Genomic DNA, 57671 nt, shown 5'->3' with positions numbered 1-57671 from the left:
CCGGCGAACCGGCTCCCGAAATCGGACGGCGCTTTCAGGTTCATCTGTTCTGGATGGGCAAGGAGCCGCTGCGAACAGGGAAAGACTATCTGCTCAAGGTCGGCACGGCCAAACAGCCGATGCGTGTTGAAGCAGTTCTTTCCGTAATGGATGCCTCCGATTTGCGGATGAAAAGCGGGCAGGATTTTGTCGGATACCACGATGTAGCGGACTGTATTCTGCAGACGGCGCGGGCGATTGCGTTTGATTTGTCCGACCGATTCCCCACCCTCAGCCGCTTTGTGATTGTCGATGAGTATGAAATTCGCGGCGGCGGACTGATTCGCAAAGTCCTGCCGGATGCCGAAGAACCGCTTCGCCAGCGCGTGATGCAGCGAAACCTCAAGTGGGCGATGAGCACCCTCAGCCGCGAACAGCGCTGGGAACGCTACAGCCAGAAGGCCGCTTTGGTTTTGATTACCGGCCGCAAAAATGTCGGCAAAAAAACCCTGGCTCGGGCTCTCGAACGAAAACTGTTTGCCGAAGGCAAACTGGTGTACTTTATGGGAATCGCCAATGTACTCTATGGGGTCGATGCCGACATCAAGACGCCCGGCCCGGATACGTCTCATCGTCCGGAACACCTGCGGCGGCTCGGCGAGGTGGCCAACCTGATGCTCGATGCCGGAATGATTCTGATTGTCACAGCGATCGGCCTGACGCAGAGTGATTTGGAGATTATTCGGGCCGCCGTGGACAGTGATTTGATTGAGGTGGTCTGGCTCGGTCCGGATATGACCGATATTCAGGCCGATTTGCAGATTGACAATCCGGATAATCCGGACGAGGCCGCCGCTCAGGTCAAGCGGCTCCTGCAGCAGAAGGGGATTATCTTCAGTGTGTGAGCAAAGGGAAGGGCGGCCGATGGATGCTGATTTGCAGCGGATTGAACGGGCCCTGCTGGCCGCCCGGGAAGCAGCGGCGCGTTTTACGCCCGGGCGAATCGCTTCGGAAAAGAAGGCCGGCGGCGACCCCGTCACGCAAGCCGACCTGTTGCTGGATAAGGTCTTAAAAGAGGCCCTGCTGGGGCCGTCGGAAGGGTGGCTTTCCGAAGAAACCGCCGACGACTTAAGCCGGCTGGGGAAAAAACGGGTCTGGATTGTGGACCCGCTGGACGGCACGCGGGAGTTTATCGAGGGCATTCCTGAATGGTGTATTTCGGTTGCGCTGGTGGAGGAGGGCTGCCCGACGGCGGCGGGCATCTGCAATCCAGCGGCCGGACAGATGTTTCTGGGCAGCCGGCTGTATGGGCTGACGCTCAACGGGCAGCCGGTGCGGGTCAGTCAAAAAGCGGACCTGAAAGGGGCCAGGATTTTGGCCAGCCGCAGCGAAGTCAGACGCGGAGAATGGAAACGGTTTGAGGGAGCCGGATTTGAGATTGTTCCGATGGGTTCCGTGGCATATAAACTGGCTCTGGTGGCTGCCGGGCTGGCGGATGGAATGTTTACCCTGGTGCCCAAGAATGAATGGGATGTAGCGGCCGGCGTCTGCCTTGTGGAAGCCGCCGGCGGCCGATGGGAGGCCGACGAACAACGACGGCCGTTCAATCAGCCCAATCCTCTCCTGAACGGCCTCTGGGCGGCCAATCCTCGGCTGCTGGAGCTTTTGCGGAACATCTCCCTGCGGCCTTAATCCGCCGCACGCCTGATTTGCAGATTCGCATCCGCCGGCCGTCCGGGAACCAGCTCGATGGAGGCGCTTCTGAGAATCACGCTGAAGAGGCATTTGTCCAGGTCAATCCGGCAGGTAATCAGTCCGCCTTCCGGGACCGGGATATTGCTGCAGGTATAGACGTTTCCTCTTCCGATTTGAAAGCTGCCCTGCGGAATCGTAAACACCTGCCGCCCCCAGATGACGGTAACCGGCAGGACCCTCAGGTCTGTCCCGGCCACATCCGCGACCGCAATTTCCCCGGTGATGCTCAGCTGGTCGGTGCCGGCGGTTCTGCCCTTTACGGCGGCGGCCTTGCTGATGCGGAGCTCATCCCGATAATTGCGCATCAGCCGAATGGGAATCCGCCCGGAGCCGTTGATGATGGACTCATCGACTTCCCCCGTATAGGAAACGCTGCCGATGGTCAGGTTCAGCCGAATCGGAGAAGACAGACCGGTCAAATCCACGCGCGACAGTGTGAGTGAAAACGTCTGTGCCGAAAAATCAAACCGCAGGGAGGTAATGCCGCCGGGCTGATTGTTGGTCAGCCGTCGGGACCACGTAAACTGGTTGCGGACTTTGTCCCACGTAAACCCGCAGGATTCCGTATAGACCGTTTTGTCGTCCAATAGAGAAACGACAGACAACTCAATTCGCGGAACCCAGAACAGGTTGGGAGCCCCTGTAAATTTTCCGCTGGCGGTCATGGTGTCTTGTCCGATGACGCTACCGGCCGTCACCTGACAGCGGCTTATCGTTAGGGTGCCCGCAGAGGGGTTATCCCGCTCCCAGTCGTCCGGTTCGGTTCCGTCCAGATAAATCCACCGTTTCAGTGCCTCGTCATAGGAATAAAGATTCGACATTGTAAAGGAAAAAGTCTGCCGTTCATAAGTCCCTAAAAAAGTCTGGGCGGTTATGTCGAGCGTAATTTGTGTAAAAGAGCAGATGCTTTCAAAGTCGATGCCGAATCCGAATCCGCCGCCGTTGCCGATATAGTCAATCAGCTCCAGCAGCGAAGAAGAAAGCGAAACTTTCGAACCGTTCGACAGCTTGATGATGCAGGGGTTTTTATAGACGGTCCATATCGACGAAGCCCGGTCGTTGACCTGGCTGAGCCGGCAGACCCATTTTCCGTTTACGACCGTACCTTTGAGCGGAACTCCGTAGCCCTGGAAGGCATTGCCGGACTCGGCCGTGTTTCCCTTCTGGACCCACTCGAGCGGATTATCGAGGAGATGAATGTAAAACCGCGGATTTTTGACAGGTACAATATCGTGAATGGTCAGGACGGCCTCGGTAATTACACTGCCGACCGGGATGGCGGCCTGCTGGCTGGAGATTCCCCATATCAGGTACTCACCGGGTTTCATCGTGTGCGGATAAGCCGCACGGCCCAGCAAAAGTCCCAACAATGCAAAAGCGGCAAGCGGAAACAGGTTTTGTTTTGACAGCTTCATTTTGGCTTCCGGTACGACTCACAAAGGATGTCGAACTGTTCGCCCCCAAAGTCGGAATTTGCCTTTCCTTCTAAAAAATACGAAATGTTGCGGAGGCGGTCAAAAGCAGAAAGGGCGGCGGAGAAAAAACCGTCCGATAAAATCTGCAAAAAGAGAGAGGTTTTTCAGGTGCGGCTGCTGAAAAATGAAAAAGAGCGTTTTATCGGCCTCTGTATTTATACCAGGCCGAACAGGCCCCTTCCGTGGAGACCATGCAGGGACCGACAGGATGGTCCGGATTACAGGTTTTAGCAAACAGCGGACAGGAGGGCGGCTCAACCAGACCGCACAGAACACGGCCGCACAGGCATCCGGCGGGTTCCGGGGAATCCAGAGGGGTTATGTCTAATCTTTTCGCGGCGTCGAATTGTTCATATTGTTTCTTTAGTCGAAGCGTGCCGCCCGGGATGCGGCCCAGCCCTCGCCAGGGGCCGTCCCACGGTTCAAAAAACTCCTCCAGCAGCTTCAGGGCGATTTCATTTCCGGCGGGACGCACGGCGGCCTGATACACCGACTCTACACAGGCACGGCCGGAGCTGATTTGTTCGCAGATTCGGGCAATGCCTTCGAGCATCTGCATCGGTTCAAAGCCCGCTACCACGCAGGGCCGATGATACATCTCTGCAATGGGCCGATACGCATCCGAGCCGATGATGACGCTCACATGCCCGGGACACAAAAACGCATCAATTTTGTCATTGCGTCCTTCGAGGAGCGCCTTCATGGCGGGGATGACGAGTTTGTGTGCACAGAGAATCGTAAAATTGCGGATTCCCTCCGCCAGCGCCTGCTGCAGAACGACGGCCGTAGCCGGAGCCGTCGTTTCAAAACCGACGGCGGCAAACACAACGAGTTTATCCGGATTTTTTCGGGCGGCGTCCAATGCATCATCCGTACTCAGGACAACTCGGACATTCGGGCGATGAAGTTTTTCCAGGGAAGTCCGGCTGCCGGGCACGCGAATCATATCTCCGTAGGTGGTGATGAGAGTGTCGGGGCGTTTGGCCAATTCGAGCAGGGTGTCAATCGTTCCCTGGTCCGTTACGCAGACCGGACAGCCCGGCCCGGAAAGCAGACGAACTCCTTCCGGCAGAAGCGAGCGGATGCCGTGACGAAAGAGCGCCACGGTATGCGTGCCGCAGACCTCCATAATTTGAATCGACCTGCCGATTTTCTGAACGGCGTCCGTCAGCCGGTTTCTGATCAGCTCAATAGAAGGGTTCATTGTGTCCCCTCCGGCGGGCGGGCCTGCTGTTCCTGCTCCTGAAGACGGGCGATTTCTTCGAAGAGCTCCCAGGTCTTGCGGGCCTCTTCTTCTTCGACTTTGGTGATGGCATAGCCGGCATGCACCAGAACAATGTCCCCCAGCCCCACCTCCGGTGTCAGCGTGGTGCGGATGGCCCAGCGCGTGCCCATCGCATCCACGACGGCCCGGTCGCCTTCCATCTGAACGATTTTGGCTGGTACAGCTAAACACATCTGTGTCTGTCCTTTTTAACCTGTTTCGAGCAGCGCGGCGGCAATGGCGGCCTGGCCGAGGGCGATTCCGCCGTCATTGGCGGGCACCTTTCGTTTCCAGAGTACACAAAAACCGTCTTCTTTCAAGAACTGAATTAATTGATTGGACAAAAAGCGGTTGCAGAAAACCCCGCCGCTGAGTGCGATTTTTTGCAGGCCCGTCCGCTCACGCGCCTTTTTCGCCATTTCAAGCAGGGCCGCAGCGACGGTATTGTGAAATCGAGCGGCCAGAACCGGAACAGGCGTCTCCCGCGCCGCGTCCTCGGCCATCTCGAGAAATATCGGTCGTGGATTCCACACCAGCGGCGGCTCAGGCGGGCTGTCTATCTGAACGGTATAAACACCTGTTTCCGTCGGGTCGGCGACGGCCTCCAGGGCCATCGGCAGCTGGGCCTCGAAGGTATTCACAGTCCCCAACCCGAGCAGGGCCGCTGCCGCATCGAACATCCGACCCAGACTGGACGTCGGCACCGTTTGAAATCCTTTTTGAATCTGTGCAATGAGCACCTCACGTTTTTTCCGGTCCGGTTCCAGCCGCTCTAAGATGGGGTCAAACCGGGACGGAATCTGCGGCCCCAGCAGTCCCACCAGCGGACGAATGGCCTGTCGGGCCGCCGCATCTCCGCCTGCCAGCGGAAAATAAGCCGCGTGGGCAAACCGCTCGAACTGCAGCTGCGAGGCAATCAGGCACTCGCAGCCCCAGACCGCTCCGTCCGTGCCGCAGCCCGTCCCGTCGGCAGCCAGCCCGATGACCCGCTCGTCAATTTCCATCTGGTATTCCGCCAGCACGGAGGCGATATGCGCCCAGTGATGCTGGACGGCAAAGAACCGCTCCGCCGGCAGCGAGCGGGCGAACTGAGAGGACAAATACCCCGGGTGCAGGTCGCAGACGACGACCTTCGGCTCCGCCTCAAACAGCGACTGCAGCTGCTGAACCGCCCGAAGATAGTGCCGATACGACTTGCCCTCCGCCAAATCGCCGATGTGCTCACTGAGCAGGTATTGATTGCCTTTGACAAAGCAGAAGGTGTTTTTTAAGTCCGCACCGGCCGCAAAGATTTCCTTCTTTGCTGGACGAATCCTTCGCAGCGGCGTCGGCACATATCCGCGGGCTCGCCGCAGAAAAGCCGGCCCGCCGTCCACCCAGTGCAGGACTGAATCATCAATCGGGCGAAAAATATCGCGATTGTGCAGCAGAAAGGCATCGGCGACCTCCGCCAGCTCCGTCAGGGCCTGCTGGTTTTCATAAAGCAGCGGCTCTTCGCTGAAGTTGGCGCTGGTCATCACCAGCCAAAGAATCCCCTCCTCCGCAAACAAAAGATGATGCACCGGTGCATAGGGCAGCATCAGTCCGAAGGTATTCGTCCCCGCCGCAACCGACGGCGCCAGCGGGTTGGGATTGCGTTTGGGCAGCAGCACAATCGGTGCCTGCGGGCTGGACAGGAGCCGGGCGGCCTGCTCGCTGATTTGGGCGCACAGCCGGGCCTCCTCGAGCGAACGCACCATCACCGCAAAGGGTTTTGCCTGACGGCGTTTTCGCTGCCGCAGCCGCCGGACGGCCTCTTCATTGGACGCATCGACCGCCAGATGAAACCCGCCGACGCCTTTGACGGCAACAATCCCGCCGCTGCGGAGAATGTCCACTGCTTTTCGAACGGCTGCGTCCGATTCGCGGCAAAGCACCTGTCCTCGGCTGTCTGTCAGCTCCAGAGACGGCCCGCAGGCCGCACAGGCGACCGGCTGGGCGTGAAACCGCCGGTCCGTCAGGTCTTCATACTGGCTCCGGCAGCGCGGGCACATCGCAAAGCGGTCCATCGTCGTCTGCGGCCGGTCATACGGGACATCTTTAATCAGTGTGTAACGAGGGCCGCACTGGGTGCAGGTGATAAAGGGATACCGATAGCGGAAATCCGACGGGTCAAACAATTCCTGAAGGCACTGCGGGCACACCGCCGTATCCGGTGTGATTTGACACTGCGGCGTCCCTTCCGTTCGGCTGGGCAGAATCTGGAAATCCGCCTCTGGCTCAACCGGGGCCAGTGGGGTAATCTGCATGCTTTCGAGCTGCATCAGGGGCGGCCAATCGGGACACAAAGAGGGATTCTTCAGCCAGCCAAGCAGGGGTTCGAGTTTCTCCGGCGGCCCCTGAACCTCCAGCGTGATTCCCGCCCGGTCGTTCAGGACAAACCCCGTCAGCCCCAGCTGTTTGGCTCGGCGGTAAAAGAACGGCCGTGCCCCCACCCCCTGCACAACCCCTTCCAGTTTGATTTGCATCCGCTTCAGCACGAAAAACCTCCGGCCTTGAACAATAGCGGCAATGCGTTTTTCGGAAAAGAGAAAAGCCGGGTTTGGAACCGAAAAAAGAAATCAAAAAAAATCATTTTCCATTCGACGAAATGTCCGATAAATCTTCGTTTTTAATGAACTGTTAAGCGTTTTTGTGTTAAAAAAGAAATATCTTTACAAAATCTTAAAATCTTCTTGAAATACAAAGGCCCTCCGGATATAATCACGCTTATCATAGATGATGAATCCTGCAATGGGGGTAAGAAGATATGAAGCTCGGGATGATTCGGATTTGGTCAGCGGTTCAAAGGCAGCGGCCTCCGCCGGTAAAACAAAAGGAACCTTTGATTCTTTTCGGTGTTGCCTTTGTGGTGCTCTTATCAATAAAGATTCTGATTGAATGCGGGTTTTCGAAATGGTACAATCAAGCCAGAAAAAATTGCTGGGGCGTTCTATGCGGGGGCCACCGACCCCGGAACAGAAGGTTAGAAGTCTCTGTTCTCATTGGCCCCCGCTTTTTTTCTTTCACCTCTTTTTCCCTTTTGTTGCCTTTTTAGTCTTATCGGCTTTTTTTCGAGAGGCATCGTTTAGTTCGGGGCAAATTCTTTTACGATAATGAACAAGTAGCTGAATCGTCCGCAGGAGAGGAAGATTCTCGGGAACAGCTTTTTGAGAATAGCCGTTCCCCTTTTTTTGAAAAAACTTTATTGCGTCTTGGAAAATATTGCATACATCTATTACCTTTATTTTGTTCACAATTCTTCCTTTGGGGGTTTTATCGAAAACAACAATTTTTTTGATTGGCAGATTCTCGCCGAAAATCGTTCTTATATAATTTTCACCGTTAGAGAATTTCTTTTTACAATCCTCTTCTATTTTTTTTAGACCTGAACTTTTTATCCCGGTTTCTATGTGCAGCACGTGGGGGACTTCATTTTGTTGCTGGTTGTTTTGTTGCGTTCCGGGATGAAAAGCAATAATGTCCAATTCGGTTGCATAGCCCCCTTGTTTTCTTTTGCTTACTTTGATGTTTCGTCTGATAAGATAACCCTGATACTCATACCACTCTGCGACCAGTTGTTCGAGGTGATTCATTTGAACTGTCTCCTTTCTTGATTTTGAAATAAGAATATGGTTGTTGTGTGTGTTGTTTGCCGTAACGCCGCTGTGGCAGAGAGAGAATACAAAAGCATCTGTGGAGTCTGGGTTTATCCATGGTTCTACATCTGTGGAATCTGTGCGGTCTGTGGTTTCTGCCCGCGCGGCGGGCCTCAACCGTTTTCCAAAGAGCACAGGAATCTTTTGAAAGGTCGGCAGACGTCTCCTTGCCTCCTTCTGAACCGGTATCTTATAGAATATCCTCTTTCTGTGTCAACACCCTCCTTCTTTTTGACTTTTGGCTGGATTCTTCAGCGGTTTGCTGTGTTTCGAGGTTCGGATTTCGAATTTTTTTGTAAAGGGCGACAGTTCCGAAGTATGGATTCCCGCCTGCGCGGGAATGACCAATCAGGAACGGAATCGACAAGAAAGAACAGGAGGAACAAGCGACGCGTGCTTAATGTTTTTTCACCGTAATCGTTTTTGCTGTTCGATTTTTCGGATTTTGTGTTTCGAATTTCGAGATTCGGATTTCGATTTTTTTCTATCTGCCGGAGTCCGGCTGCTGGGGGCTTGGCACAGGTGTCCGGCTTTTCTTCATTCTTCCTTCCTAATTCTTCATTCCTGCGGAGTCCAGTCACTCCTTCGCTCTATTCTCCGGGGCATTCGAGTGAAGGACGAAAGCTGGCAGCATAGAATAGCCCCGCCCGCAAGGGCGGGGAAAAAGAGAATGAAAAACCCATCCCCATTTTCCCCGGGTTTATCGCCCGGGGCTATTTCTCCTGTCACTCCCGCGACTTGTTCTCCGAAGCTTTTAGCGAAGGAGAAAGGCGGGAGTCCAAAGTTTTTGTTGGATGTTCTTTTTCTCCACGCCCTCATCGGGCGTGGCTAATCCTGTTCCGCCCGCTGACACGGGCTCGACACCTCTACATCAGTCTCTCGTTTTTAGCCGGCCGCTTTTTCGAATTTCGGATTTCGGTTTTTCCTGTCTGCTGGAGTCCGGCTGCTGGGGGCTGGAATCTGGTTTCCGGCCGTTCTTCATTCTTCCTTCGTCATTCTTCCTTTCCGCACTCCGTGTCTATCCGTGGTTAAAAAAAACCTGCCGAATCCGCCCGCGGGGGTGCGTTCGCCGGGACGGGGGCAGCCGTCCTTTCTTGCTTTTTCTGTCGGCAGGATTATACTGCCTGAAAAAAACCGGGAGTGATGATGGCCTTTCTTGCAGGGATTGATGAAGCCGGCTATGGACCGCTGCTGGGGCCGCTGGTGGCGGCGACGGCGGTTTTTGAAGTGCCCGATGCGCTGCTGCGGGCGGATTTGTGGAAGGTGCTCGAGTCCGCCGTCAGCCGACAAAAGAAAGGACAGCGGGGACGGCTCCTCATCAACGACAGCAAAAAGGTCTATTCCCGTCAGGCAGGGCTTAAAGACCTCCTGCGAAGCGTGCTGGCCTCCCTGCTGGCAGGCGGCCTCGAATCGGTTCCCCAGACGACGGAAGAGGTTCTGAACGTTCTCTGTCCCGATTTTGCCCATCAGCGAGGTGAGTATCCCTGGCACACGAGGCCGACGGAAAAGGTATCCATCGATCCGGCGGACATTCGAATTGCCGGCGCTCTTTTCCGGCGGGTTCTGGAGGAGCAGGGGATGCGGTTCTGTTTTCTGCAGGCCCGGTGTCTGGAGGTGGCCGAATACAATCGCCAAATCGGTTTGGTCAAAAACAAGGCCCGTGTTTTGTTTGGTCAGCTGTGCTGTCTGATTGACACGGTGTTTCAAAAAAGCCGTTCCTCCGGCAAGGTCGTTCAGTTTCTGATTGACCGGCAGGGCGGACGTCTGCGGTACCGCTCCGAGCTTCAGCGCATGTTTCCGCAGATGGAATTGACTATTCTGAAGGAGAGCGACGAGCTGAGCAGTTATCAGCTCCGGTCGGAGGAAGGGACGATGCGGCTGCATTTTACGGCCGGGGCGGATGAAAAATATCTGCCGGTCAGTCTGGCTTCTATGGCGGCCAAATTGGTTCGAGAACTGATGATGGATAATATAAATGCCTATTTTTCAGAGATTTGCGGCCAGATTCGCCCGACAGCCGGATATTGGCAGGACGGTCAGCGATATCTTTTGGAATTGACCAAATATTTGGGGGAAAGCGGCGTGGATAAGCGTCTTTTGGTCAGGGTGCGTTAAAAAAATGCTTTCCGTGCACTTGCCTATTTTGTAAGTCTATGGAAATCTGGGATTTATATTAAGCAAGAAAACGCATTAAAATAGACAGAATTCGTTGTTTTTCCTGTCTCATTTTCAGCATTTTTCTGGATGGATTTTATTTTTTTGTGATTTTTTCACTTTTTTTCAAGGAATGGCTTGACAAATTTTTCTCTGGGGCGTATAAGAAGGTAGTAAAAGTTCTTTGATAGATTCGTTTTTGGGATTAATAACGAAAGCTCCTTCTGCCGCCCGTACGTTCAAGTAGCCCTGGGAAGTTCACCGACTTCCTCCTCCTTCTGCGAAGTACGGGCGGTTTTTTTGTTGCCGGATTATGCCGCAAAATTTTCTCCCTTCCCTAACCGGCATTTATACAGACAGTTAAGACGATTTTTTCTGTTTGTTCGGTTTTTGTTCGGGTTTTAGGCCGCTCTTTGCCGATATAAAGCAGACCTGAACATGTTGGTTAGGAGAAGCGGGACATGGAAGTCAAACGATTGGATGATTCGCAGATTCCGGTGTGCAAATTCGGTCCGGGCGGGGATTTTGTTGTGGAATGGCCCGCACCTTGTGCTCCGGCGGCCTCTGAATCAGAACCCCTGACAAACCCGATTGGGAAAGTGCTGGCCCTGCTGAACCGTCTGCTCGGCTCTCCGCTGGACGGCAAATTGATGGAAGAGTTGGCTCGGGAGGCAGCCCTGCCGCTTTCGGCATTTCCGCCGGCCCTGCAGCAGTCCGGATGCACATTTGAGGAGAAACGTTCCGATGAGCAGAATGGAGATGTCTGGGATTACACCCCGGCAGCTCGACGTACTTCGAGCGGCGGCGGAGTTTCAGGACAGACATGGTTATTCGGCGACGATTGCCGAGTTATCCGAAAGACTTCACGCAAGCCGGCCCACCGTTCACGAGCATCTGGCAGCCCTCGCCGCCGCCAAACTCATCGTACGAACCGCAGCCGGGAAGGCACGCTCTTTACGCTTGACCGAACGGGGTCGGCAGCTTCTCGCGCGGGTTCGGCAGCCTGAAGCGGCGGAAGCCGCATCCCGGGGTTGTCTGGACGAAACGTCGTCGATTCCTCTGGCAGGGGCGGTCTGTGCCGGATACGGGATTGAACCGAGCGAACAGGATGACCGGCTGGGCTTGAAGGAATTGTTCGGCAGAACAGAGGACCTGTTTGCCCTGCAGGTGAAGGGGTCGAGCATGGTTAATGCCGGCATTCAGGATGGGGATTATGTGATTTGCCGCCGGCAGTCTGTTGCGGAAAACGGTCAGGTGGTTGCGGCCCTGGTTGACGGCGAGCGGGCGGTTTTGAAACGGTTTTTCCTCGAGCCCTCCGCCGTGCGGCTGAATGCGGAAAACGACGCCTTTGAACCGATTTATTCGAGAGACTGCCGCATCGAAGGAGTGGTTGTCGGAGTGATTCGGCGGCTGTAAAACGGCCTGCTGAAAGGTGAACATCGCCGAATTTCTGCGTATATTCTTTTCGGATACAGGGTGTTGATGACTGCCTGAATGAGAGACGGCTCTTGTTCCGGCACTCATCAATCGATGGATTTAGGCAAAGACAAAACGGTTCAGCAGCTGCTCGGGCGGCTGCGGGGCACAAACCCATCTGCCCCCCCGATAGCGGTCGAGGGGACGTGGGGGTCTTTTGCGCGCCTGCTGGCCGCCTATACCCATCAGCAGTTGCAGCGTCCTGTTCTGTTTGTCAGCGCCCATATCGACGATGCGGATGATGCGGGGGATGACCTGGAGGTCTTCAGCGGCCGGACGGTGGAGACCCTGCCGGTTTGGGAAAGTCCGCAGGCGGCGCTGGATGCAGCGGATGAAATCGGTGCGCAGCGGGTCCGATTGGCCCTGAATCTGGCCCGACAGCGCCGCAGCGGTCTCAGGCGGCCGTTTCTGTTAAGTGCCTCCATTCAGGCGCTGATGCAGCCGGTTCCCTCCGCAGACAGTCTGCTGGGGGGCGGCCTGATGCTTCAGGTAGGGGGGCAGTATGACATCGAAAACCTTGCCGCAAAACTGCTCGAGTGGGGATTCGAGCCGGTCGAGCAGGTGGATATCCCCGGCCAGTTTGCCCGCCGCGGCGGGATTCTGGATATTTACGCTGCCGCGGCTGTCAGCGAACAGTCGCAGGAGGCCTCAGCGGCAGAGCCGATTCGAATCGAATTCTTCGGCGATGAAATCGAAAGCATCCGCACGATTGATTTGGATACGCAGCGTTCCGGACGCTCCCTGAAATGGGTTCAGATTGTCAATCCCCCCGCTCAGCAGACTTTTGAACAGTCCGAACTCTTCTTCAATCTTCTTCCGGAGGAGACGATTGTCTTCCTCGAAGAGCCGCTGGAGCTGGCGGAGGTGGCGGAGGTCTTTTTGTCTCGCCTGGAAGACCCGCGGGGATTGTACCCCTGGGAATCGATTTACCGGGCGGTCCGCCGGTTTTCGACTGTGGAAATCAGCCGTTTCGGGGGCGGGGCGGAGGCCCTGCGGCTGGATGTCGGCAGCATTCAGGAGCTGGAGCATCGGCAGGCGGGTACCTGGAAGGATCACAAACAGACCTTGGCGGCGCTGCTGGAGAAAGCCCGGGATTATGACGTGTTTCTGTATTGTGAGAATCACGCAGAGATTCAGCGGACAAAGGAGATTCTTCAGGAAGAAGGCCGGACCATTCCTTCATCGTTTCATCTGGAGCTGGGGACGGTTCATCAGGGCTTCTGCATTCGTTCTCTGAGTGTGATTGTCGTATCGCATCATGAACTGTTCGGCCGTTCCCTGATGCGCCGGCGCGTCCGGGCGATCCGCACGGCTTCGCCTGTGGACAGTCTGCTGGATTTGACCAAAGGCGATATTGTCGTGCATGTGTCCTACGGCATCGGCAAGTTTGTGGGGATGGAGTCGATTCCGATGCACGGACAGATGCAGGAATATCTGACGCTCGAGTACGCCGACAAGGTCAAGATTCATGTGCCGGTTTCGCAGATTCATCTGGTGCACAAGTTTGTCGGGACGATGCCCACGCGGCCGCCCCTGTCCAAAATCGGCACCAAGAAATGGGAGCAGCAGAAACAGCGCGTGGCCCAGCATGTGCAGGAGCTGGCGGAGGAGCTGCTTGAGATTCAGGCCAAGCGCCAGCAGATGGGCGGGTTTGCCTTCGGGCCGGATACGCACTGGCAGAAGGAGTTTGAAGAGGCCTTTGCTTATGAGGAAACGCCGGACCAGCTGAAGGCGGCGGAGGAAATCAAGCGGGATATGGAAGCGCCGGTGCCGATGGACCGCCTGCTGTGCGGCGATGTCGGCTACGGCAAGACGGAACTGGCGATGCGGGCGGCGTTTAAGGCGGTCTGTGCGGGCAAGCAGGTGGCGGTGCTGGTGCCGACGACGGTGCTGTCGGTGCAGCACGGCCGAACGTTTGCCGAGCGGTTTGCGGATTTTCCCGTGAGCATTGCGGTGCTGAACCGGTTTACCCCGCCGGCCCAGGTTCGGCAGATTCTGTCGGATGCCCGGCAGGGGCGGCTGGATATTCTGATTGGGACGCATCGGCTTCTGTCGGATGATGTGGGGTTTCACGACCTCGGGCTGCTGATTATCGATGAAGAGCAGCGGTTCGGCGTCGAGCACAAAGAGCGGCTCAAGCGGTTTCGGGTCAATGTGGATATTCTGACGCTGACGGCCACGCCGATTCCGCGTACGCTGCATATGTCCCTGCTGGGGCTGCGGGATATCAGCTCGCTGGCGACGCCGCCGCTGGACCGGCGCAGCGTTGTCACGCATGTATGCCGCTTTGACCCGGAAACCATTCGCAAAGCGATTCTGTTTGAAATCGCGCGGGATGGTCAGGTTTTTTATCTGTACAACCGGGTGCAGACGATTGAACAGGAGGCGGCGCGGGTGCGGGCGATTCTGAATGACCCGAAGATTGCGGTGGATGTCGTGCACGGGCAGATGTCCAAGCATCATCTGGAAGATGCGATGATTCGCTTTGTGACCGGCCGGACCCAGGTGCTGGTGTGCTCGACGATTATTGAGGCCGGGCTGGATATTCCGAATGCCAACACGCTGATTGTCCGGGATGCGGACCGTTTCGGTCTGGCGCAGCTGCATCAGCTGCGGGGACGGGTCGGACGGTACAAGCACCGGGCCTATGCCTATCTGCTCCTGCCGGAAAACCGTCCGGTCAGCCCGCTGGCGGCGCGGCGGCTGAAGGCCATCGAGGATTTTTCGCAGCTGGGGGCCGGATTTCGAATCGCCCTGCGGGATTTGGAGATACGAGGGGCGGGCAATCTGCTCGGGCCGGAGCAGTCCGGACATATTCATACGGTCGGTTATGAGATGTATTGTCGGCTGCTGGCGGATGCCGTCCGGCGGCTCAAAAAAGAACCGCTGGTTCAGCCGCCGGAAACGGTGATGGATTTGGGATTTGCACCGGTGATTCCCAAGTCCTATATTGCCTCCGACCGGCAGCGGATGGAGGTCTATCGCCGGCTCGGCCAGGCGTGTACGCCGGATGATATCGAACAGCTTCGGGAAGAGTTGCGGGATATCTTCGGGCCGATTCCGCCGAAGGTTCAGCAGGTGCTCGAGTCGGCGGAAATTCGAATCCTGGCGCAGCGGCACGGACTCAAAAGCATTTTGCTTCAGGAGTCGGATTTGATTTTTCGTTTTTCTGAGGATGCCAAGCCGGCGGACTTATTCGCTCGGGCTCCCGGACGGGTGACCATTCCCGACCCGAAGACAGTCTATCTGCGTCTGGACAAAACATATCTGGAGCCCTCGACATTGCTGGCGATTCTTCGGAAGATGCTTCGGTGAAGCCCCTGCCGATTAGAGCCATCGCTGGGCCAATTCCGCCAAATCTTTCAACGTAATGCTTCCGTCTCCGCTCAAATCGCGGCTCAGGCAGTCTGGCTGGGCATTGCAGAACGGCGGCGTCGACAGCCACCAGGCGGCCAGGCCTGCCAGGTCGGGCAAACTCATCGTTTGTTTGGCCAGATTCGCCACTGCGGAAGCCGACAGGGCGTAGGGGTAGATTCGCAGGTCATCGATGCGGCCCTGGAAGAGCGGGTCGGCGCTGAACTGGCTTTTGCCGACATACAAAAGGGTGGCTTTCAGGTCGGATGGATTCAGGGTAAAGCCGACATTTGTCGACGCCGGCGAACCGTTGACATAAAGCGTTCCGGTGTTTCCTTTCAGCGTGACGGCCAGGTGCACCCATTGATTGACCGCTAACTGGGGGGCATCAATTCGCTGTTCGAGCGAGTTGCCCGCTGTTGTGGCGGCAAAGCGGAGCGTGTTGCTGCCGGAGCGCGGCGTCAGGAACATATACGTGCCGGTTCCGGTGCCGAAGTCGAAGATGCGCTGCCATTGATTCCCGCCGGTCCAATAGACCCAGGCCGCAATCGTGATGTCTTCCGTATTGGCCAGGGCGGCCGGCAGGGTCAGGAAATCATCGACGCCGTCCAGCACGAGGCATCGTCCCACGCGGCCGTTTGTATAGGCCGGACTGCCGGTGGCGGCGGCGTGGAAGGTGCCGAAGCTGTCCTGCGTATTGTTTTCAAAGCGGTAATGGGCGGAGAGGTGATTGCTGTACACCCGGATGCGAATGGTGGTCTGGTCGCTGGCGCCGGCAGGATCGGTGACGCGAACTACAAACGCATTGTCGCCTGCATCGGAGGCGGACGGCGTGCCGGACAGGGTGCCGTTGGAGGCGACCGTCAGCCAGGCGGGACCGCCGATTTTGCTGAACGTCAGAGAATCATTGTCTGCATCAGACGCAAAGGCTGCCAGTGTTTGACCGGTGTAGGCGATGCCTTCGGCGGCGTCCGGCAGAATGATTGGGTCGCCGGCGAACATCGGCGGATTGTTCGTGCTGCCGCCCCAGAGAGTCCAGATTTCCGCCCCGGAAAGGGCATAACTGTAGATGCGGAAATCATCAATCCGTCCGCTGAACAGCGGGTCGGCGGCCCAGAGACTTTTGCCGATGTAGTTCAGGTTGGGCGAAAAGTCGATCGGGTCCAGCGTAATCGAGGCGGAGGAAGCGACGGCTCTGCCGTTTACATAGAGGGTGGCGGTATTTTCCCGAAGCACGACGGCCAGATGCGTCCATTGAGCGGTCGGCAGCTGGGACGTTTCAACAATCTGCTCGCTGCCTCCGTCTTTGATGGCAAAGCGGAGGGTGTTGCTGCCGGAGCGCGGCGTCAGGAAAAGATATTGAGCCGTGCTGGTGCCGAAGTCGAAAACCCGCTGCCACTGATTGCCGCCGTTCCAATACACCCAGGCGGCAACGGTCATATCGCGGGCATCCGCTACGCCGGCCGGCAAAGTCACAAAATCATCCACACCGTCCAGCACAATGGCTTGTCCGATGCGTCCGGCTGTGTAAACAGGGCTGCCGCTGGGGATGCCGTGATTGGTGCCGATGCTGTCGCTGCAGTTGTTTTCAAACGGCCAGTGTCCCGTAAACTGCTGAATCAGCAGGCGGGCCGGCCGGGAGGTGAGGGTGCCGGAGGCGACACAATAGTAGTTTCCCTGGTCGGATGCCTGTACGTTAGTGATTTGGAGCGTATCGGTGTTGGCTCCGGAAATCCGCCCGCCGTTGGTCAGCGGGGTCGGGTTTCCCTGCTTGTACCAGGCATAGCTGACAGCACGCGGGGCCTGAACGCGGAAGACAGCCGTTTCTCCCAGCGCTACCACCTGTCCGGCGGGTTCCTGAACAAAAGAGAGAAATCCCATATCCGCGATTAAAGCGGCGTCCATCCGAATGTGGCGGATTCGATTGGCAAAGCCGTCTTCGCTGTCATAGTTCAGACCGTACGGCCAATAATGCTGGCTGTCGCCGTTGAGCACGGCGCTGCTGCCGTCAAAAAGGCGGATTTGCCGGGAAGCGTGGGCACCGGTCCAGACGCCGCCGGAGAGATTCGCACTCCAGGCGGAGATGGTGCCGACGCCCAACGTATGGGAAATTTCGTGGAGGGCGACACGGGTATTGCGGGAGCCGCCGAAGGTGATGACGCCGTCAAAGTTGGCCTGAGCCGTAGGAACCCCGGCATTGTAGTAGATGTTTAAGTGTTTATTAAAGGAACCGTGTTTGTTGTAAAGCGCGACGGCCTCTGTGACGGCGGCTTCGATTTGGCTGCGGATGCCGGCATCGACCCCGCTTAAATTGAAGGTATAGGTGATATCGGCCTTCATCGAGGAGCTGACAAGGCACATACACAGAAACAGGACCCTCAGAGAAAACTTGCCGGAAGTCATAAAGACCTCGTGTGTATGGAGTTCATTTTTTATCGGATTTTATACCCCCATGAATTATCCTTATCATAAAACAGTTTATATCAAAACGGAGCGGGAATGTCAATCTTATTCCAGCGGCCCCGGAACCTCGTTTTTGCGGAACGAGCAGGTGCTTTCTTGACAGGGGGGCCCGTTTGCACTACGCTTCAGCAAATTTTTTTATCGGAGCGCTGGTGTGGCACAAGACGAACAGGTATTGGTGATTGAGCGGAGACAACTGGAGAAAGCGGGTCTTTTTCAGGGGGTTATGCCGGATGTGAAGCGGTATCTGCCGGTTCTGTTTGCGCCGGGAGCCGGCCGGTATCTGGTTCGCCGCGACGCCGAAAAAGACCCTTCTTATAAACAGATTATTCCCTATGTGGTGATGCGCTCCGACGGTCGCTATTTGACCTATGTTCGGGGCAAGCGGGCGGGTGAGACGCGCTTGGTGGAGAAACGCTCTATCGGCATCGGCGGACATATCAATCCGGCGGACGATATGGAGTTGTTTTCGCCGTATGATACATATTTGAATGCCGTGCATCGGGAGGTGGCTGAGGAGGTCCATGTGGAATCGCCCTACAAAGAGACAATCATTGGTTTGCTGAATGACGATTCCAACGAAGTCGGCCGTGTTCACCTTGGGATTGTGCACTTATGGGACCTGGAGACACCGGCGGTTCGTCGGCGGGAGCAGATGATTACGCAGATGGAGTTTCTGCCGCCGGAGACGCTTCGGACACTGCGAGACAGTATGGAAACCTGGTCGCAGCTGTGTCTGGATTATCTGCTGGAGGGGCTTTTGGAACGATGAGAAAGGCAGGAGTCGGAAAGGTTATGAACAGAGCGCAGGCGGTGTTGGTGATAGCGGGATTAGTCGTTTTCCTTCGGCCGACGGTTTATTCGGCCCAGGAGAAGGATTATGTGCCGCCGGCCCTGACGCCGCTGCCGTATCTCATTCGTGACCCGGCTGTGCGGAAAGAGCTGAAACTGACGGCCGAGCAGACCGCCCGTCTGGATGCCCTGTGCAGACGGATGGATGCGCATTTGTTTGTTCTTCGGGACCAGCCGCCCAATCCCACGGAGCCGGAGATGATTGAGCATGTCCGCGCCGTGGTGGAACTGATGAAGGAAACGGATGGCATTCTTCAGCCCCCTCAGCGGCTTCGCCTGCAGGAACTGGGGTTTCAGTTTGAGGGGGTCTATGCGATGTTCCGCCCGGCCCCGTCGGCTTATTTGCAGTTGACCAAAGAGCAGAAAAATCGGATGCAGGTTCTTCATCGTCAGTTTCTGCGCAATCAGGAGCAGCTGCGGATTCGTCTGGAGGAAAGCGGACGGCAGAACGAACTGCAGGAGCAAATGGAGCAGCTGCGGATTCGGTTTATGAATCAGTTTCTGCGGGTTCTCTCCGAAGGACAGGTGGTGATTTGGAATGAGATGCTCGGGGAGCCGTTTGATTTTTCTCAAACGCAGCCGCTTTCCTTTCAGGCCCCGGAACTGGAGGGCCTGACCGGCTGGATGAACAGCAAGCCCCTGACATTCCGGCAGCTGAGCGGGCGTGCGGTGCTTGTGATTTTCTGTTCACCGGAGCAGTGCTCTGCGGAAGATTTGGCGGCATACAAGGTCTGGGCCAGACAGTACAATCCTCAGGAAGTGGCCCTGATTGGAATTTTGGTGCCGCCGCTGCAGGCACAAAAGAACGGAATAGAACCGGCCTCCTGGGTCCAGAAAGAAGGGTTGACGTTTCCCGTGGCGCAGGACGCCAAACGGCTGACGGTCCGGGCCTGGGCCAATCCGGTGGTGCCGAGTCTTTATCTGGTTGATAAAAAAGGACGGGTGCGCTGGTGGTGGTATGGGCCGCTGCGGCAAAACAACCTCTCAGGCGACAAGTGGGTCGAAGAACGCATCGAGATTCTTCGTTCGGAATAACCGTCCGTTTTCAATCGGGTTGGTTTACAAGTCTCTGATTTCGTGCAGCGGTTCGATTGGGGCCGGCGGCGGAGCTGTTTCATCAAGCACCCGGATGGTTCTCCAGTGTCCGGTTCGGTACCGCAGATAAATCAGCCCGCTGAAGGCCAGAAGCGTCAGACACAGAAATCCCCAGGTCCATCGGGGCGGCAGCTGGGCGATTTTCAGAAGAAAAAGCTGCCCGATAACCAGCGTCCAGTGCATGCTGACGGAAATAGCCATAGCCCAGACCGTATCGCCGGCCCCGCGAAGCGCCCCGCTGAAAACCAGCGTCGTGGCGTCCGCCATCACATACAGGGCGGCCATCCGCAGCATAATGACGGCTTCCGGACGGGCGGCGGCAAAAACGGCATCCTCCTGAGGAGGGCGGAAGATATCCACCAGCGGATGCGGGAAAAAGGCAAAGGTCAGCAGAATGCAGAAGGAATAGGTCCAGGCCAGTTTCAGTCCGGAAAAGGCGGCGCGGTCGGCGATGTCCGGTTCTGAACGGCCCATATAACGTCCGACCAGACTGGTCACTCCGACGTGAATGCCCACCAGCGGGATAAAAGAGACCAAGTCCCAGTTGAATACAATCGTCACGGCGGTTGCCGTCTGAAGCCCGCAGGCATGGAAATTGAGAATCAGCAGCGTAAATGCCAGCATATTCAGAAAGAATTCGATGCCCGCCGGCGTGCCGTACCGCCACAGTTTTTTCATCAGGAGACCGTCATAACGGAAGGAACGGATTACGGCAAACACGTGCCGCTCGGGTCCGAGCAGATAAACACTGCCCAGCACAAGCAGTCCGAAGAAGCTGCCGAGGATTGTGCCGTAGGCCGCTCCGCGAATGCCGAGGGCCGGAAAACCGAAATGGCCGAAAATCAGAACGTAATTGATAATGATGTTCGAAACCGTTGACACAATCGCAGAGACCATCACGGTTTGAGTTTTTCCGATGCCGGAGAAAAAGCTGCTCAGGCAGTTTCGAAACAGACTAATCAGGACCCCGTACAGCAGGATATTGAAATAAACAGTCTGGGGGCCGAGCTGTTCCGGAGGGATTTTGGTGAGAACGAAGAGCTGCCAGGCCAGAGGACGTGCCGCCAGAATGAGCGGCCAGGCAAAAAGGGAAACAAGAAGCCCCTGTGTAATTACAACGGGGCAGTCGGTTTTTCTGCCTGCGCCGAAACATTGGGCCGTCAGGGCTGTACAGTAGCCGGTCAGCCCCAGGAAAAAAGTCGTCATCATAAAACAAGTCAGCCCGCCTCCCATGGCGGCGCTCATCTGGTGGGGGCCCAGACGCGACAAAAACAGCCGGTCTGTGAAAATCATAATCGTATCGCAGGCGCTGGAAATGACCATCGGAAAAGCGATGGTGAGCATTTCCTTTATCCCGCCGGGGCCCAGATAATTTTGTTTCCAAAACGAGCTCATTCGGCCAAAAATCGCAAAACAGGAGGCAAAACAGAGTTTTTCTGTTTACAGCGGGGTTATGGTATCGTCGAGGTCCGGTTTTGTCCAGAAAAGTTGGGCGGGATTGCCTGCTTGCGGGAAAGATGGTATAATTTTCTTTTTTCCAAGAGGACTGATTTGGGATTCTTATGGGAACGGAACATATTCGGAATTTTTCGATTATTGCGCATATTGACCACGGCAAAAGCACGCTGGCCGACCGGCTGCTCGAGCTGACCGGGGCCATCAGCGACCGGGATAAAAAAGAGCAGTTTCTGGATGATATGGACCTGGAGCGGGAGCGGGGCATTACCATTAAAGCCTCTGCCGTAACGATGACCTATCCGTATCAGGGCCGTACCTATATGCTGAATCTGATTGATACGCCCGGGCATGTGGATTTTCATTATGAGGTTTCCCGTGCGCTGACGGCCTGTGAAGGCGCCCTTCTGGTGGTGGATGCCTCGCAGGGTGTGGAGGCCCAGACGGTGGCCAACGCCTATCTGGCTGTCGAAAGCGGCTGCGAAATCCTCGGCGTGATTAATAAAATTGATTTGACCGGGGCGCGTCCGGACGAAACGGCCCAGGAGGTCGAGCATGCCTTCGGTATTCCGGCCAAAGACTGCCTGAAGGTCAGTGCCAAGACGGGGCAGGGGATTCCGGAACTGCTGGAGGCGATTATTACACGTCTGCCGCCGCCGGAGGACAAAAGCGGGGAACCGGCGGCTGCGCTGATTTTTGACAGCCATGCGGATGAATACCGCGGCGTGATTTGCTACGTGCGGGTGTTTCAGGGTCGATTGTACAAACGCCAGAAAATCCGGCTGATGGGGTCCGGCCGCACGTATCAGATTACGGAATTGGGCAAGTTTATGCCCCGAATGACGCCGGTAGAGGCCCTCGGCACCGGCGAGGTGGGCTATGTGATTGCCAACATCAAAAATCTGCATGATGTAACAATCGGCGATACGATTACCGATTTTCATCATCCGGCGGAAAAACCGCTGCCCGGGTATAAAAAGCCGGTCCAGATGGTCTTTTCCGATTTTTATCCGTCCGGGGAGACGGATTATCCGAAACTGCGGGAGGCGTTTGAAAAACTGGCGCTGAACGATGCGAGTTTTTCGTTTGCCCCGCAGAATTCCCCGGCGCTGGGCTTTGGGTTTCGGTGCGGCTTTCTGGGGCTGCTGCATATGGAAATTGTGCAGGAGCGGCTGGAACGGGAAAGCGATGTGGACGTGGTGCAGACGGCTCCGACGGTCAGTTATGAGGTCCTGCTGACCTCCGGGGAGGTCAAACGCATTGACAGTCCGGCGGAACTGCCCGACCGTTCCCGGATTCAGGAGCTGCGCGAACCGATGGTTCGGCTGGAAATCATTACCAGCCATGAATCCCTGGGCGGTGTGCTCCGTCTGGCCGAGGAGCGGCGGTGCAAACTGGTCAAGACCGAATACATCAGTCCCACGCGCGTGATGCTCGAATACAAAGCGCCGCTGGCGGAAATTGTCTATGATTTTTATGACCAGCTCAAGGGCATCAGCCACGGCTATGCAACAATGGATTATGAGTTTTTGGGCTTTGAGGCGTCGGATCTGGTTAAGATAGATATCTTGGTAAATAAGACTCCCATCGAGGCCCTCAGTTTAATTGTGCATCGCAGCAACGCCGAGAAGCGCGGACGCAAACTGCTTTTGAAACTGAAGGAGGCGATTCCGCGGCATCAGTTTGAAATTCCGCTGCAGGCGGCCATCGGCGGCAAGATTATCGCCCGCGAGACGATTAAGGCCTACCGAAAGGATGTGACGGCCAAGCTGTACGGCGGCGATGTCACGCGCAAGATGAAGGTACTCAAGCGGCAAAAGGAGGGCAAAAAGCGGATGAAGGCCATCGGGCAGGTGACAATTCCGCAGGATGCCTTTATGTCCATTCTGGATACAAGCGATTGAGTTTTTTTCACAAACACCCAATTAAGGACTGTATTCGTCTTTATAACTCGACTTTTTTCGATAATGTCGTAAAATAGTCTGGACTATTCTACGATATTGTCGATAATAGTATCGTATGGAGATTCGCAGACGCTTATACGATACAATTTTAGCCCGCCATTTGTCATTAAACCGCCAGATGGCCTTCGTCAGCGGGGCTCGGCAGGTCGGCAAGACGACTACCTGTCGGCTTGCCGCCAGTAAGTATTTTAATTGGGATAATTTAGATGACCGTTCGAAAATTGTGAAAGGGCCGGCTGCGGTGGCCGAACAGGCGGGTTTGAATCAGCTTGGTCAGACGCCTCCGGTAGTCCTTTTCGATGAACTGCATAAGTTCAGGAAATGGAAACTGTTTTTAAAGGGATTTTTTGACACCTATGCGGACCAAGCCCGAATTGTCGTTACCGGCAGTTCGCGGCTGGATATCTACCGGCGCGGGGGAGACAGTTTGATGGGCCGGTATTTTTTATACCGAATGCATCCATTTACGGCCGCAGAAACCGTGCGGCAGGACCTGCCCGATTCCGGGCAGATTGTTCGTTCGCCCAAGCCCGTTCCGGAGGAGGACTATGCTGCGCTCTGGGAGTATGGCGGTTATCCGGAGCCGTTTCTTCGTCGGGATGCCATGTTCAGCCGACAGTGGCACAATCTGCGGCAGGTGCAGCTTTTGCGGGAGGACGTGCGGGATTTAACGAGAATTCAGCAGATGGATCAGTTAGAACTGCTGGTACATTTGCTTCTTGCCCGGTCCGGAAGCCAATTGGTTTACAGCAGTCTGGCCGCAGAGGTCGGTGTCACGATAGATACCGTTCGCCGATGGATTGCGACCTTATGCAATCTGCACTTCGGGTTTTTGATTCGGCCGTGGTTTAAGAATGTTTCCCGTTCTCTTCGCAAAGAACCGAAATGGTTTGTGCGCGACTGGTCGCTGGCGGACGACGCCGGCAGACGAGCGGAAACCTTTGTGGCTTGTCATTTGCTCAAGGCGGTGGAGGGCTGGAATGACCTGGGCTTGGGGACATTTGTTTTGGGGTATGTGCGGGATGTCTATCAGCGGGAAACGGATTTTATCGTGGTTCGGGACGGCAGGCCCTGGTTTCTGGCGGAGGTTAAGACCTCTGACACGAAAATAAGTCCCGCATTGTCTTATTTTCAGCGTCAGCTGAAGGTGCCGTTTGCTTTTCAGGTTGTGATGGATGAACCCTATGTGGATGCGGATTGCTTTTCCCGACCGCATCAGCCAATCATTGTGCCGGCCCGGACGTTTCTTTCTCAATTGCTGTAAACCGATTTACGGCAGGTGTTCCAGCAGGTGCAGGGTGACGGTGCCGGCGCAGAGGGTGCGGCTTGCGGAATAGGTAAGGCCGGCCTGCCGGCAGAGGTCCGGGAAGTTTAACTCATCATTCCATATTCGGATGGATTCCGCCAGGTAAATCAGCGGGTTGGGTCTGCCGAAAAGGGGAATGCTGGCGGCGGGCATCAGATATCGAAGATACATCCAGAACAAGCCGCGAACCAATTTGTTTTTCGGCAGGGAGAATTCGAGGATGCCGATGCGTCCGGAAGGGCGAAGAAGCCGTTTCATTTCCTTCAGGGCCGCAGAGGTATCAGGGATGTTCCGCAAGCCGAATGCACAGGTAATCAGGTCGAAGGAGTTTGACGGAAGCTCTGTCCGGACGGCGTCGGCGACATGCCAGCTGATTTGCTCAGACAGAGCGGCGTATTTTTTCCGGGCCTGTTCAATCATCGCCGGACTGATGTCCAGGCCGACGATTTCGGCGGCGGGCTGAAGACGGGCCAGGGCGGCGGCCATCTCGCCCGTTCCGCAGCACAAATCAAGGATTCGCTCCTGCGGCTGCGGATTCAGCAGGGCGGCGGCGGTGCGGCGCCAGCGCCGGTCCAGTCCAAAACTGAACAGGCGATTGCAGAGGTCATAGCGTGCGGCAATGGGTTCGAAATCAAACACGGCAGTTGTCCGGAAGTTTCATTTATCCCGCTTTGTTCAGCAGAATAGATAGAATCTGAAGGATGCCGAAAGTCAGGTGCAGAGCGGCGGTTTTTCGGTCGAGGGCTTCAATGGACTGAGCATCCCGACGGGTCAGGACGGTGTGCAGATTGCGGACTGCCAAAGGAACTGTCAGCAGCACCAGCAGCGACAGCAAAGGCAGGATATTCAGGACAATCAGGACGGCCGTAATTGCAAAGGCCGAAACCACAAGGGCGGCGTATTCGAGTTTGGCCCGGCGTGGCCCCAGCAGGGAGGCGGTTGTCTGAATGCCCGCTCGGGTGTCATCCTCGATGTCGCGCAGATTGTTGGCGGACAGGATGGCCGCCACGAGACAGCCGACCGGAAGCGAAACCCACAAGACGGAATGGCTATAGGTGCCGGTCAGGACGTAAAAAGAGCCGATGACCATCAGCGGGCCCATCAGCACAAAGACCATCGGGTCGCCGAGGCCCCGATATTTCAGAAAGAACGGAAAGCCGGTATAGAAGAATCCGCCGGCCATTCCCACCAATCCCAACAGGAGTATCGGCCAGCCGCGAAGCCGGACAAACCAAAGCCCCAGCAGGGCTGTTAGGGCAAAACAAATCAGTCCGGCTTTCAGGACAGCGCCCGGCGTCAGCAGGCCTTCGGGAAGGACTCGGCTGCCGCCGCGTGTGTCAGGGCGGTCTACGCCTTTGAGAAAATCAAAATATTCGTTGGTCAGATTGGTCGCGGCGTGAATCGCCAGCGAGGCGGCCAGAACAAAAGGAAGCAGCCGCCACTGGGTTTCTGTGTTGCCGTATGCCAGGGCTGCTCCCAGAAAGACCGGAATGATGGATGCCGTGTAGGAGAAAGGCCGAAACGCCTGAAGCCAGATGGAAAATCGGGAGCGATTCTTTTGGATTGGGGAGGGCTTCTCAGGCGACATCTTTTTTCATCAGCTCCCGCAGCAGAATGGTGGCATAGCAGCCGGAATCCAGCTCAAAAGACAGCTGGAGGTATTCGCCTTTGTCATCCTGTCCGGTTTCGATTTCAATCTGTTTGGGCTGAAAGCGCAGGGCCCGCCGTCCGCCCTTGGCACCGGCGATTTTCAGCCGCCGCAGGTCTTCCTCCTGCAGCGGCACCTGGTCGAGGACGGCGTTTTCAATTTCTCCGGCGGCTCCGCTGATTCGGGTGGTTCGAAGCCCCAGCAGAGGGCCGGTCGGGCTGATTTCAAACCGTTCGCAGCGGGGCTGCTCGGCCGCGGGGTCTTCGACCGTAAAACAGGCGCCGTTGTCGTGCTTCATCGCCAAATCGCCTTCGAGCACCTGATCGATTCGAGGCATTCGAGCTGCCAGGACCTGGTTGAAGATATGAGACTGCCAGGCCGCCACAAGGAGACTGCGGAACGGTTTGCTGACAGCCAGAGCGGCGCGGCGTTTGTCGCCGGGATAGTCAATCAGCGACTGCAGCGCCCGCCGCTGGTCGCGGAAACGGAACGGCCAGTTGCGGTAGGCCTTGTCGTATTGGCCTTCTTCGTAAAAGCGCCGGGCCCGGATGAAATCTTTCTGCTTGTCCAGCTCGGGTTTGCCCAGCAGGATGTCGGTGAATTCCTCGAGGCGGTCTTTCACGAGGGCCCATCCGAGCAGATGAGATTCAAAACGAGAGCCGAACCGCTGCGGGCCGAAGTAGTTCGGCACCCCGCGCCGGGCCAGCACGGTTAAGCACTGCTCGGCGATTTCTTTGGCCTGCTGGACAGGAACCTCCAGCTGCCGGACTCGGATGCGGAAACGATTGCCGGCCAGATGACCGGTTTTGAGTTTGTTGTTGTGCCGGGCGACTTCGAGAATGCGGATATTCGGAAGCTCCAGGGCCAGCAGCCGCTGGGGCTCGACGTGTTCGACCGACATCCATTGGCGGGTGACGGCTTTGGTGTCTTTGCGTCCGGCCATCCCGATATCCAGATGGCGGACCCCGAGGGCGTCAGCAATCCGCTCGGCCGCATCGGAACTGGCCAGACCGGTTTTTTCAATTCGAAAAAAGGTGTGAGTCCCCTCACCGGACGGCGGATAAAGAGGGATTTCGTCGACAAAGAAATCCTCCGGGCAGACCTTGATGACGCCGCCGATGCCCGGCAGGTCTTTGGTCAGGTACGGCCAGGCGGTTGTATCCACCAGTTCGATATTGTTTTCGGACAAGGAATCCATCATTTTTTACGGGTTATCGAGTTTTCTTAAGCATAGAAAACGGCTGGAAAAAAGCAAGAGGCAAGAACCGGAGTCTATACATCGGAAAAATCGCAGAGGATTGAATCGGCGACGGCCCGAGCGGGACGAGTGAGCCGAATCGATTCAGTGGTGTATTCCAACAATCCGAGGGCGGCGTAGTGCTGAATCGGTTCGGCAAATAGGTCCATCGGGTCAAAGCCGGTTCGGAAGATAAACTGCTGTCGATTGAGCCCGGCTGTTTTCCGCAGATTCAGGACAGCGGTCTCACAGGCGATTTCCAGAGGAGAGGGTACCTGAACTTCGTCGAAGGCCCATTGGTTTTTTTGGATGGATTCGATGTATCGGCCCAGGTCGGCAATGTTGCGGGTTCGCTGACCCTTGAACCACGAAGCGGCGGAGGGACCCAATCCCAGCCAGGGGCGATTGTCCCAATAGCGAAGGTTGTGTCGGCAGGCGAAGCCGGGGCGGGCGAAGTTGGAGATTTCGTACGGCTCCAGGCCGGCTGATTCGAGGATGTCGATGGCGGCCTCATACATCTGTCGGTCAGTCTCTTCATCGACAGGAAGGATTTTTTGGTCTTCCATGTCGCGAAAGAGCGGGGTCTCGGGTTCATAGGTCAGACTGTAGGCCGACAAGTGGGGGATGTCGAGAGCGAGGGCTTTGCGGACAGACTGCTTCCAGGTTTTTAAGGAGGAGCCGGGGACGGCAAAAATCAAATCCAGCCCGATGTTTTCGAAACCGCATTGCCGGGCTGTTTTGACGGTTTTGGAGATATCCTGGGGCTGGTGAAGCCGTCCCAGAAACGACAGCTCCTCCGGATGAAAGGATTGAGCCCCGATGGAGAGACGGTTGACGCCATATGTTTTCAGTACTGTAAAAAACTCGGAGCTGCATTGAGCCGGATTGATTTCAACCGTAAACTCTTCTGTCGGCCGGCCTGTCTTTTCGAGAAGCCGGCCCAGCAGGAACTCCGTTTGGCTGACGGACAAAACGGAAGGAGAGCCGCCGCCGATGTACAGGGTTTGGATAGGATGATGAACGTTATAGAGTTCAAGTTCTCTCAAAACGGCCCGGCTCCAGGCCTCCGCCGCATCCGGATTGTAGGGAATGGAATAAAAGGAGCAGTACCGGCACTTGCGGGCGCAAAACGGCACGTGAATATAAACAGACAGGGTGTTGTCAGGCATCGCAGAGGTGATGGGCTGGAATCTTTTTTCAGACATGGTCCGGGGCAGCCGGAGCGGGCGATTCAGCCGGAGCGGCAATCACCCGGCGGGAGTGCTGCCAGATTCTTCGCCACAAGCCGGTGAGGGCATAGCCGCCGAAACAAACAACCAGAGCGACCTGCAGCCCCGTCTGCCAAATCAGGGCCAGGATAACGGCGACCCAGAACAGGTGAATGATGGGTTTTTTGCCGCGGAGGTACTGATTGACCAGATGCGGGTATTCAATGCGGCTGACCATCAGGGCGCCGGCACCGATGGCAATCAGCGGCAGACAATACAAAATGGTTTTCAGAAGAAGAGCAAACAGGGGCCCGCGGGCCGTAGGGTCGGCCTTCATATGTTCAATCAGGACAATCAGTCCGGCCAGAATCCCCGCGGCGGCGGGCGTCGGCAGCCCCTGAAAAACCCGATGGGCGCTTTCGTCTTCGACATTTTCCACATTAAATCGGGCCAGACGGACGGCGGCGCAGCACATATAGGAAGCCCCTGCCAGCCAGAGAAACCGACGGAAAAAGTCAGACAGAAAGAACGTTTCTTCCCCGAACAGGTCCGGGAAGTTCTGAATCAGCACGCGAAAGGCCAGGACCGCCGGAGCGGCCCCGAAGCTGAGCATATCGCACAGACTGTCCAGCTGGCCGCCGAAGCTGGAGGTCGTCTGGCTCATTCGGGCGATGCGTCCGTCGAGCATGTCGGCAATCATTGCAATGAAAATCATGTAGCCGGCCAGGGCGAATTTGTCCGGTCCGTGGGCGGCCAGTCCAATGGCGGCAAACCCGCAGATGCCGTTGATGAGGGTCACCAGCGAGGGCAGAATCGTAACGGTTTGCAGCCGTCTGGGTTTGGACGGAAAGAAGAAACGGCGTTTTCTGTTTTTATGACTCATTTTCGTATCGGGCCAACGGCGTTTCGCCCGCTTTGACCTTGTCGCCGACTTTGACCAAAATTGTCAGATTCGGCCCCGCCGGTATATACAGTTCCGTTCTGGAGCCGAATTTAATCATACCAAAGGGCTGGCCGGCCGTAAAGGTCTGATTTTCGGCCGCTTCGCAAACAATTCGGCGGGCGATGGCCCCCGAAATCTGCCGCAGCAGAAGCGGTTCACAGGGCGGCTGGATTCGCTCCAGCAGGAGGTTGTTGGATTCGTTGAGTTTTCCGGCCTGAACGCCTTCGAGGGCATTGAGGAATTTGCCGGGCTTGTAGGTGACAGACCTGACGCGGACGGCACAGGGCATCCGGTTGATATGCACATTGAAGATGCTCAAAAAGATGCCGATACGGACGGCCGGGTCCGGTCCCAGCGCCGGTTCGTGCACCTGTTCGATGTCGCTGACGGTTCCGTCGGCGGGGGCAAGAAGCAGAGCCGGGTCGTCCGGAATCGTCCGCTTCGGGTCGCGGAAAAAAGAGACGGCCCAACTCAGCACGCACAGCAACACGGCTTCCGGCAGGACGCCCGCCAGCCAAAAACCAGCTCCGCTGTGCAGGGATTCCGGCAGCACCTGCCAAAAAAACAGGGCATACACAACCATCAAAATAAGCAGGACGGCCGGATAGGCCGCCGCCTGCGGAAGACCATATTTGGTTATCGGAATTCGCATAGATAATCAGGATAGAAGAAACCTTGTTAAAAAGCAAGTTTTGCTTTCAAAGGAAGTTAGGATAGAATTGAATATATATGGATACAAAATATCCCGAAATTGCTTCCTTTAAGTTTTTCCTTGAACCAGTCGATGAAAAATTAGTATAATTAATTAAGGATTATGATGAGAGGCTATCCAAAGGGGAACCAAAAAGGTGTTTGTCCCGCGGCGATGCCTCTCTTTTTTATCGGTATTTCAGTTTTTCTCGAAGGTTGTTCATAAAAGCCACGTCGTTAGATCGAATGAACTCACGCAACAAGGAAGAAAATTTTTGCTGATTTGGAATCAGCAGTTTTGCCAGTTTTCCTTTGTTTTTCAAGTATTGAATCAGACAGTAAAAGTCTCCATCACCTGAGACAATCACTGCTCCGTCATAATTTGGGAGTTCAATCATGGCGTGAAGAACGAGTTCTGCGTCTACATTCCCTTTTGTTTTGCCGTTTTTTAATAATATGGCTTGTTTGAGTATTAAATCGTATCCTTGCCTTCTAAGATTTTCATAGAGCGGCAGATTTTTTTCCAGATATCCAATAAATAGGAATGCTTTGCTTACATGGTATTTGTCGGCAAGGTATTTTCGAAAACGTCCAAAGTCCAGCTGCCAGCCTTGTTCTTTGATTGCCAAGTGTACATTTTGACTGTCAATAAAGGCGTATCGAATCAGTTTTTTCTTTGAGGGTTCTGATAAATCTGTTTGCGGTTCTATGATTGGGTCTCCGAGTAGAAAAACCTGTATTTGGTTTAAGAAAACGGCGAAGCGGATGTGCTTCGCCGTTCTTGTTTTTTTGAGGAGAATATTTAGACAATCAATTCGTTGCCGACCTTTCGGGCGCGGGTGGGTTTGTCGAGATTGATGGCGAGGGCCAGGCCGATTTCGACCAGCAGGTTCCATCCGGCGGCCAGGTACACATACGGAGTCAGTTCGCCGGCATCCGGGACCTGAATCGTCGGGAAGGGGGTCTTGCGGTTGGCGATGGCGACTACCTTGAGCCCGACCCCCTTGACGAGGACTTCCTGGAACTTTTCGATTTCGGCTTCGATGGGGTCCACCACAAAGACGATGTCTTTGGGGTCCATCACTTCCTCGATGCCGTGGACGGCGTACGTGCCTTCCAGGTAGTCGGATTTGTTTCGGGTGATTTCATTGGTCTTCAGTGTCAGCTCCTCAGCCACGCCGTCATTGTATCCGGCAAAATAGATGGTGGGAGCCCCGACAGCCGTCTGGATAATTGACGGATCGATTTTGAGGGTCAGAGCGGTTTCAATCTGGTCGGCCAGTTTGCCGCAGTTGACGTCGGCCAGATTGCCGGCGATATGCCGCAGGAGCGATTCATAAAAGAGGGCCTGTTCAATCACGCTTTTAGTGGCCGCAACGGCCTGTTCCCAGCCGCAGGTGAGAACAAACGTCTTGGCACAGGCCTCTTCCAGCAGCGTTCCGGCGTTGGCTGACAGGCCGAAACGGTTGGGGTTGCCCATTTCTTTGAGTTTTTTGGCCAGCAGCACCACTTCTTTGGTGCGTCCGGAGTTGGAGGCGCAGAAAACGGCAAACCGCGACAGGTTGTACTCGGCCGCCTGCCGGGACCCTTCGGTAAAGACGGCCAAATCCATCCCCCATCGCAGGGCTTTCCGAATGGCGTTTTTGGCGGGGAAGATTCGACTGGAGCCCTCGCCGGTCAGCAAAAGCCTACCTGCGGAACGGATGATTGGGGCGACTTCTTTGGTTTGATGGAGATTGAATTTTCGGACGACCCCGACAACATCCATCATCTCACGGACCAGCGCGAATTTTGCGTATCGTTCTTCCTGCAGGTTCATCGGTTTCTCCTCTAAAATGACGGTTGACAATTACCCTCTCTGTAAAACGGTCTGGACGGCGGCCTGAAATTGTTCGGTTTCCTGACGGACCCGTTTGACGAAATCGTTTTCCTCCAGCGGCCCGATGACGGCGAGCATTTCCTCGCTGTTTCGATAGGTGGCCTGACGGAAGGGGTTTTCGTAGTCTTTTTTGCGGGATTCGTAAACCCGCTGGCAAATCAGATGCTGGATTTGGACGGCCTGACGGAGGGCTTCCTTCCACTGCTCCGCAGTCAGGGATTGTGTTTCCCACAGCGAGCACAGGGTCGCCCAGGCGTGTTTTTGTTTGTCGGCCGGATACCGCTGCCAGAGCTGGTCATAACGTTCATGAATCTGCTGCCAGGTCTGCAGGTTTCCGTCGCGGATGTCGGCCCGCAGCCGGTCCACATCCTCCGCCGGCACCAGCTGGCCGCCCAGGTTGACCCACTGTCGGCATCGGGGCCCCTGCAGGGCGGTTTTCAGGGCTTCAAAATTCGCCTGCGGATTGGCCTGCATCCAGCTGAGCAGATTTTTGACCGCATAGTACAGCAGCATCTGCCGATAGGCCTGGTACCCTTCCACCGGTTTGAGAATCACGGCTTTTCGGGAGGATTTTTCCATCTTTTCGCCGAGCACCTCCAGGTCGGCAAGTCCCTTTTCGCCGCTGCAAAGCAGCGTGCGTCCGAGGGCGGCCAGGTCGTCGGCAGAGCGGCTGTCGGGAGATTGCCCCTGTCTGCGAAGATGGGCCTTTGCGGTCCACTCCTCCAGAAGCCGCATTGCATGAAAGATTTCCTCGGCGGTATCCGGGGCCAGACAGTCAAACTCAATATGCTGAATCTTTCGGATGCGTTTGTCACGCGTCTGAAACTTCCAGGTATTGCGGGCCAGCGCATACATATTGAAAAGCCACCAGAAGGCGGGCATGACCTCCAGACGGTCTAAGGAAACGTTGTTGTTCAGCAGCGAAAACGGCAGCGGAATATCCAGTTCGGCGGGATAATCACCCTTGGAAAGCAGCACGAAGGAGGCAAACCGGGAAGAGTGCTTGATGCTGGTGCACAGTCCGGGCCAAAAACCGCGTCCGGCCTGAATTTCATTGTCATTCGCCCGGCTGTTGTGGTTGGAGCCGATGGTGGCGCCGGCGGCCATATTGCTTTGGCCGAGCACGACGGAGGCAATCAGGAACGAATTGTTGTGGTGCTGTTCGTGGGCGGGAAAAATCAGGTTGTTGAGCACCTCGCAGCAGGAAATCGTGGAGTTGTCTCCGAGGAAGGAGTGAATCAGCCGGGCGCCGTATTTCAGATTGGAGTTGTTGCCGAGAATAAAGCGCACGGCCTTGCAGCCGTAGAAAATATGGCAGCCGTAGCCGATGATGCCGTTGACCAGTTCGACCCCTTCGCCGATTTGGCTGGGTTCTTCCGGAGAAGAGTTGATGGTCAGATTTTTGAGTTTGTTGGCGCCTTTGATATAGCAGTGAGCGCCGATTTTGACATCTTTGAGAATCTGACTGTTTTTGATGACGCACTGGTCGCCGACCGTGCCGTAGTAGCCGCGCCGGCTGTCAAACTGCTTCTGGGTCATTTCCTTAAACCGTTCCAGAAGCACCCTGTCGTCTCGATATTTTGCCCAGAGATAGGCGTCGGCGGTTATCATTCCGTCGAAGGGAATCACCCGCCGTCCGCCCGCTTCGTTTATCAGGTCCAGCCAGATGCGGACGGATTCGGGCTCGCCGTCTTTGATGATGCCGTTGCCGAATTTGGCGTAGTTGGTGGTGTGCATCTCATGGATGTTCAGCAGAATGCACCGGTTCCCGATGATGTAGTGGGCCAGATAGCTGACATTGTGGATGGCGGTATCATCGCCGATGTCGCAGGAGACGATGCGGCTGTTGGTGATGCCGACCGGCACCTGCATATCATGGTGCTCAAGGATTTGATTGCGCATGCGTCCCAGCCGCACCAGCCCGAAAAAGGAGCTGTTTTTGATTTGAGCCGGCTCAAACTCATCGGTGACCAGCACATCATCCCAGTTGTCGGCTGTGTTGCCGTTCTTGACCAGCTGCTCGAGCTCATCGGCCCGAAGATGCCGCCAGGCCGGATGGGGCTGAGGGATTTGGCTGTTGCGAAGGTAAAACTCGTCTTTGCCGTCCGGCAGATAGGGGGAAGGGATAAAATTCTTCCCGAGCTGACCGGCCGGCAGCAGGCTTACATGTTCCATTCGGATGACCCTCCAAGACCATTCGAAATTTTTTAAAGGTGCATTATATACAGATGCGGCACAGCCGAGCAAGGGTTCTGTGCGGGATTTTATCGTTTTCTGCCGCGGCCTCTGGCGGAGCGGCTGCGTGCATTGTGCCGATGCTGGACGAGCGGTTCCGCCGGTGCGACGAAAAGCTGACGGGCCGGCACATTCACGGACACGATTCGAACCTTCATCGGCTGGCCGAGGTGGATGCTGTGCCCGGACCATTTGCCGACGACGGCCTGCGCCCGCTGGTCGTATCGCCATTCGTCCAGCCCCAGGTCGCCGGGTTCGATGAGCCCTTCGATGCCGAACTTCAAACACTGAACAAAGACGCCGAAGTTGGTCAGTCCGGAGACAACGGTGTCCATTTCGTCGCCGATGTGTTTGGTGAGCATCTGAAGAATCAGGACGGTCTTGAGCTCCTCTTCGGCCTGGTCGGCCTGTTCTTCCGTCCAGGTCAGGTGCCGGCCGATTTCCCGCAGTTCCAGCTCGGGCAGGACTTCTTCCAGTCCGATTTTATTCAGGGTGCCGCGGATGTAGCAGTCGATAAGCCGGTGCACCAGCAGGTCGGCATAGCGGCGGATGGGGCTGGTGAAGTGGCAGTAGTGTGTGCTGGCTAACGCATAATGTCCGATATGCAGGGGCGAATATTCCGCTCGGGGCAGACTGCGCAGGACGTAGGTGTTAATGGCATAGGAAAGAGGAGTGCCTTTGACCGAATCCAGCAGGTCCTGAATGGCCCGCCGGTCAAGGACACGGGGGACCTTCATTCGGAACAGTTTGATGAAGCGTCCGAGATTTTTGGCGCTCTGGGCATCCGGGGCCGGATGGATTCGCCGAAGGAAGGGGACCCGGAATCGGTCCAGCAGACCGGCAACCGCCTCGTTGGCCTCGACCATGAACATTTCGATGATGGTATGCGGATAGCTGTCGTCCGCCGGATGGGCGTCGATGACCTGTCCGGATTCATCATAGATCAGTTCCGTCTCCGGCAGGTCCAGGTGAATCATTCCCGCTTTGCGGCGCCGGGCCTCGATGGCCCGGGCCAGTGTTTCCATATCCTTCAGCAGAGCGACGACTTCACCCGGGAATCCACGGGCCTTTCCCCGCAGAATCCGGTCGGCTTCTTCGTAGGTCAGACGGGCCGTAGAACAAATCACGGTATTGTCAAACTCTGTCTGAAGGACCTTGCCGTCGGGGCTGTAGGTGATGTACACGCTTTTGGTGAAGCGCCGCTGGCCGGGCTGAAGGGAACAGATGCCGTTGCTGAGCACCTCCGGCAGCATCGGAATAACCTTGCCGGGCAGATAAACGCTGTTGCCGCGCCGACGGGCCTCTTTGTCCAGCGGCGTATGCATCGGGACAAAGGTGCTCACGTCGGCAATATGGACACCCAGCCGCCAGTTGCCGTCGCGGTCTTTTCGCAGACTGATGGCGTCGTCAAAGTCTTTGGCATCCGGCGGGTCGATGGTGATGATGGTTTCATCGGTCAGGTCCGCCCGGTTGCCGATGTCGTCGGGATTGAACTGTTCGACGGCCTGTCGGGCCTGCTGCCGGCATTCTTCGTCGAAATCCTCCGGCAGGGAAAACCGTTCCATCACGGCGCGGATTTCGGTATCGTAGCGTCCGGCTTTGCCGAGAATTCGAATGACGGCTCCGCGGGCCGGCTGATTGTTCTGCGGATAGCGGGTGATTTCCACGACGACTTTGTCGTTCTCGCGGGCTCCGCTGGCCGAGACGTCGTCAAGAACAATAGAGCCGAAGAAGCCCTTGCCTTCCGGCTGGATGAACCAGATATTTTGCCGCCGCTGCAGGGTGCCGACAAACCGGTCGCTGCTTCGTTCGATAATCTGGATAATTTGTCCGCCGTACCGCCACTGGCCGTCTCGTTTGCCGCGCCGAATCACCTTTGCCTGAACAATATCCCCGTTCATCGCTCCATTGATGTCGTCGGGAGCGATGTATAGGTCGCCGTGGGCGTTGGGAGTGATCGGAACCAAAAACCCAAAGCCCCGCGGGTTGGCGCGAAACGTTCCGATGACGGTATCGGACAGTGGGGGCAGCATCAGGTTCTTTCGGGAATCGGTGACGATTTGACCGTTTCGGCGAAGCTCTTCTACGGCCTTCTGGAAGGTGGCCGCCTCCTCCTTGCCAACCCCCAGCCAGCCGGCCAGCTGCGAAGCTGTCATCGGCTCGTAATCCCGTCGCGTCAGGGTGTTAAGTATCTGTAATTTATAATGTTCCATCGCCCTCGCATTGTACCTGAAATTTGGTTGTATGGCTATCTTTTATCGGAACAAACGGGGCATTTTCTTGCATTTTTCCTTGGCAGGGCTACAATGGTCTTCTCTTTTTGCTTGGCGGACAACGACACAAAACGCAGGAGACGGCGATGAAAATAGTAGTATCCGGCATGGTCGGATTGGATAAAAAGGATTATCTGGAGGAGGTGTGCGACTATGCCCGACAGCAGGGCAAGGACATTCTGCTTTGCAGTGTGGGCGATCGGATGTATGCCGAGGCGCCGGATGTGCCGCCGGGGCGCATTCTGGACATCTCCCGGGAGCGGCTGCATTCGCTTCGCCGCAGTGTTTTTAAGGATATTCTGGCTCAGGCCCGAACCCACGAGCATGTGATTGTCAACACGCACGCGACCTTCCGCTGGCGGCACGGGCTGTTTCCGGCCTTTGATTTTTACCAAATCCGGGCTCTGAAGCCGGATTTGTTCATCTGCATTATCGACAGTGCCGAGCGGCTCCACGTGCGGCTCAAAAAAGACCACCGCAGCCAGCACACCCTCAAAGACCTGCTGGTCTGGCGCGAGGAGGAGATTCTCGGGACCCAGATGATGCAGCAGGGCACACGTCCGGAGGCGCCGTTTTACTGCCTGGCACGCGGGCTGCACAAAAACACGGTGGAGACGTTTTATCGTCTGGCATTTGAGCCGCAGCGGCCGCGGGCCTATCTGAGTTTTCCGATGACCCACGTGGCGGGGCTGCCGGATGTGATTGCCGAGATTGACCGCTTTCGCGAGACGATGAAGGAGATTTTTACCTGCTTTGACCCGGGCGACCTCGAGGAGGCCTATCTGCCGTATTATGCCAAGAAGGCCAAACAGGAAGGGCACAAAACCATCGAGGTCGAGGCCCTCGGCCAGAAGGTCAATTTTGATGTGGAGGAGGTCCTCCAGATTGAAACCGACATCAACAGCCAGATTTACGCGCGGGATTTTATGCTGATTGACCAGTCGGAGATGATTATCAGTTTTGTGCCGGCCCTGCCGGACGGGATGCCCGCCTTGTCCAGCGGCGTGGAGCGCGAGCTTCAGCATGCTCACGAAACGGCCAAGCAGGTCTATGTCATCTGGATCCCCAAAAAGGCCCCGTCGGTGTTTGTGACCCAGACGGCCAGCCGGGTCTTTTTCTCGGCTCAGGAGGCCCTCGAGTTTTTCCGGAAAGAATACGGAGGGCGAATTTGATTATCAAAACCCCCCAGGAACTGGCGGCGCGGATTGACCATACTCTGCTGAGTCCCACGGCGGTGAAGGCGGATATCCAGCGGCTCTGCCAGGAGGCGATGGAGCATCGGTTTGCGGCGGTGTGCGTAACCGGCAAATGGGTCTCGCTGGCGGCGGACCTGCTGAGGGGCAGCGGCGTGCGGACGGCGGCGGTGGTCGGTTTTCCGCTGGGCACAGCCAGTCCGCGTCTGAAGGCCCTCGAGGCCCAGGAGGCCGTGATGAACGGGGCGGATGAGCTGGATATGGTAGCGGATTTGGCGGCTGTTGTGGAACAGGATGACAAAACGCTCCGGCGAGATATTGAAGCGGTCTGGAAGGTCTGTCGGCAGATGAACCCGCCGGTGGTGCTGAAGGTGATTATCGAGTCGGCGGCTCTGACGGACGAGCAGATTGTCTTTGCCTGCCGAATCGGTCAGGAGATTGGCGTCGATTTTCTCAAGACCAGCACCGGCATGCACAAGGCTGGCGGGGCGACGGTTGAGCATGTACAGCTGATGGCGCAGACGGCCCCGCGTTGCAAAATCAAGGCCTCCGGCGGCATTCGAACAGCCCAGCAGGCCCTGGCGATGCTCGAGGCCGGCGCCGCTCGATTAGGGACCTCCTCCTCCGTGCAGATTCTGCAGGAATTTGCTTCCGCGGCGAAATAAGGGGCCGTTTTATGCAGACGCTCCGTCCCAGACTGTGTCGATGCTTCCTTCGTCCGGCTCAATCGAAGGCCGCTGTTTGCCGGCTCTGTGAAACGGTTTCCCGCAAAGCGGTTCCGGCCGTCTGGGGCGGCAATGATTCGGTTCATCCTTTCAGTATCTTTTCTGCTCAGCCCGCCGCCGTTTTTCAGGCGGCTCTGAATGAGCCGGCGCTGCCGGCCCGGCTGGAGCGGACTCTTTCTTCGTACCGATTGGCCGAAGAGGTTCCTGTGCCCCAAGGGGCTTTCTGCGGGGGCTGGATGGGATATTTCGCCTATGAACTGGGGCGGTTTTTTGAAAAGCTGCCGGAGCAGGCACAGGACGATATCAAAATGCCCGTCGTTTGGCTGGGTTTCTATGATAAGGCCATTCTGTTTGACCACAGCCGGCAGGAATATTGGCTGGCGGCGGTTGAAGTGGAGGGAGAAAATATTTCCGCCGAGGAAAAATTTGCCCAACTGTCCGGCTGGCTCGAGGAAGCCGAACAGCAGGAGATACCGGAGGTTCCTTTTGCAGCCGATGCGGAACCGGTTCAGTTTGCGTCCCGAATGAGCCGTCAGGATTATCTGGCCGCTCTGGAGCGCATCCGCCGATACATTTATGACGGGGAGGTTTATCAGATTAATTTGACCCGGAGGATGGAAGGCCCCTTTGACGGCAGACCCATCGACCTCTTTCACTGGCATAGCCGCTGGAACCCCAGCCCGTATGCGGCGTATCTGGCGGCCGAAGACTGGGCCGTCGTCAGCGCCTCGCCCGAATTGTTTTTGCAGATTCGCGACCGGCATATCTGCACGCGTCCGATGAAGGGAACGCGTCCGCGCGTCAGCGGGCCGAATGCGGAGGAACGGAACCGGACGGCGTTTCGGGATTTGGCGGAAAGTGAAAAAGAACAGGCCGAGCTGGCGATGATTGTGGATTTGGAGCGCAATGACCTGGCGCGGGTCTGTGTGCCCGGCAGCCGGATTGTGTCTCAATTCCGCACAATCGAGGAATATGCCACCGTCTATCAGGCCGTGGCGGCCGTGGAGGGGCTGCTCCCGCGGCGGAATGACCCGGCGCTCTTTTTGAAAATCCTACGGGCGGTTTTTCCGGGCGGTTCGGTCACGGGAGCCCCGAAAATCCGTGCGATGGAAATCATTGATGAGCTGGAGCCGACCGCCCGCGGAGTTTATACCGGCGCCGTCGGCTGGCTGGGACTGAACGGTGATGCCTGTCTGAATGTGGCGATACGGACAACGGTGGTCAAGAACGGGCGTGTTTTTCTCCAGGCCGGCGGGGGCATTGTCGCCGATTCGCAGCCGCAGGCGGAATGGGAAGAGATGCTCCTGAAAGCCCGGGCCCTGCAGAATGCGGTTCAGGCCGTATGTTCGCGGCCGCACAGGCCGGCGGTTTTTGCTGTTCATCCCAACGGCGGCCGTTTATAGTATAGTCCCTAAAGGCGGATAACCGGAGGATGCTATGGAGCAGGTTTTTCTGAATGGTTCTCTTGTACCCGCATCAGAAGCCCGGATTGGGATTGATGACAGTTCGTTTTTATACGGAATCGGCCTGTTTGAAACGATGCGGGCGGTCAGGGGGCGGGTGTTTCGCTTTTCGGACCATTGGCAGCGGCTGGCGGACTCCGCTCAGACCCTCTCGATTGTCAATTCCTATTCGCAGGAGGAGGTACAGGATGCGGTTGGGCAGGTTCTGCAGGCCAATCAGCTGACGGATGCCCGAATTCGGCTGACGCTGACCGGCGGGTCCCTGCGAGCCGAAGAAAACCGGCGTTCAACCCTGCTGATTACGGCGACGGCGTTTGTCCCGTATCCGAAGGAATATTTCGACAAAGGCGTGCGGGTGGTGATTACGGATTACCGCCAGAACCCAAAAGACCCCTTTGCGGGACATAAGACGACCTGCTACGGGCCGCGTCTGGCGGCGCTGCGCGTTGCACACGAAAAACTGGCGGCCGAAGCCCTCTGGTTTACAACGGAAAACCGGCTGGCCGAGGGCTGCATCAGCAACGTTTTTTTGATTCGGCAAGGCAAACTTCTGACGCCGCCGCTTTCCACACCGGTTCTGCCGGGAATTGCCCGAAAAACAGTGCTTGAACTGGCCCGGCAGGAGCAAATTCCGACGGAAGAGCGTCCGCTGGACATCAATGACCTGCTGGCGGCCGAAGAGGTCTTTTTGACGAATGTGGTGATGACGATTCTGCCGGTGGTGGCGGTCGAAGGGCATACCGTCGGCGAAGGCAAACCCGGACCGGTGACCAAACTCCTGACAGAAAAATACGAGGAAAAACTTCGGGATTTGACTCTATGAAAATCGAACAGATAGAACAGCTGCTCGAGGAAATTGCCCCGCTGAAACTGGCGCAGGAATGGGACAATGTCGGGTTTCTGCTCGGCGACCGCAGGCGGGACATCAAATCTATCCTGCTGACGATTGATACGACGATGGCGGTTGTTGCAGAGGCCAAAGCCGCAAAAGCGGACCTGATTTTGGCGTATCATCCGATTATCTGGGATGGGCTGAAAAAGATTACCGCCGACGGGCCGACCGCACCGATTTATGCCCTGATTCGTGCCGGCATCGGCGTCTTTTCCATCCATACGGCGTTTGATGCCGTACTGGGCGGCGTCAACGATGCGCTGGCGGAGATTCTTGAGATTCAGGACCCCAAACCCCTCGGAGATTTTGTCGCTGACCCCAAAGGGCCTCAATACAAGATTGTAACATTTGTGCCGACGGATTCCGTCAATCAGGTTGCGCAGGCCCTTTACGAAGCCGGAGCGGGGGCCATCGGAAATTACTCCCATTGCGGGTTTCAAACGGCTGGGACGGGGACTTTCAAGCCCCTCAAAGGCGCCAACCCGACTATCGGCCGAAGAGGCAAACTGGAAAAAGTGCAGGAAGTGCGTCTGGAAACCGTCGTTTCCGCCGACAAGGTGCAGGCGGCGGTGGCCGCCCTTCGAAGGGCTCATCCCTATGAGACGCCGGCGTTTGATGTGCTGCGGCATTATGATGTGGAAAACCGCTTTGGATTAGGCCGTTTCGGAAAACTTCGCAAGCCCTTGAGCATTCAGCAGGTTCTTGACAGGGTCCGTCGGGCGACCGGCACAAAGGCCGTCGGCATTGTCGGACCGCAAAAGCGGCTCATTCAGACGGCCGCCGTGTGTGCAGGAAGCTGCGGAAAAATCTTAAATGCCGTCATAGACGAAGGATGTGATTTGTACCTGACCGGGGAACTCAAGCATCATCAGGCCCTGGCGGCAGGCGAAGCCGGGCTGACCTGTCTATGTCTGTCTCATTCCAATTCCGAACGATTTGCCCTGAAAATCCTGGCTCGGAAATTGAAAAAACACCTCCGAAATGTCACAATACGGCTCAGCAAACAAGATAAGGACCCGTTTGTATGGAAAGAGATTTGAACGAGCAGGATAAAATCGAGAATGAAATAGACCAGCCGGAGCCGTCTGCCGACCTTTCGAGACCGTCGGAGGATGAGCCTCTGTCCAGTGAGCCGCCGCAGGCGCAATCGGAGGATTTTCAGGAGGATATGGAGGCATCGCCGGCGGAGGAAGCCGCGCTGACCCCCACGTTCGAAACCGTCATTGAAGCGGTGCTGTTTGCCAGCGATGAACCGCTCAAGCCCGCCAAGCTGGCGGAGATTGCCGAGGCGGGCACCCTTAAGCAGATTCACCAGTGCGTTCGGGATTTGAACCGCAAGTACCGCGAAGGCGGTTTTTCGTTCCGCATCGAAAAGATTGCCGGCGGGTATCAGATGATGACGCTGCCGGTCTTTAATCCGTGGCTGTCGAAGTTGGTGAAAGTCCGGGCGGACAACAAACTGTCGCCGGCGGCCCTGGAGACCCTGGCGATTATTGCCTATAAGCAGCCGATTATCCGGGCGGATATTGAGGCCATCCGCGGCGTGGCCAGCGGCGAGGTGATTCGCAATCTGATGTATAAGGGGCTGGTGAAGATTGTCGGCCGGGCGGAGATTCTGGGCCGGCCGATGCAGTACGGCACCACGCAGAAGTTCCTGGAAGTCTTCGGGCTCAATTCCCTTAAAGACCTGCCCAATGTCGAAGAGCTCAAAAACCCCCAGACCTGAAACATAAAAAACTTCAGAAGGAGCAAAAATGAGAAAAGAAGGAGACTTCAGATTTGATGAGGTTGGGTATTGGTCTGAAATTAAGCTCGAGATTTTACAGAAGTACGGCAGTGCTTATACGACAATTATGTCAAAACAGGCGTCAATAAAGGGATATTATTATATTGATGGATTTGCCGGGCCGGGTGTTCATATATCCAAAACCAAAAAGAAACAAATTCCGGGCAGCCCTTTGATTGCCCTTGATACGAAACCGCCTTTTACAGGATATTATTTTATCGATCTTAATAAGGAGAAAATTGACTATTTAAGGCGGTTGGCTGCCGGTTATTCGAATGTTTTCTTTTTTGAGGGGGATTGCAATGAAATCCTGCTGAAGGAAATTTTTCCGACCATTCAGTATTCTGATTATAAGCGTGCTCTGTGCTTATTGGACCCTTATGGGCTTCACTTGAATTGGGAGGTTATGCGGGCTGCCGGACAGTCCAAGGCCATTGAAATCTTTCTTAACTTTCCTGTAATGGATATGAATAGAAATGTATTATGGGAAAATCCGGACAAAGTATCGCCGGAACAAGCAGACCGATTAACATCTTTTTGGGGAGATGAAAGTTGGAAAAAAGCGGCCTATAAAAAACAGGAAGGGCTTTTCGGCGATATAGAAGAAAAAACGTCCAACGAAGCGATTGCCCTTGCATTTCAAAAACGATTGAAAGAATCTGCAGGATTTGGATACGTGTCGAGGCCTATGCCAATGAGGAATGAAAATGGGGCTGTTGTCTATTATCTTTTTTTTGCGTCCCCAAACAAAACCGGCCATAAGATTGTAGAGGATATTATGAAAAAATATTCGAATCGAGGATGTGTTTAATGGCGACGCAGACGGCGATTGAGTGGACGCAGTGTACCTGGAATCCCGTAACCGGCTGTACGAAAATCAGCGCCGGCTGTGCTCATTGTTATGCGGAGCGGATGGCCAGGCGGCTGTGTGCAATGGGGCAGCCCCGTTATCGCAACGGCTTTCAGGTCACGGTGCATCCGGAAACGCTGGAGGAACCTTATGGGTGGAAAAAGCCCCGGTTGGTCTTTGTGAATTCGATGAGTGATTTGTTTCATGAAGAGGTGCCGTTTTCTTTTATTCAGCGGATTTTTTCCGTGATGAACCGATGTACACAGCATACGTTTCAGATATTAACAAAACGCTCGCATCGCCTGGCGGAGTTGGCCCCGCTGCTGGAGTGGTCGCCGAATGTGTGGATTGGGGTGACGATTGAAAAATCTGATTATTTGTACCGTCTTGACCATCTGCGGCGTGTCAACGCTTCTGTAAGATTCTTGTCCCTGGAACCCTTGCTTGGACCGATAGATACTTTAACACTGGAAGGGGTTGATTGGGTGATTGTCGGCGGGGAATCCGGTCCGCGGGCACGTCCGATGAAAGAAGAGTGGGTTCTTCAGATACAGGAAAACTGTTTGAAAGAACGAGTTCCTTTCTTTTTCAAACAGTGGGGCGGTTTCAACAAGAAAAAAGCAGGACGCCTTCTGCAGGGGCGTACGTGGGATGAAAAGCCCTTCGTTGTCCTTCAAGGAAACAACTTAAACGGATTGCCTGTTTAACATCCCTCTTTTCTTTTTGAGCTTGCTTGATTTAAATATCTGCCCAATGTCGAAGAACTCAAAAACCCCCAGACCTGAAGAGATTCGACAGGCCCTGCTGCGCTGGTGGGATCAGGGGCACCGCGATTTGCCCTGGCGGCGGACGAAAGACCCTTACGCCGTCTGGCTGGCGGAGATGATGCTCCAGCAGACGCGCATTGAAACCGTCATTCCATATTATGAGCGTTTTTTGCAGCATTTTCCGACGGTGGAGTCGCTGGCGGAGGCCAAACTGGATTCGGTGTTAAAGCTGTGGGAGGGGCTGGGCTACTACAGCCGAGCCCGCCATCTGCACAAAGCCGCTCAAATCATTGTTCGGGAGTACGGCGGGCGGTTTCCGGAGAAGGCCAGCGAGCTGCAGAAGCTTCCCGGCGTTGGACGTTATACCGCCGGAGCCGTGGCGAGCATCGCCTTTCACCAGCCGGCGCCGCTGGTGGACGGCAATGTCATTCGCGTTCTGTGTCGGCTGTTTTGCATCCGCCAGGAACCGACCCAAACCGCCGTCAAAAACAAACTCTGGCAGCTGGCCGAAACCCTGGTTTGTCCCCGGCGCCCGGGCGATTTCAATCAGTCGCTGATGGAGCTGGGGGCCGTTGTCTGCAAACCCGGTCTGCCCGATTGCCGGATGTGTCCGCTGGAGATGTTTTGTCTGGCCAAACAAAAGGGGCTTCAAGCCGTTCTTCCTATAATGCCCAAAAGCGGCAAACTGCCGGAATATGAGATTGCGGTTGGGATTGTCTTTCGAAAGGGGCGGGTCCTGATTGCCAAACGAAAGGCCGAAGGGCTTTTGGGGGGCTTGTGGGAGTTTCCCGGCGGCAAGAGAGAAGCGGGTGAGACGCTCGAGCAGACGGCGGCTCGTGAGATTCGGGAGGAGACGGCAATCGCGGTTTCCGTCGGGCCTTGTCTGACGGTGGTGCGGCACGCTTATTCGCACTTTAAGATTGTGCTGCATGCCTTTTTGTGTGAGTATCAAGGCGGAAAAGCCGAGCCGCTCGGCTGCGATGCCGTCAAATGGGTCTGGCCCAGCCGGTTAATTCAATACGCTTTTCCGGCGGCCAATCTCAAAATTTTTCAAAAACTGCATTCTTGGGTAAACAAAAAGCGGTCTTAACCCCTCTTTTCCAATCGGTATCCCCGAAAAGGAATTGCTTTTTTGGAGAATTCTGCTACATTTTCGGGGGAATACAAGGAGACAGTTTATGAAGGGCTTTCTTGACAGTCTGAGTGGGCTGGAATTGCTTTTTGCCTGCTGCGCTGTTTTTGGAACGGTGTTGTTTGTCCTTCGGACGATTCTGATGTTTCTTGGGCATGCAGGCGGCACGGATACGGACGGTCAGGTCGGAGCGGAAGGGGCGGATGGAGGCATAGCCGGAACTGACGGGGCCGTCCATGACAGCGATTTGAGTTTCAAAACCCTTTCTCTGCAGGGGGTTACCGTCTTTTTTATGATGTTCGGAATAACCGGATGGATGATTATGCGGATGGGGGAATTTCATCCGGTAATACCGATCGGCATCAGCCTGCTGACAGGCGGTTTGATGCTTTGGCTGGTCAAGAAGCTTTTTCAGTGGGCAGCTCGGCTGCAATCCAGCGGAACCCTGAATCTGGACAATGCCGTGGGGCAGGAAGGAACGGTCTATCTGACCATTCGGCCCGGAAAGCCCGGCAAGGTGCAGCTGGCCGTCCAGGAGCGATTGACGGTTTTGGATGCGATTACCGAAAAGCAGGAGGAGTTGAAAACCGGACAGACCGTCCGTGTGGTTAAGATTTCAGCCGGACGTCTGGTCGTTGAAAAAAGTTAAGGTGCAAAGAAGGGTTCGAGAAAGGAGAGGATTATGACCTTGACCTGGCCTGTGCTGCTGCTGATTTGGTGTTCGATTGCCGCTCTTGTAGTGTTTTTCCTGGTGATGTTTCTGGCATCGCGGTATCGGCGGTGCTCATCCGACCAGATTCTGGTGATTTACGGCCGCGTCGGGAAAAATCAGACGGCGCGCTGCATCCACGGCGGCGGAGCGTTTGTCTGGCCGCTGATTCAGGATTACGCGTACATGAGTCTGACCCCGATGACCATCACCATTCCGCTGGAAAATGCGCTGTCTTTGCAGAATATCCGGATTAATGTTCCGAGTACCTTTACCGTCGGCATCAGCACGGAACCGGCGATTATGAATAATGCGGCGGAGCGTCTGCTGCGGCTGACCCCTCATCAGATAGAGGAGATGGCCAAGGAGATTATTTTCGGGCAGCTTCGTCTGACGGTGGCCTCCCTGACGATTGAGCAGATTAACCAGGACCGGGAAAGTTTTCTGGAGGCCATCCGGAAAAACGTTGAGCCGGAACTGAACAAAATCGGGCTGATTCTGATTAACGTCAACATCACCGATATTACGGACGGCTCGAATTACATCGAAAGCATCGGCAAAAAGGCGGCTGCGGAAGCAATCAACACCGCCAAAATTGACGTGGCCGAACAGGAAAAAATCGGTGCAATCGGCGAAGCACAGGCCAACCGGGAACGAACGATTCGCGTAGCGGAGAATTATGCAGAGGCCGAAAAGGGACAGAAAAAGGCCGAGGCGGATAAGCGAATTTACATCCAGCAGCAGGAGGCGGAGGCCGTCAAGGGAGAGAAAAAGGCGGTCGCGGAACAGCGGATTTTTGTCCAGCAGCAGGAAGCCCTTGCGGTCAGCGGGGAAAATAAAGCCAAGGCGGATATTGCCGAATCCGAGGCGCAATTGGCCATCAGACGGGCGGAGGCCCTTCGAAAAGGCGAAGTGGCCAAACGGCAGGCCGAAGCGGAAATCCAGAAGGCCCAGTATTTGGCGGAACAGCAGCGGCTGACGGCCGAAGTGATTGTCAAACAGGAAATTGAAAAGCAGAAGATTGAAATTGAGGCCGAGGCCCTTGCGGAGCGGTATCGCCGGGAGGCCAAAGGGCAGGCCGATGCCATTCTGGCCAAATATGAAGCGGAAGCCAAAGGGCTTCGTCAGGTGCTGGAAAGCAAGGCCGCCGGCTATCGGATGCTGGTTGAAAGCTGCAACGGAGACGCCCGCTCGGCCGCAACTCTGCTGATGATTGAGAAACTGGAGGAAATCGTCAGTCGTCAGGTGGAGGCGATTAAGAATCTCAGGATTGATAAGATTACGGTTTGGGATTCAGGCGGCTCAGACAAGGGCGGCTCGTCCACGGCCAATTTTCTGTCCAGTTTAATCAAGTCGCTGCCGCCTCTGCAGGAGATTGCGGCCATGGCGGGGGTGGAACTGCCGGAGTATTTGGGCAAGATGTCCGAGGAGAAAAAGGAAGCAGTCGCAGCTCAAGGGAAATCGGAGACAGCGTCATCCCAAAAGACGACCTGATGAGGACTTCTGTTGGGAAAAAAGGGCGGCTTAAGAAGCCGCCCTTTTTGTTTGGATGGAGAGGACCACCTTCGGCGAAGGTTCTTAAAACCCATATACCGTCCGGAGCTGCTCTTCCGTCGGTTTGGTGTCGTATCGTTCGCCTCGGGGGCCGTACCAATAGCCGCCTTCTCTGCGGAGGGTGACGGAGGTTTTGGACCCGTTGCTGTTGGTTATCCAGACGGTTTCCGTTGCGGCGGCTGAAGCCGGTTGAGGAGAATACACCTCCTGCTGACGCTGCTGTTCGGCCTTCTTTTTGTCGGATTGCGCCCCAATTACATAACCGGCTCCGGCACCGACGGCGGCACCAATCAGCGTTCCTTTTGTGTCTCGCCCGACGGCCTGGCCGACTCCGGCCCCCACGGCACCTCCAATCAGGGCTCCGGTCTGCGCATCACTTTGACAGCCGACCGAGGCGAGCAGAATCAGAAGCAACATACCTGATACCAGTCTTTTTCCCATCTTTTTTGCTCTCCTCATCGATGAAATCCTTTTTTTATTCTACTACAGAACGGGGAAAGCGGTTCTTTCTCTTGTTTTGAAACGAGTTTCCGGCTATTATTATCGACATTTGAGCTTTCTTAACTAAAGAAAAGGGGTGCTTCATGACAGCGTCATTGATTATTCACGGTGCGGCCGGGCGAATGGGCAAACGTCTGATTGCCTTGGCGCTGGAGTCCGGTTTCTGGAAAATCGTTGGAGCGGTGGACCATCCGGAGCATCCGGATATCGGCAAGGATGCCGCATTGCTGGCCGGATGCGGGAATACGGGAGTGGTTTTATCCGGCAGCTTGGACAAAAAAGCGGATGTGATGATTGATTTTTCCCTGCCTGGTGCGGCGGCTGAAACCATTGCGTTCTGTGAGAAGACCCGGACGGCATTGGTGATGGGAACGACAGGACTTTCGGAGGCGCATATGGACCTCCTTCGAAAGGCCGGTCAGAAAATCCCGATTGTCCAGGCAACCAATATGAGTTTGGGAATGAACCTGCTGTTCAGTCTGGTTGGACGAGTGGCCAAAAGTCTGGGGGAAGAGTATGATATCGAGATTGTCGAGGCACATCATCGACATAAAAAAGACGCCCCCAGCGGCTCTGCCTTGTCGCTGGCCCAGTCCATTTGCGAGCAGACAGGTCGAAAATATCCGGATGTGCTGGTCCATGGACGAGAAGGCAAAGAGGCCCTGCGTCAAAAAGGGACGATTGGGATGCATGCCATCCGAGCGGGTGATATTGTCGGCCAGCACAGTGTGATCTACAGCACGCAGGGGGAGACAATCACCCTTTCGCACTCCGCCCATAGCCGGGATACGTTTGCCCGGGGGGCTTTGAGTGCGGCTCGGTGGCTTTTGGGGAAGGCCCCGGGACTTTATTCGATGCAGGATGTTTTGGGGCTTCGATGAGCCGTCTTGCAGAGCAGATGAGTTTTGGATAAAATACAAACCCTTTATGATGACTTTCAGACAGGACAATCAGGAATAGAAAGGAAGTTTTCATGGGAAAAGGGGATAAGAGAACCAAGCGCGGCAAACTGTGGAGAGGAACCTACGGCAAGATGCGCCGTCCGGAAGGCAAGGAGAAGAAAGACCGGATTTTCCCGCCGATGCCGCAGCCGGCGGAGCAGGGAACCGGCTCTGAAAGCAAATAGTGTCCTCCGGCAGCAGGCAAAACACCGCCGCAGAAAAGGGAGCCCCTCTGTTCTGCGGCTTCTTTTTTCGGAAAGGCAGGTGCAATGGACCCGGCACGCGTACAAACACCCTGTTATGTGATTGATTTGGGGCGGCTGAAAAAGAATCTGGTCCTGCTCGGACAGGTCCAGCAGGACACAGGGTGTCGGATTCTGCTGGCCTTAAAGGGATTTGCCGCCTGGAGCACGTTTGACTTGTGTCGGCAGTATCTGTCCGGGGCGGCGGCCAGCTCCCTGCACGAGGCCAAACTGGCCGCGGAGTATTTCCGCAAGGAAGTGCATTTGTGTGCTCCGGCTTATCGGGATGATGAGATGCCCGAGTACCTGCGCATCGTTGACCATATTGTTTTTAATTCCCATACTCAGTGGAATCGTTTTCGCCAAAAGGTTCAGCAATCCCCCCGTCCGATTGCCTGCGGTCTGCGTGTCAACCCGATGCACTCAGAGGTCAGGACACGCATTTATGACCCGTGTGCGCCCGGCTCCCGGCTGGGGATTCCGCCGGAGCAGTTTCGCTCGGAGGAGCTGGAGGGCATCAGCGGTCTTCATTTTCACACACTTTGCGAGCTGAACGCCGATTCGCTGGTTCGGACGCTGGCGGCTGTTGAAAAGCATTTCGGCGCGGTCATCCGGCAGATGAAGTGGATGAATTTCGGCGGGGGACATCACATTACACGGCCGGATTATGATGTGGAGCTTTTGTGCCGCACCATTCGGGATTTTTGGCAGCGGTATCCGAATCTGGAGGCGATTTATCTGGAGCCGGGCGAGGCCATCGCTCTGCATACCGGTTTTCTGATTGCCTCGGTACTGGACATTGTGCACAACCAGATGGATATTGCGATTCTGGACACGTCGGCTTCGGCCCATATGCCGGATGTGCTGGAGATGCCGTATCGGCCGGTTATTACCGGAGCGGGCCTGCCGGGAGAGAAGGCCTATACCTATCGGCTGGCCGGGCCGACTTGTCTGGCGGGCGATGTCATCGGCGATTATTCGTTTGACAAGCCGCTTCAGGTCGGCGACCGACTGGTTTTTCACGATATGGCTCACTATACAATGGTCAAGAATACGATGTTTAACGGCATCAACCTGCCGGACATCGTCCTTTACGACCCGCAGCAGGACCGCTATCTCCTGCAGCGGCGGTTTACCTACGAGGATTTTAAATCCCGCCTGTCCTGAACTTTAAAGTTTACCTTTTTTGGAAAAAGAGTAGAATCCCTGTTAGAAGCAGCAGAAAGTAAATATTCTGCAGTGAGTGCTGTTTTGTGATTAGTAACGGCAAAAAGACGGTATTTCTTGTCCTGATTCTGCTTCAGGCGGCTTCGTTTTGTTTTGAACGGTCCGGCGAAAAAAAGCCGGCTGCGTTTGAATCCCTGACTTTCTCTGCGGCCCCGAGCATTCCAAACGTTGTTTCTCCGGAGCAGCGATATTCCAGGACATGTCTGGTCTGTTCGGCCCTCTTCAAGACAGCATTCATCTGGGACGGCCGAGCCATTATGGGCCGTCCTGAAATCTTTTTCCGGGAATGCCGTTTCCCAGGTTTCCCGCAAACCCTGCAGACCCTCGGCTGTCAACTGACTATCTGATCTGCTTTCACCCCCTCTTTTTCCGGAAGGCAATTTTTGGTTTGCTTTCCAGCCCGCGTTTTTTTAAAGCTCTTTTGACTTCTTTTTTTGCAGAGGGTCCGTTTATGAATAACAAGACATCCATTTCCTATCAAATCGAACAGATTCAAAAGATGCTTGACTCCGGAAAGCCCCAGCAGGCGCTGGATTATCTGGACCGCCTGGATTCAAACAACCATCTGATTCAAAATGCCCGGGGAGTCTGTCTGATGCGTCTGGGCCAGGCGGATGCGGCGATCCAGATTTTGCGCGACCTGGCTTTTCAGGGGCAAATCTGTATTCCGTCGGACACCCCGCCTCTTTTTGCCGCCAATTATGCCACGGCGCTGCTGATGAAAGGATATAACCAGGAAGCCCTGGAAATTCTGGCCGATTTAAACCCGGCCCAGCATCCTTATATTGCAGCCTTGTACGATGCTGTTGCAGAATGGAAACGGGGGCTTACGCTGTTCCAGAAGTTGTGCTGCCGGCTGAAGCTGTATCCCAAGAAGCCGATTTCGCTGACCGTTCCTCCCGGCGGTCTATAAGCAGCAGCGGGAAAAAAACCCTCTTTCAGCGGGACAACCGTACGAAAAAGAAAAGGAATTTTGCATGGTCTTTCTTCTGATAGCGGCAGGGCTTTTGCTGCTGTATTTTGGGGCGGAGTGGCTGGTGAAGGGGGCGGCTGCGGCGGCGGTTCGTTTGGGAGTGACGCCGCTGGCGATTGGACTGACGGTCGTGGCGTTTGGAACCAGTGCACCGGAGCTGACGGTGAGCACCCACGCCGCTCTGAAAGGATTGGGGGATATTGCCGCAGCCAATGTAGTCGGTTCCAATATCTTTAATATCGCGTTCATTCTGGGGCTTGCGGCGGCCATCCGCCCGATTCGCGTTACCAGGCAGCTGATTCGCTGGGATGTGCCGGTGATGATTGCCGTATCGGTTCTTTGCCTTGTGCTGCTGCTGGACCGGCACCTGACCCGAACGGAGGGGCTGCTGCTCTCTGCGGGAATAACCGCTTATACGATTTGGACATTTCGTCAGGCCAAACGGGAGCCGGATTTGGCTTTGGGGCTGGCGGAGGTGTCCAAACAGAGCGGTGCCTTGACAGGGCTTTGGGTTCCTGCGGCGCTGGTGGTTCTGGGGCTGGCGCTGCTGGTGCTCGGGTCCAAGCTGCTGGTTGCCGGGGCTCTTCAGTTGGCCCGAAGGTATGGGATTTCAGAGGCCGTGATTGGATTGACGATTGTCAGCGCCGGCACGAGTCTGCCGGAGCTGGCCACATCGGTGGTGGCGGCGGTTCGCCGGCAGGCGGATATCTCTATCGGCAATATTGTAGGCTCCAATATTTTCAATCTGTTGGGGATATTAGGGATTTCCTCGCTGGTGCGTCCGTATTCGGCGCCGGAGCTGACGTTTTGGGATTTGGCAATGATGCTCGGAACGGCCCTTCTGCTGCTTCCTCTCCTGCGGAGCGGTTTCGTTTTGAGCCGCAAGGAGGGGCTCTTCTTTCTGGTTTTATACGGGGCCTATTTATGGCATCTGCGGCCGCAATAGCGGAAAAAGTCAGCGTCGGCTTTGCTGGAGTTTGGCCAGCAGTCGGAGAATTTCCAGATAGAGCCAGACCAGCGTAACCAGCAGCCCGAAGGCGGCGTACCATTCCATATATTTGGGAGCACCCGCAGCAGCCCCGTTTTCGATAAAGTCAAAGTCCAGCACCAGATTCAGGGTGGCGATGATGACGATAAAGACACTGAAGGCAATCCCGAGCGGCCCGCTGCTGTGAAGCAGGGGAACATTCAGACCAAAGAAGCCCAGAATCAGTGCGATGAAATAGAACAGGCAGATTCCGCCTGTGGCGGCGACGATGCCGAGTTTGAAGTTCTCCGACGGCTTAATCAGCCGGGAGGTGTAGGCAATCAGCAGAGCGGCCAGCGTGCCGAAGGTTAGAAAGACAGCCTGAAAGACGATGCCGGGGAACTGCTGTTCGAAGGCCGCCGAGATGCCCCCCAAAAGCAGCCCTTCTGCGACGGCATACAGCGGGGCGGTAACCGGGGCCGCAGTCTTTTTGAAGATGGTAATCAGGGCCAGAACAAAACCGCCGATGAGGCCGCCCAGCAGATAAGGGGTGAAATTGCCGCCGGCGGAATAGACATACCAGGTCCACGAAGCCGAGGCCGTGACCAGCCCCAGCAGGACGGCGGTGCGGTTCACAGTGCCCTGAAGGGTCATCGTCTTGACGGTGGAATCGTAATAGGGAATGGCCTCAAAGACCTGGTCATTGAGGGCCGGGTTGGCTGTCCGCATCATAAAAAGCTCCTTTCTTCTATAAAAGACCAACGTTCAGGATTATTATATCTGAATGAATTGTCCGGTCAATCCGGCAGAAGTTTTACGCTCGGGTGCGGCGGAAGGTTCAGCCGTCCCCGAAAAGGCCGAAGACGGAAGTTCAGAACGAAAGGAAATCCGGATGAGCGCTCAACGGCTGGCCGATGGACTGATGGTGATTCATTTCCTCTGGGTGCTGTTTATGGTCTGGGGGATTGTCCGGACAATCGATGCGGCGGCTGCGGTGATGGTCTGCCGGCATCCGCCCCTTCGGGCCCGGCGGTTTCTGGAACGGTGGATTTTCCGTACAGTTCATCTGGCGGGGATTGTGTTTACGGGATTCCTGGCGGTTCTGGGAAAGTATTGTCCGCTGACGATATGGGAGTATCAGCTGCGGTGCGGCGGCCGGCCGTTTGCGGAACCGCCTGGCTCATTTCTGCTGGTATGGGTCGAGCGGCTGCTGTATCCGGATGTACCGCCGGTGCTCTTGGAGGCCGTTTCGGCCCTGGCGGCTCTGTTTACAATGGCGGTCTATGCCGTGCGTCCTCCGGTGAAAGTCCGACAGGCACTGGGTGTTCTTTTGCGGCGCTCCAGCGGCCGTCAGGGCTCAAGGGCCAGGAGACCCTGAAGAATTTGTTCATCGGCTTCAAAGGCCGTTCCGTGGCGGGTGCCGCGGGGAAAACGCAGCTGCTCGGAGATAATTTCCCAGTTTTTCAGGTCTTTGGAGCGGACGGCTCCGTAGCGGCTGCGGGTGTATTCGTCGTAATAGACGACCCAATATTCGCCAAGCTTCAGAACCGTAGGGCCCTCGACCCACGAGGGCGTAAAGGGTTCGGAGGCGGGGCCGTAAGGGCCGGTGAGATTTTCGCTGACGGCCAGACGGAGATTCTTTTGGGCCTGGGGGCGTTTGGTTTCGTCCTTGACAAACATCAGCCAGCGTCCGTTATCCGGCACAATCACCGCATCGATGACATTAAATCCCCCGTCGTAGAGCAGGGCGGTCGGGGAGAAGGTTTCGAAGTCTTTGGTGGTGATATAGTAAATCCGGTGATTCTGTTTGTAGCCCTCGCGGGAGATGTCGCCGGTTTCATCTGTTTCGGGGAAGCGGCCCGGGATGGTGGTGGACCAGTAAATCAGGAATTGTTGGGTTTTTGCGTCATAGAGGATTTCCGGCGCCCAGCAGTTCAGGGCGTTGGGTTCGTGGTCCATCACCCCCAGCCGACGCTGCGGCGACCAGTGAATCAAATCTTTGGAGTGGGCCAGCCCGATGCCTTTGTCCCACCAGCCGGTCGTCCAGACCATATGGAAGGTGCCGTCCGGTCCCCGGCAGATAGACGGGTCGCGCATCAGTTTGGAGCCGACCTGCGGGCGCAGGAGGGGGCGGTCGCCGTTGAGGGGTTTCCATTCGAGCCCGTCGCGGCTGTAGGCCAGATGCAGCCCGCTTTCGCCGTTGCCGCGAAAGGAGGAAAACAGATAGACGGGCTGGGCGGCTTCGGCCGCCGACAGCAGGACGGCAGCAAACAGAACATAAAAGGAGATTCATTTCATAGTTGATTTCCTTTTCTCAATTGTTTTCCTCTTTTCTCAAATCTGTGCCCGGCGAGCTGGATTCCCGCTTTCCTCCTTCGCTGAAAAGCTTCGGAGGACAAGCCGCGGAAAAGACAGGGAATCCCTACACTTTCAGGCGGGCGAATTTGCGTTTGCCGACCTGAACGACCATCCCGCTGTGCGGGGTGATTTCCTGATTGGGGTCGGTAATTTTCTCATGGTTGATGCGGACGCCTCCCTGCAGGACGGCGCGTTTGGCCTCACCGCCGGTGGCGGCCAGACCGCACTGGAGCAGGAGTTTGGCGGCGGCGATGGGAGCGGCGCTGACAGCCACTTCCGGCATTTCGTCGGGCAGCTGGCTTTGGGCGAAGACCTTTTCGAACTCTTCGGCGGCCTGCTGGGCGGCCTGCTCGCCGTAAAACTGCTGCACGATGAGTTTGCCCAGCAGGACTTTGGCTTCTTTCGGATGGGTCTTGGCCGGGTCGGTCAGCTCCCGGATGCGTTCGGCGGGCAGGTCCGTCAGAAGCGTAAAGTAGTTTTCCATCAGATGGTCGGGAATGCTCATCGTCTTGCCGAACATGTCGGAGGGCTTGTCGGTGACGCCGATGTAGTTGCCCTTGGATTTGCTCATTTTTTCTTTGCCGTCCAGCCCGATGAGGATGGGCATGGTGATGACAATCTGGGCGGGCTGGCCCGCCAGCCGCTGGAGGTCTCTGCCGACCAGATTGTTAAAGGTCTGGTCGGTGCCGCCCAGCTCCACATCGCTTCGAATGGCCACGGAGTCATAGCCCTGCATCAGCGGATAGAGGAATTCGTGGATGCCGATGGGGTCGCCTTTTTTGTAGCGGATTTCGAAGGTGTCGCGTTCGAGCATCCGGGCGACGGTCATCGAGGCGGTCAGTTTGATGATGTCGGCCAGGCGCAGGTCGGCCAGCCATTCGCTGTTGAACCGCACCTCGACCTTGTCGGGGGACATATCGAGGATTTTGCCGGCCTGCTCGAAATAGGTTCGGGCATTTTCCTGGATTTTTTCCGGGCTGAGCATCGGGCGGGTGGTGTTCTGGCCGGTCGGGTCGCCGATGCGGGCGGTATAGTCGCCGATAATCAGGACCGCCTTGTGGCCCAAGTCCTGAAACTGACGGAGCTTGCGGAGCACGACGGTGTGGCCCAAATGAATATCCGGGGCGGTGGGGTCCATGCCGAGTTTGGCCCGCAGGGGCCGGCCGGTTTTGGCGGCTTCGGCCAGACGCTGGGCCAGTTCTTCTTCGCGGAAGACCTCGACGGTTCCGCGTTTGAGGATTTGCATCTGCTGGGCAATGTCCATTGGAGTTCCTTATTTTTGTGCCGTTTGGTTCGAACCGTATTAAAGGCCTAAAATTATAGCAGAAGGGCCCGCGGTCTGCAAGGGCAGGGACGAAAAGGCATAGGAAGAAGGGAGAAGAAACAAGGAAGAAAGGGCGGGCGGATTCCAGCAGCCGGCAAAACCTGAAGCACGAAATCCGAAATCCGAAACTCGAAAACCAAAACGCGAAATCCGAAGCACGAAATCCGAAACGCGAAATCCGAAGCTCGAAAAAAAATTGAAGCTCGAAACTTTTCCGCCGAAGGCAAAAGCCCCAAAAATCGCAAAAAAGGGGTTGAAAAGGGGAAAGAATAAAACTATCTTGTTTTACGAAAATAATTAAAAGCAAACAAGAATTCGTTGTCGATACGTAACTTATGAACCGGGCTGCTTATTCTGATATCATTCCGTCATTTCTTCAAACAACAAAGGAACATGTTTTGGGGGAACTTGTACAAAAAAGCGAACTTACAGTAGAGCAAAATCAAATAAATGCCTGGAGTCAAGAGATTGACATTTTAAAGAAAGCATTAATTTCTTTTGATGGATGGATATTTTTAGAATATTCAATTCCTCGAATGGGGCGAAGGGTTGATGCGATTCTTCTCATTGGTTCTGTTATTTTTGTTATCGAATTTAAAGTTGGCGAAAGAAATTTTCACAAGCAAGCTATCGATCAAGTATGGGATTATGCTCTTGATTTAAAAAATTTCCATGAACCAAGCCATGATGCCTATATCGCGCCAATCCTCGTGCCTACTCTAGCTACTAAGATGCCAGAGATAAGATTAAGCATCCCTGCAAATGACAAACTTTTTGCTCCAATATGCTGTACAGTACAAAATCTGAACGAAATTCTTTCTTTGATTTATGATACCATAAGAGAAAAACCCATTGAATATACAAGATGGATTGAGGGACGTTACTCACCGACACCAACAATCATTGAAGCCGCTATGGCACTTTACAACGGACATTCTGTAAAAGACATTTCAAGAACAGATGCTGGGGCCATTAATCTCAAACAAACTTCAGATGTGATATCTTCCATTATTTGCGAAACACAAAAAAGATCTCGAAAAGCTATTTGTTTTGTTACAGGTGTTCCCGGCGCTGGTAAAACACTTGTGGGTTTAAATATAGCCACGAAACATATTGATAAGGAAAATGCCTTGCATAGCGTTTATCTATCTGGGAATGGCCCATTGGTTGCAATTTTACGAGAAGCATTAGCTCGAGACAAATTGCAACGGATGCAAGCGATAGGACAAAGAGGAAGAAAGTCACAGATACTTAGCGAAGTGAAAACATTCATTCAAAATGTTCATCATTTCCGCGATGAATGCTTGAGGGACATGAATCATCCTCCATTAGAACACGTTGTCTTATTCGATGAAGCCCAACGAGCATGGAATCAAATTCAAACCAGCCGATTTATGCGGCAAAAGAAAAAAATACCCCTTTTCAACGAGTCGGAACCAGAGTATTTGATTTCCTGCATGGATCGACATCCAGATTGGGCTGTAATTGTTTGTTTAGTTGGCGGAGGGCAAGAAATTCACACGGGAGAAGCTGGCATTGGAGAATGGATTGATGCCTTAATAAAGAGATTTCGGAATTGGACTATTTACTTATCTCCTATGTTAACAGATAGCGAATATGGTGCAGGAGAAGTACCGTTTCCATTAAATAAGTTTTAGTTTTGTTGAGTTTGTTTATTGCGATAC

Annotated in this window: 48 protein-coding genes (1 of these 48 running past the window's edge); 27 read left to right on the top strand and 21 right to left on the bottom strand. The window is 55.5% G+C overall.

Going from position 1 to position 57671, the window contains the following annotated elements; translation table 11 throughout:
- Nucleotides 1–884, top strand: partial view of a GTP-binding protein gene (locus WHS88_09635; GenBank protein ID MEJ5260438.1) — the 3' end only. 919 nt of this gene lie to the left of the window's left edge; only the last 884 of its 1803 coding nucleotides appear in the window; the start codon falls outside the window, past its left edge; its stop codon occupies nucleotides 882–884.
- A 19-nt stretch (nucleotides 885–903) separates the two neighbouring features.
- The gene (locus tag WHS88_09630; GenBank protein MEJ5260437.1) at nucleotides 904–1671 is read left to right on the top strand and encodes a 3'(2'),5'-bisphosphate nucleotidase CysQ; all 768 of its coding nucleotides are present in this window, start codon (nucleotides 904–906) and stop codon (nucleotides 1669–1671) included.
- Here WHS88_09630 and WHS88_09625 read toward each other — a convergent pair.
- The 5 genes from WHS88_09625 to WHS88_09605 all read right to left on the bottom strand — a co-directional run bounded on the left by WHS88_09625 (nucleotide 1668) and on the right by WHS88_09605 (nucleotide 8087).
- Complete coding sequence (locus tag WHS88_09625; GenBank protein ID MEJ5260436.1) at nucleotides 1668–3149, bottom strand: hypothetical protein; 1482 nt, start codon at nucleotides 3147–3149, stop codon at nucleotides 1668–1670. The two genes, WHS88_09630 and WHS88_09625, sit on opposite strands and share 4 nt — an antisense overlap.
- Nucleotides 3150–3348: 199 nt before the next feature.
- Nucleotides 3349–4413 carry a hydrogenase formation protein HypD gene (gene hypD, locus WHS88_09620; protein MEJ5260435.1) on the bottom strand — a complete coding sequence of 355 codons (1065 nt, stop codon included), beginning with the start codon at nucleotides 4411–4413 and terminating at the stop codon, nucleotides 3349–3351.
- On the bottom strand, nucleotides 4410–4667 hold the full coding sequence (locus tag WHS88_09615) for a HypC/HybG/HupF family hydrogenase formation chaperone (protein ID MEJ5260434.1): 258 nt from the start codon (nucleotides 4665–4667) through the stop codon (nucleotides 4410–4412). Before WHS88_09615 ends, hypD begins: the two co-directional genes overlap by 4 nt.
- A gap of 15 nt (nucleotides 4668–4682) precedes the next feature.
- Nucleotides 4683–6992 (bottom strand): carbamoyltransferase HypF, encoded by a 2310-nt coding sequence (gene hypF, locus WHS88_09610; GenBank protein MEJ5260433.1) that lies wholly within the window; start codon nucleotides 6990–6992, stop codon nucleotides 4683–4685.
- A gap of 525 nt (nucleotides 6993–7517) precedes the next feature.
- The gene (locus WHS88_09605) at nucleotides 7518–8087 is read right to left on the bottom strand and encodes a hypothetical protein (GenBank protein MEJ5260432.1); all 570 of its coding nucleotides are present in this window, start codon (nucleotides 8085–8087) and stop codon (nucleotides 7518–7520) included.
- A 1206-nt stretch (nucleotides 8088–9293) separates the two neighbouring features.
- Between WHS88_09605 and WHS88_09600 the strand changes: the two genes are divergently transcribed.
- The 3 genes from WHS88_09600 (at nucleotide 9294) to mfd (ending at nucleotide 15095) form a co-directional block, all read left to right on the top strand.
- Nucleotides 9294–10265, top strand: a complete 972-nt coding sequence (locus tag WHS88_09600; protein ID MEJ5260431.1) for a hypothetical protein — start codon at nucleotides 9294–9296, stop codon at nucleotides 10263–10265.
- A 783-nt stretch (nucleotides 10266–11048) separates the two neighbouring features.
- Entirely contained in the window at nucleotides 11049–11720 is a 672-nt protein-coding gene (lexA, locus tag WHS88_09595; protein ID MEJ5260430.1) for a transcriptional repressor LexA, read from the top strand.
- 78 nt (nucleotides 11721–11798) lie between these two features.
- On the top strand, nucleotides 11799–15095 hold the full coding sequence (gene mfd / locus WHS88_09590) for a transcription-repair coupling factor (protein MEJ5260429.1): 3297 nt from the start codon (nucleotides 11799–11801) through the stop codon (nucleotides 15093–15095).
- A gap of 12 nt (nucleotides 15096–15107) precedes the next feature.
- On the opposite strand, the gene WHS88_09585 is transcribed toward mfd, so the two are convergent.
- Nucleotides 15108–17537, bottom strand: coding sequence for a LamG-like jellyroll fold domain-containing protein (locus WHS88_09585; protein ID MEJ5260428.1), 2430 nt, complete (start codon nucleotides 17535–17537; stop codon nucleotides 15108–15110).
- 214 nt (nucleotides 17538–17751) lie between these two features.
- Between WHS88_09585 and WHS88_09580 the strand changes: the two genes are divergently transcribed.
- Together WHS88_09580 and WHS88_09575 are read left to right on the top strand one after the other, a co-directional pair.
- Nucleotides 17752–18369, top strand: a complete 618-nt coding sequence (locus WHS88_09580) for a hypothetical protein (protein MEJ5260427.1) — start codon at nucleotides 17752–17754, stop codon at nucleotides 18367–18369.
- 23 nt (nucleotides 18370–18392) lie between these two features.
- Nucleotides 18393–19484, top strand: a complete 1092-nt coding sequence (locus tag WHS88_09575) for a redoxin domain-containing protein (GenBank protein MEJ5260426.1) — start codon at nucleotides 18393–18395, stop codon at nucleotides 19482–19484.
- A gap of 24 nt (nucleotides 19485–19508) precedes the next feature.
- Here WHS88_09575 and WHS88_09570 read toward each other — a convergent pair whose 3' ends face one another.
- Nucleotides 19509–20888, bottom strand: coding sequence for an MATE family efflux transporter (locus WHS88_09570; GenBank protein ID MEJ5260425.1), 1380 nt, complete (start codon nucleotides 20886–20888; stop codon nucleotides 19509–19511).
- Nucleotides 20889–21106: 218 nt separating this feature from the next.
- Between WHS88_09570 and lepA the strand changes: the two genes are divergently transcribed.
- Entirely contained in the window at nucleotides 21107–22903 is a 1797-nt protein-coding gene (gene lepA, locus WHS88_09565; protein MEJ5260424.1) for a translation elongation factor 4, read from the top strand.
- Nucleotides 22904–23018: 115 nt separating this feature from the next.
- On the top strand, nucleotides 23019–24227 hold the full coding sequence (locus WHS88_09560) for an AAA family ATPase (GenBank protein MEJ5260423.1): 1209 nt from the start codon (nucleotides 23019–23021) through the stop codon (nucleotides 24225–24227).
- A 6-nt stretch (nucleotides 24228–24233) separates the two neighbouring features.
- Here the strand turns inward: WHS88_09560 and WHS88_09555 are convergent, their stop codons facing one another.
- The 10 genes from WHS88_09555 to rnr form a co-directional block, all read right to left on the bottom strand.
- Nucleotides 24234–24908, bottom strand: coding sequence for a ubiquinone/menaquinone biosynthesis methyltransferase (locus tag WHS88_09555; protein ID MEJ5260422.1), 675 nt, complete (start codon nucleotides 24906–24908; stop codon nucleotides 24234–24236).
- 22 nt (nucleotides 24909–24930) lie between these two features.
- A complete protein-coding gene (menA, locus tag WHS88_09550) occupies nucleotides 24931–25857 on the bottom strand; it encodes a 1,4-dihydroxy-2-naphthoate octaprenyltransferase (GenBank protein ID MEJ5260421.1) in 927 nt (308 codons plus the stop codon).
- The gene (truD, locus tag WHS88_09545) at nucleotides 25847–27118 is read right to left on the bottom strand and encodes a tRNA pseudouridine(13) synthase TruD (GenBank protein ID MEJ5260420.1); all 1272 of its coding nucleotides are present in this window, start codon (nucleotides 27116–27118) and stop codon (nucleotides 25847–25849) included. The genes menA and truD overlap by 11 nt, the downstream gene beginning before the upstream one ends.
- 71 nt (nucleotides 27119–27189) lie before the next feature.
- On the bottom strand, nucleotides 27190–28359 hold the full coding sequence (hemW, locus tag WHS88_09540; protein ID MEJ5260419.1) for a radical SAM family heme chaperone HemW: 1170 nt from the start codon (nucleotides 28357–28359) through the stop codon (nucleotides 27190–27192).
- On the bottom strand, nucleotides 28352–29245 hold the full coding sequence (locus WHS88_09535) for a phosphatidylcholine/phosphatidylserine synthase (protein MEJ5260418.1): 894 nt from the start codon (nucleotides 29243–29245) through the stop codon (nucleotides 28352–28354). Before WHS88_09535 ends, hemW begins: the two co-directional genes overlap by 8 nt.
- The gene (locus WHS88_09530) at nucleotides 29235–29957 is read right to left on the bottom strand and encodes a phosphatidylserine decarboxylase (protein MEJ5260417.1); all 723 of its coding nucleotides are present in this window, start codon (nucleotides 29955–29957) and stop codon (nucleotides 29235–29237) included. The genes WHS88_09535 and WHS88_09530 overlap by 11 nt, the downstream gene beginning before the upstream one ends.
- Before the next feature lie 226 nt (nucleotides 29958–30183).
- Nucleotides 30184–30891, bottom strand: a complete 708-nt coding sequence (locus tag WHS88_09525; protein ID MEJ5260416.1) for an NYN domain-containing protein — start codon at nucleotides 30889–30891, stop codon at nucleotides 30184–30186.
- A complete protein-coding gene (locus WHS88_09520; protein ID MEJ5260415.1) occupies nucleotides 30798–31814 on the bottom strand; it encodes a hypothetical protein in 1017 nt (338 codons plus the stop codon). Before WHS88_09520 ends, WHS88_09525 begins: the two co-directional genes overlap by 94 nt.
- Nucleotides 31815–31844: 30 nt before the next feature.
- Nucleotides 31845–34049 carry a DUF4954 family protein gene (locus WHS88_09515; protein ID MEJ5260414.1) on the bottom strand — a complete coding sequence of 735 codons (2205 nt, stop codon included), beginning with the start codon at nucleotides 34047–34049 and terminating at the stop codon, nucleotides 31845–31847.
- Nucleotides 34050–34138: 89 nt separating this feature from the next.
- Entirely contained in the window at nucleotides 34139–36322 is a 2184-nt protein-coding gene (rnr, locus tag WHS88_09510; GenBank protein ID MEJ5260413.1) for a ribonuclease R, read from the bottom strand.
- A gap of 146 nt (nucleotides 36323–36468) precedes the next feature.
- Here rnr and WHS88_09505 point away from each other — a divergent pair, with 146 nt between their 5' ends.
- From WHS88_09505 to WHS88_09455, 11 genes are all read left to right on the top strand, one after another.
- Entirely contained in the window at nucleotides 36469–37554 is a 1086-nt protein-coding gene (locus WHS88_09505) for an AAA family ATPase (protein MEJ5260412.1), read from the top strand.
- On the top strand, nucleotides 37551–38240 hold the full coding sequence (gene deoC / locus WHS88_09500) for a deoxyribose-phosphate aldolase (GenBank protein MEJ5260411.1): 690 nt from the start codon (nucleotides 37551–37553) through the stop codon (nucleotides 38238–38240). The genes WHS88_09505 and deoC overlap by 4 nt, the downstream gene beginning before the upstream one ends.
- Before the next feature lie 11 nt (nucleotides 38241–38251).
- Nucleotides 38252–39703 carry an aminodeoxychorismate synthase component I gene (pabB, locus tag WHS88_09495; protein MEJ5260410.1) on the top strand — a complete coding sequence of 484 codons (1452 nt, stop codon included), beginning with the start codon at nucleotides 38252–38254 and terminating at the stop codon, nucleotides 39701–39703.
- A 34-nt stretch (nucleotides 39704–39737) separates the two neighbouring features.
- Complete coding sequence (locus WHS88_09490; protein ID MEJ5260409.1) at nucleotides 39738–40586, top strand: aminotransferase class IV; 849 nt, start codon at nucleotides 39738–39740, stop codon at nucleotides 40584–40586.
- A complete protein-coding gene (locus WHS88_09485; protein MEJ5260408.1) occupies nucleotides 40583–41695 on the top strand; it encodes a Nif3-like dinuclear metal center hexameric protein in 1113 nt (370 codons plus the stop codon). Before WHS88_09490 ends, WHS88_09485 begins: the two co-directional genes overlap by 4 nt.
- On the top strand, nucleotides 41680–42381 hold the full coding sequence (gene scpB / locus WHS88_09480) for an SMC-Scp complex subunit ScpB (protein ID MEJ5260407.1): 702 nt from the start codon (nucleotides 41680–41682) through the stop codon (nucleotides 42379–42381). The genes WHS88_09485 and scpB overlap by 16 nt, the downstream gene beginning before the upstream one ends.
- A 28-nt stretch (nucleotides 42382–42409) precedes the next feature.
- On the top strand, nucleotides 42410–43252 hold the full coding sequence (locus WHS88_09475; protein MEJ5260406.1) for a three-Cys-motif partner protein TcmP: 843 nt from the start codon (nucleotides 42410–42412) through the stop codon (nucleotides 43250–43252).
- Nucleotides 43252–43998 (top strand): phage Gp37/Gp68 family protein, encoded by a 747-nt coding sequence (locus tag WHS88_09470; protein MEJ5260405.1) that lies wholly within the window; start codon nucleotides 43252–43254, stop codon nucleotides 43996–43998. The genes WHS88_09475 and WHS88_09470 overlap by 1 nt, the downstream gene beginning before the upstream one ends.
- A gap of 46 nt (nucleotides 43999–44044) precedes the next feature.
- Nucleotides 44045–45148, top strand: a complete 1104-nt coding sequence (gene mutY / locus WHS88_09465) for an A/G-specific adenine glycosylase (protein ID MEJ5260404.1) — start codon at nucleotides 44045–44047, stop codon at nucleotides 45146–45148.
- 88 nt (nucleotides 45149–45236) lie between these two features.
- Nucleotides 45237–45839 (top strand): NfeD family protein, encoded by a 603-nt coding sequence (locus tag WHS88_09460; GenBank protein MEJ5260403.1) that lies wholly within the window; start codon nucleotides 45237–45239, stop codon nucleotides 45837–45839.
- Nucleotides 45840–45872: 33 nt separating this feature from the next.
- Nucleotides 45873–47393, top strand: a complete 1521-nt coding sequence (locus tag WHS88_09455; protein ID MEJ5260402.1) for an SPFH domain-containing protein — start codon at nucleotides 45873–45875, stop codon at nucleotides 47391–47393.
- 84 nt (nucleotides 47394–47477) lie between these two features.
- Here WHS88_09455 and WHS88_09450 read toward each other — a convergent pair whose 3' ends face one another.
- A complete protein-coding gene (locus tag WHS88_09450) occupies nucleotides 47478–47894 on the bottom strand; it encodes a glycine zipper domain-containing protein (GenBank protein MEJ5260401.1) in 417 nt (138 codons plus the stop codon).
- Between the two features lie 143 nt (nucleotides 47895–48037).
- Between WHS88_09450 and dapB the strand changes: the two genes are divergently transcribed.
- From dapB to WHS88_09425, 5 genes are all read left to right on the top strand, one after another.
- On the top strand, nucleotides 48038–48835 hold the full coding sequence (dapB, locus tag WHS88_09445) for a 4-hydroxy-tetrahydrodipicolinate reductase (GenBank protein ID MEJ5260400.1): 798 nt from the start codon (nucleotides 48038–48040) through the stop codon (nucleotides 48833–48835).
- A gap of 92 nt (nucleotides 48836–48927) precedes the next feature.
- Nucleotides 48928–49080: a 30S ribosomal protein THX gene (locus WHS88_09440; protein ID MEJ5260399.1), complete on the top strand. Its 153-nt coding sequence runs from the start codon at nucleotides 48928–48930 to the stop codon at nucleotides 49078–49080.
- An 84-nt stretch (nucleotides 49081–49164) separates the two neighbouring features.
- Nucleotides 49165–50304 carry a carboxynorspermidine decarboxylase gene (nspC, locus tag WHS88_09435; GenBank protein ID MEJ5260398.1) on the top strand — a complete coding sequence of 380 codons (1140 nt, stop codon included), beginning with the start codon at nucleotides 49165–49167 and terminating at the stop codon, nucleotides 50302–50304.
- 511 nt (nucleotides 50305–50815) lie between these two features.
- Nucleotides 50816–51277 (top strand): tetratricopeptide repeat protein, encoded by a 462-nt coding sequence (locus WHS88_09430; protein MEJ5260397.1) that lies wholly within the window; start codon nucleotides 50816–50818, stop codon nucleotides 51275–51277.
- Nucleotides 51278–51341: 64 nt separating this feature from the next.
- Nucleotides 51342–52283, top strand: a complete 942-nt coding sequence (locus tag WHS88_09425; GenBank protein ID MEJ5260396.1) for a calcium/sodium antiporter — start codon at nucleotides 51342–51344, stop codon at nucleotides 52281–52283.
- A 9-nt stretch (nucleotides 52284–52292) separates the two neighbouring features.
- On the opposite strand, the gene WHS88_09420 is transcribed toward WHS88_09425, so the two are convergent.
- Nucleotides 52293–53036 (bottom strand): Bax inhibitor-1/YccA family protein, encoded by a 744-nt coding sequence (locus WHS88_09420; protein ID MEJ5260395.1) that lies wholly within the window; start codon nucleotides 53034–53036, stop codon nucleotides 52293–52295.
- Nucleotides 53037–53196: 160 nt separating this feature from the next.
- Between WHS88_09420 and WHS88_09415 the strand changes: the two genes are divergently transcribed.
- Nucleotides 53197–53682, top strand: a complete 486-nt coding sequence (locus WHS88_09415; GenBank protein MEJ5260394.1) for a DUF2784 family protein — start codon at nucleotides 53197–53199, stop codon at nucleotides 53680–53682.
- On the opposite strand, the gene WHS88_09410 is transcribed toward WHS88_09415, so the two are convergent.
- Both WHS88_09410 and tyrS read right to left on the bottom strand, forming a co-directional pair.
- Nucleotides 53655–54401 (bottom strand): glycoside hydrolase family 43 protein, encoded by a 747-nt coding sequence (locus WHS88_09410; GenBank protein MEJ5260393.1) that lies wholly within the window; start codon nucleotides 54399–54401, stop codon nucleotides 53655–53657. The genes WHS88_09415 and WHS88_09410 overlap by 28 nt on opposite strands.
- A 325-nt stretch (nucleotides 54402–54726) precedes the next feature.
- The gene (gene tyrS, locus WHS88_09405) at nucleotides 54727–55926 is read right to left on the bottom strand and encodes a tyrosine--tRNA ligase (GenBank protein MEJ5260392.1); all 1200 of its coding nucleotides are present in this window, start codon (nucleotides 55924–55926) and stop codon (nucleotides 54727–54729) included.
- Between the two features lie 458 nt (nucleotides 55927–56384).
- On the opposite strand from tyrS, the gene WHS88_09400 reads away from it, so the two are divergent.
- Nucleotides 56385–57644, top strand: a complete 1260-nt coding sequence (locus tag WHS88_09400) for a DNA/RNA helicase domain-containing protein (protein ID MEJ5260391.1) — start codon at nucleotides 56385–56387, stop codon at nucleotides 57642–57644.
- Nucleotides 57645–57671 lie beyond the last annotated feature (27 nt).

The sequence above is a fragment of the Anaerohalosphaeraceae bacterium genome, assembly GCA_037479115.1.
GTDB lineage: Bacteria > Planctomycetota > Phycisphaerae > Sedimentisphaerales > Anaerohalosphaeraceae > JAHDQI01.
The sequence above is the reverse complement of the archived record's forward strand: the minus strand, read 5'-3'. Positions and strand labels throughout refer to the sequence as shown.

Coding starts and splice junctions, on each gene's coding strand:
- WHS88_09630 (MEJ5260437.1), top strand. CDS start 904: ATGGATGCTGATTTGCAGCGGATTGAACGGGCCCTGCTGGCCGCCCGG.
- WHS88_09625 (MEJ5260436.1), bottom strand. CDS start 3,149: ATGAAGCTGTCAAAACAAAACCTGTTTCCGCTTGCCGCTTTTGCATTG.
- hypD (MEJ5260435.1), bottom strand. CDS start 4,413: ATGAACCCTTCTATTGAGCTGATCAGAAACCGGCTGACGGACGCCGTT.
- WHS88_09615 (MEJ5260434.1), bottom strand. CDS start 4,667: ATGTGTTTAGCTGTACCAGCCAAAATCGTTCAGATGGAAGGCGACCGG.
- WHS88_09605 (MEJ5260432.1), bottom strand. CDS start 8,087: ATGAATCACCTCGAACAACTGGTCGCAGAGTGGTATGAGTATCAGGGT.
- WHS88_09600 (MEJ5260431.1), top strand. CDS start 9,294: ATGATGGCCTTTCTTGCAGGGATTGATGAAGCCGGCTATGGACCGCTG.
- lexA (MEJ5260430.1), top strand. CDS start 11,049: ATGAGCAGAATGGAGATGTCTGGGATTACACCCCGGCAGCTCGACGTA.
- mfd (MEJ5260429.1), top strand. CDS start 11,799: ATGAGAGACGGCTCTTGTTCCGGCACTCATCAATCGATGGATTTAGGC.
- WHS88_09585 (MEJ5260428.1), bottom strand. CDS start 17,537: ATGACTTCCGGCAAGTTTTCTCTGAGGGTCCTGTTTCTGTGTATGTGC.
- WHS88_09575 (MEJ5260426.1), top strand. CDS start 18,393: ATGAACAGAGCGCAGGCGGTGTTGGTGATAGCGGGATTAGTCGTTTTC.
- WHS88_09570 (MEJ5260425.1), bottom strand. CDS start 20,888: ATGCTCACCATCGCTTTTCCGATGGTCATTTCCAGCGCCTGCGATACG.
- lepA (MEJ5260424.1), top strand. CDS start 21,107: ATGGGAACGGAACATATTCGGAATTTTTCGATTATTGCGCATATTGAC.
- WHS88_09560 (MEJ5260423.1), top strand. CDS start 23,019: ATGGAGATTCGCAGACGCTTATACGATACAATTTTAGCCCGCCATTTG.
- menA (MEJ5260421.1), bottom strand. CDS start 25,857: ATGTCGCCTGAGAAGCCCTCCCCAATCCAAAAGAATCGCTCCCGATTT.
- truD (MEJ5260420.1), bottom strand. CDS start 27,118: ATGATGGATTCCTTGTCCGAAAACAATATCGAACTGGTGGATACAACC.
- hemW (MEJ5260419.1), bottom strand. CDS start 28,359: ATGTCTGAAAAAAGATTCCAGCCCATCACCTCTGCGATGCCTGACAAC.
- WHS88_09535 (MEJ5260418.1), bottom strand. CDS start 29,245: ATGAGTCATAAAAACAGAAAACGCCGTTTCTTCTTTCCGTCCAAACCC.
- WHS88_09530 (MEJ5260417.1), bottom strand. CDS start 29,957: ATGCGAATTCCGATAACCAAATATGGTCTTCCGCAGGCGGCGGCCTAT.
- WHS88_09525 (MEJ5260416.1), bottom strand. CDS start 30,891: ATGGAACCTGCTGGTCGAAATCGGCCTGGCCCTCGCCATCAATCTCGA.
- WHS88_09520 (MEJ5260415.1), bottom strand. CDS start 31,814: ATGAACCTGCAGGAAGAACGATACGCAAAATTCGCGCTGGTCCGTGAG.
- WHS88_09515 (MEJ5260414.1), bottom strand. CDS start 34,049: ATGGAACATGTAAGCCTGCTGCCGGCCGGTCAGCTCGGGAAGAATTTT.
- rnr (MEJ5260413.1), bottom strand. CDS start 36,322: ATGGAACATTATAAATTACAGATACTTAACACCCTGACGCGACGGGAT.
- WHS88_09505 (MEJ5260412.1), top strand. CDS start 36,469: ATGAAAATAGTAGTATCCGGCATGGTCGGATTGGATAAAAAGGATTAT.
- pabB (MEJ5260410.1), top strand. CDS start 38,252: ATGCAGACGCTCCGTCCCAGACTGTGTCGATGCTTCCTTCGTCCGGCT.
- WHS88_09490 (MEJ5260409.1), top strand. CDS start 39,738: ATGGAGCAGGTTTTTCTGAATGGTTCTCTTGTACCCGCATCAGAAGCC.
- WHS88_09485 (MEJ5260408.1), top strand. CDS start 40,583: ATGAAAATCGAACAGATAGAACAGCTGCTCGAGGAAATTGCCCCGCTG.
- scpB (MEJ5260407.1), top strand. CDS start 41,680: ATGGAAAGAGATTTGAACGAGCAGGATAAAATCGAGAATGAAATAGAC.
- WHS88_09475 (MEJ5260406.1), top strand. CDS start 42,410: ATGAGAAAAGAAGGAGACTTCAGATTTGATGAGGTTGGGTATTGGTCT.
- WHS88_09470 (MEJ5260405.1), top strand. CDS start 43,252: ATGGCGACGCAGACGGCGATTGAGTGGACGCAGTGTACCTGGAATCCC.
- mutY (MEJ5260404.1), top strand. CDS start 44,045: ATGTCGAAGAACTCAAAAACCCCCAGACCTGAAGAGATTCGACAGGCC.
- WHS88_09460 (MEJ5260403.1), top strand. CDS start 45,237: ATGAAGGGCTTTCTTGACAGTCTGAGTGGGCTGGAATTGCTTTTTGCC.
- WHS88_09455 (MEJ5260402.1), top strand. CDS start 45,873: ATGACCTTGACCTGGCCTGTGCTGCTGCTGATTTGGTGTTCGATTGCC.
- WHS88_09450 (MEJ5260401.1), bottom strand. CDS start 47,894: ATGGGAAAAAGACTGGTATCAGGTATGTTGCTTCTGATTCTGCTCGCC.
- dapB (MEJ5260400.1), top strand. CDS start 48,038: ATGACAGCGTCATTGATTATTCACGGTGCGGCCGGGCGAATGGGCAAA.
- WHS88_09440 (MEJ5260399.1), top strand. CDS start 48,928: ATGGGAAAAGGGGATAAGAGAACCAAGCGCGGCAAACTGTGGAGAGGA.
- nspC (MEJ5260398.1), top strand. CDS start 49,165: ATGGACCCGGCACGCGTACAAACACCCTGTTATGTGATTGATTTGGGG.
- WHS88_09430 (MEJ5260397.1), top strand. CDS start 50,816: ATGAATAACAAGACATCCATTTCCTATCAAATCGAACAGATTCAAAAG.
- WHS88_09425 (MEJ5260396.1), top strand. CDS start 51,342: ATGGTCTTTCTTCTGATAGCGGCAGGGCTTTTGCTGCTGTATTTTGGG.
- WHS88_09420 (MEJ5260395.1), bottom strand. CDS start 53,036: ATGATGCGGACAGCCAACCCGGCCCTCAATGACCAGGTCTTTGAGGCC.
- WHS88_09415 (MEJ5260394.1), top strand. CDS start 53,197: ATGAGCGCTCAACGGCTGGCCGATGGACTGATGGTGATTCATTTCCTC.
- WHS88_09410 (MEJ5260393.1), bottom strand. CDS start 54,401: ATGCGCGACCCGTCTATCTGCCGGGGACCGGACGGCACCTTCCATATG.
- tyrS (MEJ5260392.1), bottom strand. CDS start 55,926: ATGGACATTGCCCAGCAGATGCAAATCCTCAAACGCGGAACCGTCGAG.